The following is a 56,912-nucleotide window of genomic DNA, read 5'->3' as shown; positions in this document are numbered from 1 at the left end:
CCGATGCATAATCAATTCATTGAACCGACGAAACGTTATGCAGATATTATTATTCCTGAAGGCGGTCAGAATCGAGTAGCAATTGATTTGATGGTTACGAAGATCCGAACCATTTTGGAAACGAATGAAATATTGAACCCATAAAAAATGGAGGTGGAACGTTCACCTCTGTTTTCAATATCATCATTTGATGTATAATAAATGAAATGAAGAATGGTTACGCTTACAGTTTTTATTAATACGTGATGCAACATCATGCATATACTAGTCGGTAACGAGAAGGTTTTTGGAGGAGTGAGTAAGATGGCAGAAGAAAAGAAACACTATATGACCGAAGAGGGTAAAGAGAAGTTAGAGAACGAATTGGAGTACCTGAAGACCGAGAAACGTAAGGAAGTCGTGGAGCGCATTAAAGTGGCAAGAGGTTTCGGTGACCTTTCGGAGAACTCTGAATACGATGCTGCAAAAGACGAGCAAGCATTCGTAGAAGCACGAATTGGACAGCTTGAAAAAATGATCCGAAATGCCGAAATCATCGAAGAGCAAGACCAAAATCCACACGTCGTTTCCATCGGTAAATCCGTCAAATTCGTCGAACTTCCAGATGGAGAAGAAGAATCCTACACGATTGTAGGTAGTGCGGAAGCTGATCCGTTTGAAGGCAAAATCTCAAACGATTCTCCGATGGCAAGAAGCCTCCTCGGACGTACAGTCGGTGACGAAGTATCCGTACAAACGCCAGGCGGAGAAATGAACGTCCGTATTACCGAAGTCGGTTAATCTAATATCAGATACCAAACCAGTTTTATCTCATCGATAAAGCTGGTTTTTTAATTGGATTAAACGAGCTCAAGGAAATGTATGGATGAACGGAGAAGTCTAGTATTAGAATGCATAAAAGTCTGGAGGAATTCGTATATGATGACTCATGAAACCAAATTACATTATGAGTTGATTCAAACTCACGACAGTAAACCGACGATTGTTTTTGAATCGGGCTATGGTTGGTCTACTGAAAATTGGAAGCCTATCATTGATGATGTTGCGCGGTTCGCAAATCTTTTTTTATATGACCGAGCAGGGGTTGGGAAAAGCGATAAGGGAACACTTCCGAAGGATAGCGAACAAATCGTCAAGAATCTCCATAGGCTTTTGTGGGAAAAAGATGTGAAACCTCCTTACATATTCGTAGGACATTCATATGGTGGAATTAACGCACGTCTATTTGCTCATACATTTCCAAGAGATGTTGTTGGAATTGTTCTACTCGATGCTTGTCATGAGGACCAGAATAAAAGGATGGTCCCCCTGTTCGATGAAAAAATCCGTGAAACCTATTTAGCCCAGTTTACGGTTGAAGGAACATTTGAAGAGTTCGAAAATAGCTTGGAACAAGTAAGAGACAAATCACTTGGCAATCTTCCACTAGCTGTAGTGACAGGTTGTACTCAGCCTTACCATACCGCTCAATCTATGGAAGTGTGGATGGATCTGCAACACGAACTCTCGGAGCTATCATCCAATAGTGTACATTACAAACTTGAAGATACCGGTCACGCTGTCCATATGGATAACCCTGAAAGAACTGTTGAGGTAATAAGAGAAATGGTTGAAAAAAGTGGGAATATAAATGAATGACAAGAGATTTCTTCAGTCAATCATAGGCATTCTTTCAGTAGCATTAATTGTGCTGTCTATTCTTTTTTATACTAATCATAAACAGAATGAAGAACAATTAATTAAGCAGGATATGACGTTATGGATCGTTTATACACAAGAATTGATTGAAGGCTTGAGGGAAGAGGATCAATATCAAGTCGAAATGGTTCTTTCTCACCTCCAAGCTTATCCCCCTGAACAAACAGCTTCAATGCAAGATACGGGGTATTTACTAATTGAAGATTATAGAATGGTGATCAGAGAATACCTGATAGGCGAGAGGAAGGCTGACACCTTGATTGAACGATTAGAGGAAATCTTTCCTATCTTTGTTGATATTATGGAGAACCCTCGATTACTTACCGCTGATAAACTTAATGAAATCAATGATATTCTAAAAAACAAACGATAAAGCGTCCGATAGTTTTAAATTCTGCTTTTCGGGTGAGAATGATGGGTGAGGTGGCCATCATGAAAGCTCCGAAAAGACTCTATCATACCGCAATCCTATTCTTTTTACTTTTATTCGTATTGATTGGAAGACTTGCGCATATCCAACTGATCGATCCGCTCTCTTTTTCGGAAAATCAGGTTAATCTGGTTGAAGAAAGTGTCAAGCAGCGGACGCATTCCGTAGCCCTGGATGACGGGAGAGGGAAGATCCATGACCGTAACGGTGAGGTGTTAGTGGAAATCCACCAACCGTCTATCATCCTTTTTCCTTTTTTAGCGGAACATGAAGAAAAACTATCGCAAGTCGCACAAGAGTTGAACTTTACAACCGATGCACTGAAACGAAGCCTCCTTGAACAGTCAGAACCTCTTGTTTTAATAGAGGATGTGTCTGCTGAGAAGGTAGATCGCATCAATGAATTGAAAATACCAGGAGCTTATGGACAGCTGCTCTCCAATGAAACGGATACTGATTTTGCCTATCACTTTATCGGTGCAATCCGAGAGAATCCAAGGCAAGTGGAAAGTCGATATTCTGATCGACTGGAAAAAGGGTTGATCAATCGGACGACCAAAGTCGGAATTAATGGTATTCAATATGCATTCGATCCTTTTCTCCTTTCAGAAGGGGAATCGAAGCTTATTTATCATGTACAACAATCCGGAAAACCGTTGTTTGGTCTCGATGTGAAGTACTCCGCACCAGCTAACCCTTTTTACCCGGTTGCGTTGCAAACGACCTTAGATCGTAATGCCCAAACGATTTTGGAAAATGCAGTCGACTCATCAGGACTAAAAAATGGTGGAGCTGTTTTGCTTGATGTCCAGTCGAGTGATGTACTCGCCATGGTTAGTAGACCTTTACCACCTGAGAAAAATCCGACAAAAGAGGGAACAGGAAACCAGATGGTGCTTCCGCATATACCAGGCTCCGTCTTTAAAATCGTTACGGCAGCAGCTGCTATTGAACAGGACCATCTGAATCCCACACGTACATTCAATTGCAGTCAGAACACATACAATGACGGAGAAGAGTCGAGGGATCTAGGCTGGCTTACTTTTGAAGAAAGCTTCTACCAGAGCTGCAACCATACATTTGCTACACTGCTGAATGAAATGATGGAAAAGAACCCGGACATTGTAGATGAAATCGGAGCAATGTTAGGCTTGAGTGGACGAAACGGTTGGGAAGAAGACGTTTTCCACCTACAAGGCTTCAAGCACTTCCCGAATGAACGTCAAAATACGTTCTGGGCCAATGATACGGATAAAAAAGTGTCTAGAGCGGTGTCACAGACTGCGATAGGACAACTGAACGTCCGGCTTTCCCCGCTGTCTGTAGCGAATTTGATGGCGACCGTTGCAAGAGGGGGACAAGCGAAACGGGTACGAGCTGCACATTCCGTACAGTACAAGAACGGAAACACGTTAGTGGAATTCGAAAATGAGGGCATGACGAATGAACCTCTATCCCGGTATACGGTACAGAAGCTTCAACAGTTATTAGAGGGTGTCGTTCTTGATCCTAAAGGAACAGGGCATTATTCTTTTCATAGCCTTCCATGGACCGTTGCGGGCAAATCCGGAACTGCACAAAAAGGTAAGGTAGGTATATACAACAAGTGGTTCGCTGGCTATTTTCCTGCCGATGATCCAAAGTATGCGCTGGTTGTTGTTGACTTGGAAGCTTCAGAGACGGCTCGGTCAACGAACGTAGCGTTTGCCGAAATCGTAGAACAGCTCTTTCAGCTGCAACAACAACCAGACAATCTGAATGTTGATTAAGACTTCGATTGGACAATCTTCACTTCATGATTGGGTAGAAGCTGATTTTGTAGGTATTGTTCTTTATAAGGAGCCAGTATGAACTCAAAAAGTCGTTGTTCTGTTACGTCTTGGACTTCAAGTGTTGAACCACCGTGGAGACAAACATGCAGCGTTTTCGAATCTTTTTGATACCCGATCGTATGAAACGTTTTCAGATTCCATTCCTTTGATTCAAATGTCGTAAATTGCATCTTGTACCCCTCCTTCATAGTAATATTGGTGATAGGGACTCTAAAATCCTCTAAGACGACAAAACTAGTTTAAATATTACAAATATTCTCAATATTCATTATACCTCTTTTTAAAGGACGGTACAAAAAATAACCCTTCTTCGAATCTATGTAGAGTGATAGAATAATATGTAAGAATGGAGGGGGAATCATGAAAGATCGTTACTCATTCAGTTCGAGATATGAACGAACGAAAAAATCGAAAAAACAGAATGTCATCCTGAATGTCTTGATTGGTGTCGTATTTGTTGGAATTCTAGCAGTAGGAGCTTCCATCTTACTAGGAGATGATGAACCTGCTTCTAAAGAACAGTCCAATGAAGAAAAATCGGCTTCCATGTCTGATGATAATAAAAAGGATGATTCCGATAAGCAAGATTCGTCTTCAGATCAACAAGAAGAAAATAAAGACGATGAGTCTTCTGATGAAAATAATGAAGATAGTGAAAGTGTAGACATGTCAGAAGAGGAAAAGAAAGAAGACTCGGAATCAGAGTCTAATGGAGAGTACAAATCCCATACAGATGAAACCGCAGGTCCGGATGGAAGCTGGGAACCGGTCGGAACGAAGCAAGAAGAGCACCAAAACAGCTTTGACACAGGATCCCTGGATTGGGAAGAAAAACAACGTGCGCTCCAGTATGCTACAGGATTATCACCGGATGAAATTGAGTATTGGTGGATTGGAAATGGTGGATCTTCCACTACTGTAAAAGGCGTCGTCAGTAAAGCGGAAAATGGAGATGAACCCTTTGTCGTCATGCTAGAATGGGTCGACGGACAAGGTTGGAAACCGACATCCGTTGAACGTGTTCCAGGTGCGGCTGATGAATACAGATAGTAAGTAAAAACTGTCCCCAAAAGCTCTTGTAGACTTTTGAGGGCAGTTTTTTAATTGCAACGTTTTAATAGATTTCGATTTCACCACTTGAGACGGATAGATCGATCTGGTGTTCTCCGGACCCGTAAGTACCTGCGATCTTCCTGCTACCTGTCGATTGGCTCTTCAGCGGGAACTTACAATGAATATCTCCGCTGCTCACTTCACCTTTTAAAGTAAAATCAGCATCTTCAGGTAAGTCGATATCAGCTGAACCTGAACTTACATCGACGCGGATATCACCAACCAACTCATCCATTTGGATGTCCAGATCTCCTGAAGATAGGTCAGCCTTCAACGGACCTATATAATGTTCTACTCTTACCCCGCCAGAGCTTAAATCGAATGTCCCTGATTCAGTTTTCATGTTGCGGATCTCTACATCGCCTGAAGATCCATCATGAACGAATTCTTTCGCATGCACATTTTCTACGGTTATGTCACCTGAACCAATATCAATGGAAAGTGAAGATAAGGAAAGAGGTTCCTCTTTAGACGGTCCATTCAACACGAGATTCCCTGATCCATTTTCAATTTCAAGCGCTTGATCATAATCTCTCGGCATATGGATCGTCAGCTCAGATCGTTCAAACGTGAACCAATTAAACCAACCTTTCTCTACTTCGACGATGACTACATCACCTTTTCGATCAACCTTGAGTTCACCTTTCCCATTGAGTTCAGCGGTCAATTCACCGCGATCGTCTGGTACGATTTTGGTTTTCATACTGGAAACATCGATCTCGAGACGATCGACATCATCCATATCAGCCGATTGCACTTTTTCCCCGCTAGGATTGAACCATGTTGTTACATTGGTCTGCATCATAATAAAATAGCCACCGATTAATATCAATAAGATTGCAAACAACGTTTTCATAACATACCCCCTGTTTTTCCTTCAATGATTGTTTCCATCTTAATCCAATTGTAACATCGGCACAATGAACTCACGGATTATATTTATCTAAGACTTCAGGCTTAGTTGAAAAATGGTAAAAAAAGGGCTCTTCAATAGGGTGTATGTCCTATCTATTGGAATCAGAAAGGTTTTAAAGAGATTGTGTCGAAAAAGAGTGTAAATTAGAGCCTATTGGAAAAAAGGAGATGAATCGAACGTGGAGGTCATAGTGGATTCGAATGAGATGTCAGATCTACTGAATGGTTGGTATATCCTGATTCGAGATGGTGATGTTGAACGAGCTGCTAGACTAAAAGACGAGGTAGATCACAAAATCAACCGAATGGAGGAAAATCAAAATCTACTCCTTTATTATTCATTGTTAACGTTCCGGTATAATTTGATGAACGTCCAAGCCTACCAGGATGTGAACAGTTTGTTGCAGCAAATTGATCAGGATAAAGGTACGACGGATGATATGTTGGAGTACTACTATCAATTCTTCAAAGGCATCTATCTTTACAAACAAAAGAAGTACGATGAAGCCATCACCCATTATCATTTAGCTGAAAAGAAGCTCAGCTCCATACCTGACCCCATTGAATCCGCGGAATTCCATTATAAGTTGGCTTCGGTTTATTCCCAACACATGAACATATTGAACTCCATTCAACATGCATTCAAAGCGATTGAGATCTTCATGAAAGATCACCATTACCTCCTTCGTACGGCTGATTGCAATAATCTCTTAGGTGCAAATCACATTCTGCTCGGTAATTTTAAACGTGCAGAAGATTATTTAAGAACAGCGATTCAATACGCTCAACAAGGTGAATGTCGAGAAACAGAAGCCATCTCTCTGCACAACCTAGGGTGGATGTACTCTAAAATGGGAGATTCCAGACAAGCCATCACACATCTAGAAGAAAGTCTGAGTTGGATGGTTGAACAGGAGCAATATACTAACCAAGTCAAAACGATGTACATAATGGCGAAAGAATACTTCTCGATGAAGGAAGACCTACAAGCGATGTATTGGGTGGATCGTTGTTATGAAATGTGTGAACGGAATCAAGACCTTGAATATACGGGGAAATTGAACATATTGAAAGCGAAGCATACGCTCAATCTAGCGTCTTATATGACGGTATTGAAAAATGAAATTTCACTCTTTTACGACAGGAAATATTGGTCGAATGTGGAGGATTACTGTCATGAGCTGGCGAATTATTATGAGGAACAAAAAAACATCGAAGAAGCTATGAACTACTACAAGCTTGTCATCTATGCGAAAAATAAATTGATCTAGGGAGGATTTTAGATGAAGAAAGCAGTAGGCATTTGTTTGTTCGTAACAACGATTGTATTCCTGCCATTATCCCTTGGGCATCATGAAGCGCATGACGGAATCATAAAGGATTCCCCATCCCATATGGCTCATGACGGCATCATCAAAGACTCTCCACCAAATTTTGCGCATGATGGCATCATTAAGGATTCTATAGGAGCATAAGAAAAAGAAGCGCTGCGATCAGCGCTTCTTTGTTTATTTTCCATTATAACGATAGTGGACGACTGCAGTATACAGACGATGGCCACTAGAAGGATCCAATGTCACTTGATGGGAAACGTGATGAACCCGGAGCAGAAGAGCTTTGTTTTGCTCAATCTTCTCCTGGATGATCGCTTCTAACTTAGACATTTCATTCGCCTCGTAAAATTCCACTTTGTCTTCGATGAAATCTAAATGTAATTCCAACGCTTTCCACACTCCTCATACGACAATCAATTCTAACTGTTTCGTTTGAAAGGAAGCCAGTTAGCCTCTCCGAACCATTTTACCATGACTGGTACGAATAAAGGTAGAAGGACAAGAGCGTAAAGGAATAATCCTGTCAATACGACCGTTGCGATTTGTAAAAGCGAAAGCACGCCGGAAGGATACATGGCAGCGAACGTTCCTCCGAGGATGACCGCTGCTGATAAGATTACGGTCCCCATATTTTTCATAGATAAGATCATGGCTTCTCTTACCGAAATTTCCTTGTATTCATTGAAGCGATCCATCAGGAAGATGCTGTAATCGACCCCTAGAGCGACAAGGATTACGAAACCGAAAAACGGCACGGTCCAGTTGATGCCTGGGTAGCCGAGGAGGTTGACGAAAATCGCTTCGGTCATCCCCATGGAAGTGAAATACGTCAATATCAATGAAGCTACCAGATAAAGTGGCATGATGATCGATCTCAACAGAATGATCAAGATGATAGAGATTCCAATCAACATGAAGAGTACCGTTCGACTGTAATCGGAATTTGATATCCCTTCCAAGTCATTGTTGATACTCGTTACTCCGCCAATTCCGTAGTCTAGTCCTTCTAGCTGAGTACCTGCCGTTGAACGTTCAATCGCAGATTCGATTTCATTGATTTTGTCCATAGAGTCCGTTGAATAAGGATTCTCAGCAAAAATGACATCCAGGGTCGTTACTTGACGGTTCTCAGACATATACGCATCCAATGCAGATTGGAAATCGTCACTGTCATAGGCTTCATCCGGTATATACCAGCCTGTCGTGGATCTGTTCCCGGTGTTGCTTAAGGATGTTAAATAGTTTTGAGCATCATAAAGTCCATTTGAAATGTCATTCAAGCCGTCCACACTTTGGTCTAGACCATCCGTCAAATCAGACATCTGTTGATCCATTGAACCGAAGCCATCCAATAATTGCTGTTGACCAGAGGCTAGGGAGCCTAGACCATTCGATAAAGCTGGTACATTTTGAATCACTTGATTCTGGCCATTGGCAGCATCATTCAGACCCGATTCAAGCGCCAAAAGTCCTTTTGACACTTCATTCAACCCTGTAGTTACGTTTTCTTGTGCAGCAATGATTTTGTTAAAGTTGCTGTTTGCGATTTGTAATCCTTCAGCTACATCGTGCAAGTTCTTGTTTAAGGCTTCTGTTCCAGCAACGAGTTGGTTCGTGGACGCGATTGAACCTTCCGTAACTTTAAGAATCCTTTGATAGGTTTCATCATTTTTAAGGTCATCTCCGTGCTTTTCACCAAGTTCTTTCAAGTCAGACTGGAGAGACGATAGCGTACTGGAAAGGGTACGCAAGTTTTCCGTAATCCCAGCGTACTGATCATATAAGTCTGATACGCCTTTAGCCGTTTCTTCATACCCACCGAGCAGACTATTTTGGTTTTGAATCAATTCTTTGATACCCGCTTGCGCCTGGTCTATTCCACTTTTAAGTTCAGAGGCACCTGCTGATCCACTCCGGATGCCATTCTCGATTTTTGTCAGTGAGGCACTGAGATCGTTGACGCCTGATTTTAACTCTTGTGTTCCTGAAAGGAGCTCATTGATTCCGCTCGTCGCGTCTTTCAGCTCTGGCTCGGATTTTTTCAATTCAGAGGAAGCTTCTTTCAGACCATCCTCAATCTGATTCAATCCGTCCTTTCCTTCACCTAAACCGTCATTGAGTTGTTCAGCTTGTTTGGCAACGAAAAATTCTTCTACCTGGTCACCCTGCGGTTGAGTAGCACTTCGCACCGTTTCAATTCCTTCGATCTCTTTAATCGAGCGTGTAATTTCTTCGATGATGGGAAGAACCTCTTTGGAATCCATTCTGTCATCGTCCCGTAGGACGACTTTTGTAGGCAGTGACTCGCCTGGACCGAAGCTGTCAGAAATGACATTGAAAGCTTTGACGGAATCATATTCATCCCCGATTTCATTCAAAGAATTGAAGGAGAGTTTTCCATCGTAAGTCACAAGAAACGGTAATGTAATTAGTCCGGCAATCAAAAGGGCCATGAATGGTCTCGCGAAAGTGAAACGTCCTGCCCAACCCCAGAGACGACTTTGTTTATGTTCGAGACTACCTTTAGAAGGCCAGAACAATTTAGGGCCAAGGACTTTCAGGAAGAAAGGTACAATGGTTAGCAATGCGATCATCAATACTCCGACACCGACAGCTACTGCTGCAGCTGATTGATAAAGCTTGAATGTGGAGAACCCGATTGCACTGAAACCGATCATTACAGCAAGTGCACTGAAGATGACGGTTCTCCCAGCGTTACGATAGGTAGCGATGATGGCCGCATCCACATGTTCGTGATGGGACAATTCTTCTTTAAAGCGGCTGAGTAATAGGATACAGTAATCCGTTCCAATCCCGAATAGGATTGCTACTAAGAAAATTTGTGTGAAATTCGATAACGGAAAATCCAATCGATCCACGAGAAAGCCGACGATGGATTGTGATACTAAGTAGGTTAATCCGACTGTTAGTAACGGAATGAGCGGAGCCACAACCGACCGGAAGACGAGAATGAGAACGACAAGGATAAACACAACGGTTATGCCCTCGGTTTTCTTAAGTCCCTCTTGTGAACTGGAGATTAAGTCCTCATCAATCATCCAACTTGTCGTGTAATAATAATCCACCTCGACTGAATCGAGTGCTTCATATAATGCATCGCGCGTTTCAGCTGCCGTTCGATCTTTGAAATGGACGTCCACACCTGCAAGGATGGTGTTTCCATCATCTGAAACGAGCTGGTCTTTTAGTTCAGGCGTTTCAAAATGGGTAGTGATCTCTGTAATGCCTAGTTGATCTTTGTCTTGTTCAAGTGATTGTAACGCTTGCTCTGCTTCGGATATGTCATCCGTTGTTAGTCCCTCTGGATTATGAAAGACGAGCGCTATCCTTGAGCCGTTTTCATCTTCACCTGATGCTTCATCTAAAATTTCATCTGCTTTCGTTGAAGTGTAGCCGTCCGGAACTTGAATTTGACCTTTATCTCTGACCAGAGTCTCCATATTCGGAGCGGTCATCAATAGAGCGACGATTGAAGCGATCCAGACACCGATGATGAGCCATCTTGCTTTGATGATGTGTTTCACTGGTCTACCTCCTTGCATTGAATCAATTCATCAAGAAACCCATCCAGCTTTTCGTACGTCTGGATAAATTGGAGAATCTCTTCCTTCTCAAACTTCTGGATGAAGGAGCCGACCAATTGATGTACTTTCTCTTCTGAAAGCTTGAATAATTCTTCTCCTTTTTCAGAAAGGGAGAGATAGACAATCCGACGATCTTCATGATCTCGTTCACGGTCGACCAATTCTCTCGTTACCAATCGATTGATGATTGCTGTAATTGAGCTTTTTTTAACATGAAAGACGTCAGCAAGTTCTGTTGATGTACATTTTCCCCTCGAGTGGATGTAACGCAATATAAAGTGTTGATCACTCGTCAGTTCCTCACTGATTTCTTCTTTTATGAGCATTTCAGCTTTTTTTGTCACCGAAAACGAAACATTTTCATATCTTTGAATAATTTCTTGAAGTCGAGCAAAATCCATGGATAAGTCCTCCTGAACTATTTAATTAGACAATCTAACTATTAACGAGTCTAACTATAATGGATGGAAAAGTTCTTTGTCAAGAGGCTTTATTTCATTGCTATCTGTCCAGTTGTGTGGTATCTTGTAGCCATATTAAAGTTAATTCATAGTATATTGATAGGAATAATATAGAATGAAAAATAGGAGAGTGGAGAAAGTGGGAAGAGAGTTTATCGATCTCTTTGACAAATGGGCCGATTCTTATGATGATACGGTATCGAGTTCGAGTGAAGACAACGAATATCATGAAGTCTTTACGGGATATCAGGAAATCTTGGACCGCGTCGCGATTGAATCGAAGGGGACGGTGCTTGAATTCGGGGTAGGTACGGGGAACTTGTCCGATGCATTGATGAAGAAGAACTTGAATGTAATCGGTGTAGAACCATCACCTGGAATGAGGCAGAAAACGAACGAAAGATTTCCTGATATGAAGCTATTGGATGGAGATTTCTTGTCGTTTCCTGAACTGGATGAAAAAGTCGATACGATTGTGAGTACGTATGCCTTCCATCATTTGACGGACGAAGAAAAGGAGAAAGCTATCCATAATTATGGAAAGCTCCTTGGGAACAATGGTAGAATTGTATTTGCGGACACCGTATATGAACATGAAGAGGCGAAGAAAGAGATCCATTCCCGTGTGAAAAAGCAAGGGTACAAGAATCTTCTGCATGATCTTCAAACAGAGTATTATACGACAATCGGTGTACTATCCGACATGTTCAACGCACACGGATTCGAAGTCGATTTCGAACGGATGAACCGCTATGTGTGGTTGATGGTCGCCGTCAAAAAAGATACGTAAAGGAATGTAGATATGAAAATTGCAATTATCGGAGCAATGGACGAAGAAGTCATCCTCATGCAGGAATTGATTGAAGACTGCGAAACAAAAACGATTGCAGGCTGCACATTTTATACAGGTACCATATATGACCAAGAAGTCATCTTGTTGAAATCCGGCATTGGAAAAGTAAATGCTGCGATTGCAACGACGTTGTTGAACCAGCTTTACAAACCGGATTATGTTATCAATACGGGGTCTGCTGGAGGATTCAATCCAGAATTGAATGTCGGGGATGTTGTCATCTCATCTGAAATCCGTCACCATGACGTTGATGTGACAGCTTTCGGATACGAGTACGGGCAAGTGCCTGCACTGCCAGCATTTTATATGCCTCATCCACTATTGGTTGAGATTGCAGAAGCAAGTGCGAAGGATGTGACGGATAAGCAGATCGTCAAAGGATTGATTGCATCCGGAGATTCATTCATGAATGATGCTGTCCGGGTAAAAGATGTCCGTGGGAAGTTTCCTGAGCTGTATGCTGCGGAAATGGAAGCAGCAGCAATTGCTCAAGTATGTCACCAATTCGATGTTCCGTTTGTGGTCATCCGGTCGCTATCGGACATCGCTGGAAAAGATGCACCAATGTCATTTGATCAATTTTTGAAAGTGGCGGCTAAAAACTCCGCCGATCTAATATTAAAAATGGTAAAGGAGCTGAAGAAACATGGCTAAAAAAATGAATGTAGAAAGTTTCAATCTCGATCATACGAAGGTACGTGCACCATATGTGCGCCTTGTAGGTGTAACGAAAGGACAGCACGGAGACGAAATCGCGAAGTATGATATCCGATTCAAGCAACCGAACAAAGAACACATGGATATGGCTGGTCTTCACTCTATCGAGCATCTAATGGCTGAAAATATCCGTAATCACCACGATCGTATCATTGATATTGGTCCTATGGGTTGTCAAACTGGCTTTTACCTTGCAGTCCTCAATCAAACAGACCATGATGAAATCCATGATGTGATTGAGAAGACATTGAATGACGTATTGGAAGCAGATGAAGTTCCTGCGTGTAACGAAGTCCAATGCGGTTGGGCTGCGAACCATAGCTTAGAAGGTGCAAAAGAAATTGCACGCGATATGCTAGCAAAACGCAGCGAATGGAAAGAAGTTTTCGGAGAAGAATAAGCTTTATTCGGAGAGGAACCACATTCAATGAGGTATTTTAAAAACGTACAGGAATTGATTGGTCATACACCGTTGGTGGAGATCGCGAACTTCGATCTTCCTGACGGTGTACGACTTTTTGCTAAATTGGAATTCTATAATCCCGGGGGAAGCATCAAGGACCGCCTCGGAAAAGAGCTGTTGGAAGAAGCTTTTGCAAGTGGCAAGCTGAAGCCTGGCGGAACCGTCATTGAACCGACAGCGGGGAACACGGGAATTGGCCTTGCGTTGGCAGCCGTCAACAAAGGAATCAATGTCATTTTCGTCGTACCGGAAAAGTTCAGTGTCGAAAAGCAAGACTTGATGCGAGCACTCGGAGCGGAAATCGTGAATACTGATACGGAAAAAGGAATGCGCGGAGCGATTGAAAAAGCGAAAGAGCTAGAGCAAACGATTGAGAACGCGCATTATCCTGCTCAGTTCGCTAATGCTGCTAATCCAAATACGTACTACAAAACGTTAGGTCCTGAAATTTGGGAAGCGCTTGATGGCAAAGTCAATGTGTTCTTAGCAGGAGCCGGAACTGGCGGAACCTTCATGGGAACGGCCCGCTATCTGAAAGAGCAGAATCCAGATGTGAAGACAGTCATCGTCGAGCCAGAAGGTTCGATCTTGAACGGTGGAGAACCCGGTCCGCATAAGACGGAAGGCATCGGGATGGAGTTTTTACCAGAATATATGGATCCGTCCTATTTCGATGCAATCCATACTGTTGAAGATGTGGATGCATTCGAACGGGTAAAAGAATTAGCTCTGAAAGAAGGCCTCCTCGTCGGCAGTTCCTCTGGTGCTGCATTACATGCCGCACTCATTGAAGCAAGAAAGGCAGAACCAGGAACCAACATCGTTACGGTCTTTGCAGACAGTAGTGAGCGATACTTAAGTAAGAAGATCTATCAAGGAGGCATGTAGGATGAAGCCAAAAACGAAAATGATTCACGCTGGTATTTTCGGGGATGAGCAGACGGGAGCTGTATCCACACCGATCTATCAGGTGAGTACGTATAAACAAGAAAGTGTCGGAAACTTCAAGGGCTATGAGTATTCCCGTACAGGTAACCCGACGCGTTTCGCTTTGGAAGAATTGATTAAGGACTTGGAAGAAGGGGAAGCTGGTTTCGCCTTCGGTTCGGGAATGGCAGCGATCAACTCGATCATGATGATGTTCAATACAGGAGATCATGTCGTTTTCACGGATGATGTGTATGGTGGTACGTATCGTCTCGTATCCAAAGTGTTGAACCGTCTCGGACTTGAGTCCACGTTCGTAGACACGAGCAACTTGGAAAACATCGAGAATGCAATCCAAGAAAACACGAAAGCGATTTATGTTGAGACACCGACGAATCCGTTGTTGAAGGTGACGGACATTGAGGGTGCTTCGAAAATTGCGAAAGCACGCGACCTATTGTTGATCGTCGATAACACGTTCAACACACCATACTGGCAAACACCGATTACGCACGGTGCGGATATCGTATTACACAGTGCGACGAAATACATCGGAGGACACAGTGATGTTGTCGCTGGTCTCGCTGTTGTGAATTCGAAGGAACTTGCTGAGCAGCTTCACTTTATCCAAAACTCTGCTGGAGCAGTTCTTGGACCACAAGATTCTTGGTTGCTAATCCGTGGAATCAAGACGCTTGGACTCCGTATGGAAGCTACTGAAAGCAACACGAAGCAGATTGCAGAATTCTTAGAAGGTCACCCTGCTGTGACGAAAATCTACTATCCGGGTCTTGAATCGCACCCTGGCCATGAATTGTCAAAACGTCAGGCTGGTGGATTCGGAGGAATGATTTCCTTTGATGTAGGTAGTCAGGAGCGTGCGGACCAAGTGTTGAGCAAGACTCGCTACTTCACTCTTGCGGAAAGCTTGGGAGCGGTTGAGAGTTTGATTTCAGCTCCAGCTCGTATGACACACGCATCGATTCCGAAGGAACGTCGTGACGAACTCGGAATTACTGACGGATTACTTCGTATCTCCGTCGGAATTGAAGATGCGGAAGATCTGATTGAAGACTTGAAGCAAGCTTTAGAAGGATAATTGGATTAAAGGGGCTGTTCCTAAAAGTCATTTTTCCAGACTTTTTGAACAGCCCTTTCTTTGTTTATGAATACTTTTATGAAAAGCTTGGTTGTGCGGACATTTGATACCTTATTTCTTCTAAAATGTCTGGATTTAATGGTTATGCGGACATCTAGTACCTTATTCTTTAAAAAACATCAGAATTAAGTCTATTTTTAAGTAAATAGCGAACTAAATGTCCGAGTGGCATTCAATATAGAACAAAATTACAAAAATAGCGAACTAAATGTCCGTAAGTATTGTTTCTAAGCTACTTTTCCTAACAGAACTATGACCAAATCCATTTAACCAAAATTCGGGATATCCCTATAATCATTCTTCCAGACTTTTGGATCACCCCCTTTTTGGTAACTTAAGGAATTGTCAGAAAATCTCTTATTCTCTCACTCTAGACATGTTAATATGTACAAAGTAAGGGGTGGGGAAATTGTCTAAAGAAATGGTAAAGAATCTACAAGAGAAAATTGCAGATTTCAAACGGTTCAGCTTTGTTCTACTATCATTAAGTGCATTTCTCTACATCGGAAGTATCGTTCCTTTTGAAGGAAAAGAGACAGCAGATCAACTCATGCTACTAAGTGCAAGTTACACATTCTTAGGGGTTACAATCCTTTTTTATCGAAGAATTTCAGTTTGGAAAAAGAAACTGAATACAGATCAATAGATATATATGTAAAAGCTCAGAGCTATGGCTCTGGGCTTTTTTTATATCATTAAAATTACACAGGTCATGAAGCAGGATTTCCAATTCCCCTATCTAAATATATGGGTACGACATACATAAAGGGGTTCATTGAACATGGAATTTTCCCAGTACCTGTTTCAAGATGATCATCCGTTCAAAACGACGATCCGTAATTACACCGAACGCGACTTCGAGCAGTTGATTAAAATCCAAAAAGAGTGCTTCCCACCCCCTTTTCCTTCTGATTTGTGGTGGACAGAAGATCAGCTGTCCAATCATATCCGTCTTTTTCCTGAAGGAGCGATATGTGCGCAAGTCGGGGCGGAGCTTGCGGGCTCTATTACGACGTTGATTGTAAACCATAAAGGTGAAGACCATACATGGGAAGAGATCACTGGAAATGGTTCAATAAGCAATCATGACCCGAACGGCAACGCACTGTATGTGGTCGATATCAGTGTGCGACCTAAATACAGGAAGACGGGGCTGGGGAAACTGTTGATGCAAGCTTTATTCCATCTTGTTGTGGAACTGAAACTGGAGTCCGTCCTCGGCGGCAGTCGCATGCCCGGTTATGAAAAAGTTCAGGATCGACTGTCACCAAATGCGTATTTGGAGAGTATTATGGAAGGTACGCTAAAAGATCCTGTGGTGAGTTTCCTAATGAAAGCCGGACGCACGCCAGTCAAATTGCTACCCAACTATTTAGATGATCCGGAGTCCGCCAATTATGGGGTCTTGATGGAGTGGAAAAACCCATTTTTAGAAAAAAGTAAATAATTTTTCAATTTGCGGTTTACAATTGGATTGCTTATGGGTATACTTTACTCTGCAGGTTAAAATTACTAAAGGAGGTCGAACGAAATGATGATCATGACAAACTGGAAAGCAAACAACGCACAACCCAATATGAAAAGTAGTTCGACCAGTGAAACGAACGATTTTTAAACATTGAACTTTGTTAAAATCGCCACAGGTCGACGACTGCCTGTGGCTTCTTTATGCCTATAAAAGACAGTAGACCATTTCTGTCTTCATGCCGACCTACGCCACAGGGAGTTATTCCTGTGGCGTTTTTATATGAATGAATTCTGAAAGGAGGCTGAACAACATGTGGAAGAAGATTAAAAAACAAAAACGTTGGCACAAGCGGGGGCTAAACCCAGATTAATCGATTCATAGAAAGGAGGGATTCCGCTATGATGCCGGTGCATTTATTCATTTTAACCATTATTAAAAACATGAAAAGTGAAATGACGTATGAAGAGAACCAGAAACGTCAAGAAGTCGAAGAGTTCTACAGTCAGAACCGTGACAAAGCCTTTTATTACATGTCTCACATGTAAAAACGATAGAGGAGGATGAAGAAAATGAGGAGAGGAAAAGTATTTCTAGATTGGATTGTAACGGAGAAAGATACCACCTGAAAGGAAATTGTTAGCCAAAGGAGTGATAGAGTATGATGCCATTTCAATTATTTATTTTGACGATTATCAAAAAAGTACGTACGCATGAAGTCGATCCGAATATATTGGAACACCAAGCACGCGTTCAGTCGATGATGGACGCTGCACACGATAAGTCCAACACCTTCATGAATATGTAATGAAAAAGAGCAAGCGGGGGACGCCACCGCTTGCTCTTACTATTTTTAAAATAAATTAGTACAGACACAACCAAGCCCAACCCATCATAGGTATAAGTATGTGTGATAGCTGCCTATGGAGGTGAGGGTGTGTCCAGCATCATCGCAGCACTCGCTTATTTCTTCAAAGAAGTCATGTTCTTCGTCTCATATGTGAAGAACAATGCGTTTCCACAGCCATTGTCACCTAAAGAAGAAGCGAAATATCTTAAAGAGATGGCGGAGGGTAGTGAAGAAGCACGCAATCGTCTGATTGAACACAATTTAAGGTTAGTTGCACATATTTGCAAAAAGTTCGAAAACACAGGTGAAGACACGGAAGACTTGATTTCAATCGGTACCATCGGGCTGATCAAAGCGATCGAGAGCTATTCCAGAGGGAAAGGAACGAAGCTTGCAACCTACGCTGCCCGTTGTATTGAAAACGAAATCCTCATGCATTTGAGAGCCATCAAGAAAACGAAAAAGGATGTCTCCTTACACGACCCGATCGGAACGGATAAAGAGGGCAATGAAATCACCCTAATCGATGTCTTGAAAGCGGACTTGGATGACATTGTCGACACGATCCAGCTCAAGATGGAAAAGAAACAGATCTACGAGCACATTCATATTTTGGATGATCGCGAGAAAGAAGTCATCGTCGGGCGCTTCGGACTCGACATGGAAAAAGAACGGACTCAACGAGAGATCGCAAAAGACCTGGGAATCTCAAGAAGCTATGTCTCTCGTATAGAAAAGCGCGCTTTAATGAAATTGTTCCATGAGTTTTATAGACAGCGGAATGACAAAGAAAAAGGATCGTGAAAAGAGAACAGCCCATGGTGCCTACACCAGGGCTGTTCTTTGTTAGTCAACCGGTAACCTTACCCAAAGAAATATTCATGGTTTACAAATGGAAGAGGAATCTTTATACTATTCCTATAACAAATCGTAATCATTACGGTTTGTATTTTTTCTATATTAAATCGTAACCATTTCGATTTATAAGAAACAATTAGAAAAGGAGCATATACAGTTATGGCTAAAAAGTCCAAAGTTGCGAAAGAGCGTAAACGACAAGAGATGGTTGAGCACTATGCTGAAATCCGGAGAAAATTGAAAGAGGAAGGGGATTACGAGGCACTGCGGAAACTCCCCCGAGATTCTTCCCCGACACGTTTGAAAAATCGATGTGAAGTAACAGGAAGGCCTAGAGGTTATTTAAGAAAATTCAAAATGTCTCGTATTGCGTTTAGAGAATTTGCCCATAAAGGACAGATTCCTGGTGTTAAAAAATCAAGCTGGTAATACATTTTAAAGGAGAATTGCAATGAAGGAATGGGTGATTGTCGGAGGTGGCGTGCATGGGTGTACAATTGCTACTTATTTATTGAAAAACAAAGATATGAAACCTTCAGATATACAAATCATTGATCCTTATCAAAAACCTATGCAGAGTTGGAGAAAGTTGACTTCACGCATTGGCATGGACTACCTCCGCTCTCCTGTCGTTCATCATATCGATCCATATCCCTTCAGCCTCGAAAAGTTTGCTAAAGGTACATCTTCACTTGATGTTTTCTATGGCTACTATTCAAAACCAAAACTAAGTTTATTTAACGCACATTGTAAACATATTTTCGATGAAGTTAAATTGGAGACATGTTGGAAAGTCGGTTTTGTTAAGGATTTGATACAACAAGAAGATCACTGGATTGTTATTACGACTGATGGAGATGAGATTCCTTCCAAAAAGGTCGTTTTAGCAATGGGGGTCAATAATCGCCCATATTACCCAGATTGGGCAAAAGTAAGGTCTGAGAAAGTGTTTCATATCTTTGATTGTGATCTGCCTTCATTCAAGGGTGTAACTTTACCGGTCGTTATTATTGGAGGTGGTATCACGGCATCCCATTTAACGAATAAAATTTGCAAAGACACCGAGCTACCGGTGATTCAGATAAAGCGACATCCTACCCGTGTTCATGAGTTTGACAGTGATCCGGGATGGATAGGTCCTAAAAATTTAAACACATACAGTAAGGTGAAAGATTTTAACGAACGTAGAAGGATCATTACCGATGCGAGGTACAGAGGATCTACAACGAAATCGCTCTATCGCAGACAAAAACACCTCGAACAAAAGAAGAGATTGAACGTGATCACAAGTGAAGTATCAAACTGTTGGATTGATGAAGATATTCATTTACTTTTGAAGGATGGTTCCCAGATTGACGCCTCATATGTCATTTTAGCTACTGGAGTTGAGGGTGTTTTACCTGGGAAGGAATGGCTAGAGCGAACGATAAAACGGTATGATCTTAAATGTGCAGAATGTGGTTTTCCAATCATAACGCATCACTTGGAATGGGACAAAGGTCTCCATGTAGCAGGTGCGTTGGCTGAACTGGAAATTGGACCCGTGTCCAGGAACATTTCCGGTGCAAGAAAAATCGCTGAACGAATATCAGCAATGTAAAGTAAAGGAGAGATCATAATGAAAAAAGGAATACATCCAGAATATCGGCAAGTAGTTTTTATGGATACGAATAGCGGATACAAATTCATGTCAGGGTCGACGAAGACCTCTAATGAAATAATCGAATGGGAGGATGGAAACGCTTATCCATTAATTAAAGTGGATGTGAGTTCGGATACACATCCTTTTTATACAGGTAGACAGAAGTTTGCGGACAGTGGTGGACGCGCTGAGCGTTTCTTGAAGAAATACAATATGGATAAAAAAGATTAAGAAAATCGAGGAGAGAGCAGAATGAATGATTATTTGTCTGAAATGCTCATAAGAGAAATTGTTAAATCTCTTCCTGAACAAAAAAGAAAGGTGTATGAATACATCGTAGATAAGGAAGAGTATCTAGCACAGCAATCCGTTACTTCAGCAGAGTTCATCGACAAATTGCAAATGCATTCACCTTATCGTCAGGCAGCAAAGCATTTCAGACAGCCCATTCGGGAAATTGATCGCCTGATGAAGGACATCGAAAAGACGATTGATGCCGAACTTCATATAAAGTTAAATGAATTACAATGGTTGGACTGCACAGACCTAGTTAGCAAGAACTCTGAGCGGAAAGCAGCTTTTTTATTATCTTGGAACCCGTTAAAGATAAACAAAAGTAATATTGGTTGAAGATCGTCAACTTCCCGAGTAAGGCTCTAAGGGAAAACCATTCGACAAGAAAAAGGATCTTAAATGTAAAACAGCTCACGGCCTGGATAGGCTGGAGCTGTTTTATTTTTGCGCAATGGAGGGTATGGAGTTAGAGATTAGAAAGGAGCTTGCCGATGCTGCAATCCAAAATGTTCAGAAGTTTGATTTGGGTTCTGTTAATCTTTGTCATCATTTGGGTCGGAACCCAAATTTCCTTCTTATTCAGACCCATCGGAATATTAATTACTACATTGTTTTTTCCAATCGTTGTATCAGGTGTATTCTTTTATTTATTCCGTCCGATTGTACATTTGATCCAAAGGTTTAATGTTCCGAAGATCTTTAGCATCCTCCTTGTTTATGTTATTTTTGGCGGTCTCATAACGGGTGTTGTATGGGCGTTTGGACCCGTTCTCCAAGAACAAGTGAAAAGTTTGATTGAGGGAGCTCCAGAGCTTGCAGAGAAATTCAAAGATAAAATGGGAGAATGGAAGCAAAACCCGGTTGTGGCACGTGTGATGGAGAGTGGTGTGTTGAACGATGGTAAGTTGACAGAACGCATTTCGAGTTCAGTAGGGAATCTTACTTCATCAGTTGGAAATCATATCGTATCTTTTCTAAGTGTCTTAACCAACATTATCGTCATTCTGATTCTTTTACCATTTATTCTGTTCTATATGTTAAAAGATGGCCATAAACTTCCTGGATCCATCCTCCGTTTTCTACCTGAAAAGCACCGGGATGAAGGAAAAAGTATACTAGATGATATGGATAAAGCTTTAAGTGGATTCATCCAAGGTCAATTGATTGTAAGTTTGTTCATCGGAACGTTCGTCTATATCTGGTATCTGATCATTGACCTGGAGTATGCGCTCGTTCTTGCTTTGATTGCTTTATTCCTGAATGTCGTACCATTTGTTGGACCGATTATTGGCACTGCGCCAGGAGTTATTGTAGGACTACTACAATCTCCGATGACAGCACTTTATGTAATTCTCGGCGTAATCGTCATTCAACAGATTGAAAGCAATTTGATCTCTCCTCAGGTGATGGGGAAAAGGTTAAGTATGCATCCACTGACTGTCATTCTACTATTGTTGGTAGCTAGCAGTATTGCAGGTGTTCTAGGTTTGATCCTTGCCATTCCAACCTATGCGATCGGTAAGGTACTCGTCATCCATACGAGACGATTGATCCGATTACACAGGAATGAGATATCTTAAGCATAAAAAACTCAAAAGGCAGTTAGCCTTTTGAGTTTTGTGATTCATCCTACTTATGGAATGGGGAGGATACCTGCATAGTCTGTATAGTAGCCTGCTGCAGGATAAGCGGGTATGTCGTTCCAATGTTCAGGATCGACATCTTTGATCTCATTTGTAGCAATACCTGTAAGCAAAGCTTTCAATGCAATGTAGTTTTGTTTCGTTAAATAGCCATTCGATTTTTGTCCGAGGTTTCCTTCTCTTGTATTGCCCTTCGTTTCAAAGAAGATAGCAGGGTTACTGTGACCATCTGGATTCAAGTTATCATAGTTCAAGCCTAGCATCATGGCAGAGACGACCCCGCCTTTAATGTCGATGTAATATTTCGTATCTCCACCGACTTGGTATTGGTCGATATGTGTGTAGCCATAGTGATTGAGTTGATCATATACATACGCTTGCATCTGCTTCGTAACTGTATTGTAGTATCCATCTTGGAGTCCAGGTAACGTAGGACCATCAGGTGCTAAAGAGATCCCTAAAGAAAAGCTGGTAGATTCATCGGTCCCGTACACCGTTTTGAACCCTTGATGGTGCAGATCAACTGCATAATCCGGCTTTACATCCGCCCAGTAAGCATAAACAACTTCAGATTCCTTCGCTTTAAAACCATCCAATGCCCAATCACGATTTAAATCGATGTATGTGGATTCTTCCTCATCCGAAAGCTTTGTCCCACGGGTATTCATGACGCTTCCATCAGGATTATAGATCGGAATGACATACAAGGTAAGCTCATTCAATAATGTTTCTACGTCTTTATGACCAGAGCTTACCAACGTTTTTAAAAGTTGCATGACCGCTTCTGTCGTCAGTTTCTCATCTCCATGGATTTGGGCTTGAATCCATATATCCTTTTCACCTTGACCGATTTTTGCACTGTAGATGCTACGGCCTTGTTCTGTTTTTCCATAATCGTCAAGAGTACGAACTTCCATTTTTCCTTTACTTTGTTTTTCCAAGTGGTGTAATTGATCGACCATTTCTTCATAGGTCATGATACTGTTGATGTTATCATTGCCATTGGTTGATGGACCTCCTGGTTTCGAGTGGTCCGAGGCATAGGCGCTACCAACTCCTGTAAGCAAAGCCACAATCGAAAATACTGTGATGAATTTTATCCATTTATACATAAAAAGCCTCCTCAATTATTCGCTTTTCCAACCACTTTCGGGAAGTGTGTCCCAAAAAGAAGTATCTGCTTTTTCAATCGAACCGTCAGCTATGGCTTCAATTGCTGCTTCCATTGCTACGACAGCTTGCTGGATGAGATATCCGTTACTTTTTTGTCCAAGTACATAAGGCTCATAATAATGATCAGCCATCCCTCTCATTTCCATCAATAGAGTTGAAATGCCGTACTCCATCGCGATTCCGTTCCGACCGATTGTCGGAGCGGTTCCACCTCTATACTTCGACAAAGTCCCATATCCTTTTGCTTCAACGGCTTCATAAACGACTGAACCTAGCTGCATGGAAGCTTCAACAACTTCTGGATCCACTTCAGGATTCGTTGGATACAAGATAGACCCTGATACAAGTTCATCACTGTCGCCTAGGGTAGTTTGTGTACCTTGATGATGCAGATCAATCATATATTCCGGTTGATACTTTTGGAGAACATTTTCATGGAATGATTGAGTTTCAGGCTGCTCTTTTGCCACATGGTCACGGTTCAAGTCCACTTCATTTGCGTTATAGCGTGTATGCGTTCCAGCTACATAGTCGTCTAGTGAAAAGTTGACATCCCCTTCAGCACCATCTACGTTCAAACGAGGAGCTACAAGGACGTTCACATTTTGAAGCATCTCTTTCACATTCTTGCTGCTAGAAGCTAACTGTTGGATCAGCTTTAGTGCGCCTTCCGTTGTAAGGGTTTCATTACCATGTTGTTGTGTAAGGAAAAGAATGGTCGGATTTTCAGGGTTACTTATGAACTTGGCCAGAAATAGATCCCTTTCTTTAACGGATTGGCCATATACTTCTAAAGTCAGTGCTTCAGATTTTTTATCTTGCTTGTGCAAGAAATCGACCATTTCTTCATAATTGTGCAGTCTTTCATTCATAATGGTTTCATTACCATTATAGTTCGGACCTTCTCCTGTAGCATTTGCATCTCCCATCGGTACGCTGAAAATCATTCCAGTACTAAGTACGACACTTGATACGATTGACCACTTTTTCTTCATCATCCTACTCCTTTCGGGAATCGAAATATATTTACACCTTTCTGCTCGTTCCGACATTTTTCCTTTTAATAATGGATAAACAGGCTAGAGGGGCTAATGTATCGACATAAAACATCAAATTACTATCTTGGTAGGAGACTACAGAACTAGTCTTTTATATTCAGAAATACGCTACAAAAAAAAGACCCGTCAAGTAGACGAGTCTTCTTCTTTCCCTCCATCAATTCTTCAATTGCTCAAGCTCATTGTGTGCGAAATTCATCAATTTTTCGACTATTTCTTCAGAGAAGTCAAATCGAATGCCAGCGGCTTCATACACTTCAGGAAGAGATTTTGAGCTTCCTAAAGAAAGTGCTTGTTTATAATTTGCTAGTGTCTGATCATGGTTTTCTTTGAACTGCATGTAGAGTTGTACAGCTCCGAGTTGGGCAATCGCGTATTCAATAAAGTAGAAAGGCACTTCGAAAATATGAAGAACAATGAACCAATTCAGTTCTTTCCATTTTTCGCGTCCGTTCCAATTTACGACCCCACTGCTGAACTCGTTGGAAAGCTCCACGTATCTTTCTTGGCGTTGTTCTACAGTATGGTTTGGATTCTCATAAAGCCAGTGTTGGAATTGATCAATGACCATGACACTCTGCAGCATGCCGATTACATCTTCCCACTGTTTCTTTTGGGCGCGGATGAAATCCTCTTGATTCGGATAATATTCTTTCCAGTCGCGCAACGTGAACAATTCCATGCTCATGCTTGCCAGTTCTGCTGATTCCATGGGGATTTCACGATACTTCCCTAATCGAATATCCCGTTTCATACGGTCATGGATGCAATGGCCCATTTCATGTACGAGGGTAATCAGGTCACTGTGAGCTTTGGCTGCGTTCATGAAGATGAAGGACATTCTGGAAACAGGTAAGTATTCACAAAAACCACCCTGGGCCTTGCCTTTCCGGCTTTCCAGATCTAGCTTCCCTTGCTCATCCATTTCCTTTAAAAGCATTGAAAATTCCGGGTCCAGCTTATTTAAGATTCCTGATGTTTTTTCCAAGAAGGTATCCATCTCTTCATAAGGCTTAAGGGGCTCTAAACCAGAAGCTTCAGCATGCTGATCCCAAGGGAAGTAGTCATCCAAACCGAGTTCGTTTTTGTGTTGCTGTTGAATTTGCCTGTTAAGCGGGACAGCGTGCTTTGCAACAGCATCGGCTAATTGTTTGCAATCCGCTGGACCATAGTCAAAGCGCTCATACTTCGCAAACATATAATCTCTGAAATTGGCGAACCCGACGTTCTTCGCCTTTTGATCTCTCAGTTGGATGAGTTCAGTGAGAATAGGCTGTAGATCGTCAGCCATAGACTCGAACTTTTCATACATAAGGGTCATCGATTGTTGCCGTTTATCACGATCGTGGCTTTTGAAAACCTGGCGTAATTCGCTGAAGGTCAGTTCTTTCCCTTCCCACGGATAAGTGAGTCCACCCATTAACTCAAAGTATTTGTTGACGAGATGATCTTCCTTCACTTCAATTTCAATATTCTCTTCACTATACAACTTCATCGCAAGCTCTTTGCTCTTGATGAAGCGGCCATAATAAGCTTGATCGAGTTGATGTCGAAATGGAGTCTGCATGAACTTCTCATCAAGCTTAAACTTATATCGTTTCATCAGTGGCTTTACTTTTTCCTGATCATGTTCCACGGCTTTTTTCTTATCCTCGTCATTACTATAGCATTGAAAATCTATATAATGTCCCAACGTACTTTCTTCAACCATGTCATACAGCTCTGTCTGGGCAAGGAGCCATTTTTCCAATTCCTCAACAGAGTCAATCGAGGTATTCAATAATTTCTTCAATTCCACTTCCAATACATTCAGATCATTTACCTTTTCCATGTACACAGTCATTTTTCGTCCTCCTCCAATGGTTCTATGACATTAATTCCACTTTGGTAATTAAATCCCTTTTTTGCTAGTGGAAATCCGTCTGTAGTCTGAGGAGAATTAAATGTTAAACATAATCTCTCAGTGTGCCAAAGTAGAAAGTCTGATTGTATTCCGGATAGGTGGAGTTGAACTGGATATAGATGGGTGCATCAAGAAGGTACGGGTGATTGGAAAGAAACGGCTGGTCTCCATATAGCATGCCTTTTAATGCTGTACCCATCTCTTTTCGGAAGATGTTGAACCGCCGTTCTGTCACTTCTTTGCTGAATTCTCCACCATCTACATAAACCTCACCGAATAAATGGTAGCGGCCATATCTGTCCCTTCTCCATTCAGCAATGACTTCATCGCGCATCTGTTGATCGATACTTTCCAGATCAATCCTACAACCAACTGATAAAAACAATTCTCCAGTGATATCAGAATGAGTCAGTGTGTATTTCCTTCCTACAACAGGGTAGTTGGGATTAGCGGGAGGTAAGAATTTCGTACTTACTTTGTTTGGGTCAAAAGTGGACATAACTTCCCTCCTCATCGGTAAAAGATAGGGGTAACGTTTTACACAATGTATTACGAATCCACATTTGTTATGTTGGTGAAGTGAAATGAATGTACTCAGAGGAAATGGAGCAGTAGTTGGAGAAACTGTCTAGAGAAGTCATTGAGGAGGTTACATATGAACATTTTATGGGATTTTGATGGAACGATGGTGGACAGCTATCGTTTGTTCGTCAAGCTATTTAAAAAGATGCTAGATGACGATACAACAGAAGAGGAGATCCTCAGTCACATGAAAGTATCATTTAGACACGCGTTCAACCACTTCGGTGTGACGGATGAACAAAAGAAATACTTCCAAGCGATGGAGCGGGAATTGGAGCCTGCAGAGTTTGAGCTATTTGAAAGTCTGGAAGATGTACTGAAGCTCGCTGAACATAATTTTGTCGTTACCCATAACTCCAGAGAAGTCGTGAGAAGAGTCTTGGAACATCATCAGTTGGACCACTATTTTACAAAGATCATCGGGTGGGAGGATGAATTCCCGAGAAAACCAGATGCGACTGCCTACAAACATATTTTAAAAGAACATTCGATTGACCTTGTGGTCGGTGATCGAGAGCTGGATCTGCTCCCTGCGAAAGAATTAGGAATTCCAGCTTGCAGCTTCCAGGACCCTGACATCCCAGGAATGGATTATTATGTGGATTCCTATTCTGAATTGTATGACCTAATCAAGAAAAAACACTAGGATGATTTAACAACCGAAAACAACGTACATATTTCAGACCTGGGCATAAGATAACGATAGAATGCACAGGAAAGGAAGGTAGAGTATGTACAGAGATCCTCAACCAGTCGCCGATGCTTTACTTGCCGGAATAAAAAGAGAAGCATCTGCTATCCAATTTTACAGCCGATTAGCGCAGTCGGCACCGGATCAAAGGCACCAATATGAAATCCTTCAAACACTACAAAATAAAAAAGTGCAGTTGAAACAATTTACCGAATACTATAGAGGGCTTACAGGTACTCAGCCAGAGTACGAAATAAAAGAAGTCCCTTTTCAAAACTATGCGGAAGGTCTTCAGAGAGCCTATCAATCCGAAATTGAAGGATTCCATGAATATCAAAAAAACTGCTACTCAACCCAGCAACCTGTTTTCTTCCAAGCGATGAACTCTGAACGGATGAATGCCGCTCGATTCAAGTTTTTAACGAAATATTTCCCCTATCGGTTGAAAGATTATGGGGGAGAGCCTTTTGTCATTGATATTGAAAAGGCTACCTTACAGAATGATAATTTCCGTACAGCCTTATGGACAGGAGATAACCTACAGCTGACTTTAATGAGTATTGGTGTGGGAGAGGATATAGGCTTAGAAATACATCCTGAATTGGATCAATTCATCCGTCTCGAACAAGGTCAAGGCTTCGTCCAAATGGGAGATGACCCCAATAATTTGGATTATGAAGCAGAAGTATTTGATGATTATGCCATCTTCATACCTGCTGGTAAATGGCACAATGTGACCAATACCGGTAAAGAGCCAATGAAGCTCTATGCCATCTATGCACCACCAGAGCATCCATTTGGAACGGTGCATAAGACGAAAAAGGATGCGCTGGAAGCAGAAGGCACTTATTGATTGCAAAGAAGGAGGATGGGCAGGTCCCATCCTCCTTTTTTTATGAATATGATTTCGTTTGCATCGCTTTTTTGGCCTGAAACCGGAGTAGTGTGAAAGATAACAATGCAGAACAACTTATGAGTATGGAGGCGAAAATATAGACGAATCGAATGCCTACGAAGTCAGCTACCATTCCGACAAGAAGTACAGAAATACCTCCTATGGTCGATATCAATATACCGTGTGTAGCATAAATCTTCGGCAAACGTTCAGTCGACACACTCGTCTGCATCGCGGTTTGTTGAGCGATGTCACGAATTTGATAAGACGGCCCCATTAATACACATAGAACCAATGCAAGCCAAGGAACGCTGTTGATGCCATATAAGAAAGTCAAAATTCCGAAGAGGAAAGAGCCGATCGCCATGCTTTGGATGAGGTTGGCTTGCACCTTTTTCGCAATTAAAAGGGCTAGTACACCACCCAGGATGGTGCCTGCATAATAACTGGAGTTGATAAAGCCCCACCATTCAGCACCTTGATTTAAAGCTTCTTGAACGAAGACTAGAGTAATAGCCCCTACCCAAATCGTCCCTGCTATGCCTTCAATCATATCCATGATCGTAATGACTAGGATTGTTTTGTTGTTCCAGAGAAGTAGCCATCCATCCTTGATTGCCTTCCATTTAGAAGGACTCGGTTTTGGCTGTTCATCGGGCACAGAGACCAAGGTTGTGAGTAATAAAATCGTCGCAAACCCTTGTAACGTAGCCGTAGCGGACAAAGTCGATATTTCTCCAAATGCAACGACAACTAACCCGGTGAACGAATACCCAGCAAGCTGGACGGAATGATTGGAGAAGGTAAGATAACTGTTTGCGGTAACAAGGTGATCCTTCTCAACGACTTTCGGAATCATGGTGTTCAGGAGCGGTTTCGTCCAACCTGAAATGAAGGATAGAATCGCAATAAATAGGAACAGTCCTACTAGATGGTCCGATATGTATGGGAAAAGAAAAGGTAATGCAATGAGCAGAACGGTTTTTAATATTGTAAAGTTGATTAGCAGCCCGTTGAATTTGAACCGTTCTACAAATAACGGAGTTGTAAATCCAGCGATCAAACTGGCAATGACTTGTAATAACGGATAAATGGCCGCATAAGTTGCCGACCCTGTCTTTTGGTAAATGTATGTAACGATGGTCATGATATATAGAACGTCCGCCAATGCCATCAATGTTTTTGCACCTAAGAAAGGATAAAAACGTCTTTTATTCATATTTGCCCTCCTAGCCCTAAACAAGAACGATTATAACATAGAAATAGTTATCAATTGGTAATCGAAGAAAGGGAAAAAGGTTAATCGTATCGAATGTGTGGAAATATAGGTAGAGAGAGATTGAAGAAGCGAGGTGAACACTGCGAAATGGAAGGAATCATTTTCAATTTAACACTCATTATCATGCTCATCTATTTCATGTACGCATGCGCATTCGACTAAGGATAGGGCTGACCCGGGATGACCAATACGGGTCAGTTTTTCCTTTATGGAATAAATCAGTTGTTTTATCCTTTTACGTAATTTTAATTCTTGGTGATTTCTTAAGACAATTCACGACACTCCTGCGGGAATAGCGAGCCAGGCGAGACCCCACAGCGAACTACTAGATTCTAAAAACTACATTTGCAGGTGAGCGCGGAGGCTCGCGGTTCGCCCGCGGAAAGGGAGTGAATTTCGAAGAAATCACCATATTACTCCAGAACTCTCAATGTGCTATTTAAAGGGGAACAAATTTACCAGGTATAATCTCTTTTTTATTTTTAGAATTTTCCTTATAATGGAGGTATTACATATTAGGGAGGATAAACATGAAACTAGCCCAATTATCACAGCAATGGAATTTAGAAAACATTTTTGCAGGTGGAAGTTCCTCTGAAGAACTCCAAGCATACATATCATCCATCGAAACGAAAGTGGTGGAATTGAAAAGCAGCATAAAACAATGCGACCCAACCAATCCTACTCAACTGAGTGAGGTTGTTGAAGAGTTAAGCGCTCTTTCCTCTCGCCTTCATGAGAGCAGTGCTTATGTCGGCTGTCTTGTCGCACAGGATGTGAAAGACAAGGAAGCTGTCGCAATCAGAGGTAAGCTCGATTCCATCGGTGCAAAATATCATTCCCTTTGGACTCAATTCGATGAGAAATTGAAACAAGTATCCGATGAAGAATGGAAGGCATTGTTACAGTCAGAAGGTCTTGCACAATATGCCTACATCCTCAATGAACGACGCCAGAATGCAGTCGAGAAGCTCAGCTTCAATCAGGAATCACTCATCAACGATCTTGCGGTAGACGGCTATCATGCCTGGTCCAACCTTTATGACCTAGTCGTTGGTAAAATGAGCATTCCATTTGAAGAAGATGGTGAAGTGAAAGAGCTTTCTGTCGGACAATTGGACAACAAGCTATCCAGCCAAAGTAAAGAAGTTCGTGAACGCGCTTTTGAAGCGTATCAAAATGCATGGGCCGAGCAAGAAGATTTCTGTGCGGAAGCACTGAATCATCTCGCAGGATTCCGTTTAAGCACGTATGAACACCGCAACTGGGAATCAGTGCTGAAGGAACCGCTCAAAATCAATCGTATGTCTCAAGAAACACTGGATACGATGTGGAAGGTCATCACGGATCACAAAGATACTTTTGTAAAATATCTCAACCGAAAAGCGGAAATGTTGAACCTTGAAAAACTGGGATGGACTGACGTTGATGCTCCGGTTGGCAAGACGGAATCAAACGTATCCTATGATGAAGCAGCCAACTTCATTATTGAGCAGTTCAAACAATACAATCCGAAAATGAGCGAGTTCTCTCGTCAAGCGTTTGAAAAGTCTTGGATTGAAGCAGAGGATCGCTCTGGAAAACGTCCTGGTGGATTCTGCACAAGCTTCCCGAATGCACAAGAAACACGTATCTTCATGACATTCTCCGGCACGCCGAGCAACGTTTCAACGTTAGCGCATGAGCTTGGGCACGCATACCATCAACATGTCATGGATGAACTTCCATACTTGAATCAGAATTACGCGATGAACGTTGCAGAAACAGCTTCCACTTATGCTGAAATGCTCGTTTCTGATGCAGCAGTGGAAACGGCAAAGACAGAAGAAGAACGCCTGGTTTTATTAGAGGATAAAATTCAGCGTTCCGTTGCTTTCTTCATGAACATCCATGCGCGTTTCCTATTTGAAACTCGTTTCTATGAAGAGCGCTCAAAAGGTCTTGTGTCTGTAGATCGTTTGAAAGCATTGATGGAAGAAGCACAACGTGAGGCATATAATGACGCGCTTGGTGAATACCACCCACATTTCTGGGCTTCTAAGCTTCACTTCTACATTACGGATGTTCCGTTCTATAACTTCCCATACACGTTCGGTTATTTGTTCAGTGCGGGAATCTACGCGATTGCAAAAGAACAAGGAGCAGCATTTGAAGAGAAATACATTGCATTGCTTCAAGATACTGGAACGATGTCTGTTGAAGAATTGGCTGAGAAACATCTCGGTGAAGATCTTACAAAACCACAGTTCTGGACACGAGCGATCCAGTTGGCAGTGGAAGACGTTGAAGAGTTCTTGAAACTGACGAAATAAGCAGAAACACATAAAGACCCCGAGAGGCTGTTGGATGCCTTCCGGGGTCTTTTTTACATAAGCTAACGTTTTTGGATACTGATATTACTGATCATTAAGAATGAAAGGATGAGTACGAGAAACATGAATACATAATCAGGGAATAAGTTGATCGTCAGAAAGGACATGGCTAACAGACAACCTGCAATCGTAATCGGGACTCCTGTAAAATGGCCGTTGAATTCCGTGATGTTGAATCGAGCAAGTCGAATCGCACCACAAATGATATAAAGAATAATAAAGACAAGGCCTGGTATTCCGAATTCGAACAATACACCCTGGTAAATCAAAAAGGCTGGCGCAACTCCGAATGATATCAGATCACATAATGAATCAAGTTGTTTACCGAATTCCGATTCAATTTGAAGCTTCCTTGCAATCATGCCATCAAAGCGATCAAAGAGGGCACATAAGAAAATGAACCAAAAACTCAATTCCAACTGACCTTTCAAAATACAAACGATTGCGATTGCACCTAGTGTCAAATTCAACAATGTCATCGCATTAGCGGCTTGACTCTTCATCCGTCTGACAGTGTGGTCAACCCGTTCTAGAAAATACATATGCAATTGTCACTCCTTATTGGTTTTTTCATCTGAAAAAGCCAATTTCTTATACATATAGATGATTAAAACTATTATATGTCACAATAATGATTTAAGGAAGACTGTATTTACAAATTCCTTACAATAATCATTACATATTAAAAGACTGATGGAATGCTCCATCAGTCTCTTCACATTTTAAATTAAGAGGTTTCGTCTTTATATCTCTTTTCAAGTTCGTCTTTGATCGTCCGATCAGAGAGCGGGACGCCGGTTCGATAGGCGGAGCGCGATATCATGTGACCACTGACCGGAGCCGTCAATAACACGAACAGGATTCCCAAAATCAACTTTCCGCTTACCATGTTCTCTTTGAATAAAAAATAGAGAAAAGCAGCAAGCATGACGCCTGAGACACCTAGAGTCGCACTCTTGGTCGCAGCGTGCAGGCGAGAATAGACATCTGGAAAACGTAGTATGCCTAGTGAGCTAGAGAATACGAAAAATGTACCCATCAGCAATAGGACACTAATCACGACTTCGGTCAATGATAACACCCTTTTCTAAGAATTTCGCAATGGCTACCGTTGCGATGAACGTCAAAATACCGATTAACAAGATTACATCATTTAAGCGGGTTGTATTCAACTGGATTGCGACCAATCCGGTCATTGAAATCAAGTTGATCCCGATTGTATCGATGGCAACTGCGCGGTCTGGATTTGAAGGTCCTTTGATTGCACGATAGAGCAGCATGATAATGGAAATCGCATTGACGATCATGCAAAGCCAAATGACGTTGTGTAGAAGTATGCTCATCGTGTCACATCCTTTATTGCTTTCTCGAATGTCCCTTTGATCTGATTGATCGTCTCATCAACATCCGGCAAATCCATCGCATGGATATAAATGAAATTGTTGTCTGCTGATACATCGACGGATAGTGTACCTGGTGTAAGGGTGATAAGATTCGCTAGAAGTGTAATTTCCCAATTCGATCGCAAATCTGTAGGAAGTGCGATGATACCAGGCTGCATATCCATCTTCGGTTTGTACACCATTTTCAATACATCAATGTTTGCGATCAAAAGTTCCTTCGCAAACAAGAGGACCAGCTTCCAGATCGCCAAAATATATCGAAAATAGAACGTATCTGGAATGAATCTGTTCAATAAGAAAAGCAAGAACACTCCGATGATAAATCCGACTAAAAAAGTGACGAACGTATAAGTTTCAGTTAAAAACATCCAGATGAGTCCAATTGCAAGGTTGATCAAAAGTTGAAAAGCCATATCGAACTACTCCTTTAATACTGCGTCAACATAGACCGATGGATTCATCAGGTCGACGCCGATTTGTTGGATATGTGGTAAGAACCATTCTGCACCGATCCCGAGTACAACTGAAAAGATCAGAAGGAACGTAATCGGAAGATAGAGTGGTTTAATCGATCGTTTTTCCTTTGGCAGCTCCATGCTGACTCCCCAGAAACCGTTGATGAAGATTCGCATGACAGAAACCAAGATTAATAAGCTAGTGATCAACCCGATTGCAGCAATGACATAATGACCGTTTTCAAATGCCCCTTTCAATAAGAGCAGTTTGCCGATAAACCCACTGAATGGAGGTAATCCGGCTAACGTAACCGTTGCGATGAAGAACAGCCATCCTAGTAAAGGATAGTTCTTGATCAATCCACTGATTTTACGTAAATCTGAAGTTCCAGCTACAATTGCAATGGCTCCGACAAGCAAGAACAATGCTCCCTTGATGATCATATCGTGCACTAAGTAATAGACGGAACCAGCTAATGACACATCTGTGAAAATCCCGATACCCATAATCATGAATCCGATCGCTGGGATGATGTTGTAGGCAATGATCAATTTGATGTTATTCGTGGACATCGCACCGATTACGCCAAAGATCAATGTAAACCCAGCTAATGTAATGAAGAAGGTATGTGTATAGTCTATATTCCCATTAAAAATCAAAGTGAATACTCGTAAGATTGAGTAAATACCGACTTTCGTCAATAGTGCCCCAAATAGAGCTGAAATGACCGCTGGCGGTTTCGCATAAGCATGTGGCATCCAAAAGTAAAGAGGGAACAGTGCCCCTTTTGTTGCAAATACGACAAAGAACAGAATCGCAATTGTTGTCAGAATGCCTTCCTGATTGACTTGACCGACACGCTCAGAAAGCTGAGCCATGTTAACAGTTCCCGTGACAGAGTATAGGAAGCTGACAGTCGTTACGAACAGGATGGAAGAGAACAAGTTCAGCAACACGTACTTGATTGATTCTCGTAGCTGTTGTCTCGTTCCACCGAGCACGATCATTCCATAGGAAGCCATCAACAACACTTCGAAGAATACGAACAAGTTGAAGATATCCCCGGTCAAGAATGCGCCACTCACGCCTCCGATCAAGATCAAGAAGAATGTATAAAAATAATGTTCTTCACGTCCTCTATCAAGTGAAAAAGGCGCATAGAAAGCAGCTGCCACAGCAATGACGTTTGTCGTCAACAAGAGGGATAAGGATAAGGCATCTCCTACCAAGATGATTCCGTAAGGAGCTACCCAACCTCCCGTTTCTAAAATGATCGGCCCATTCTGGATGACGAGAAAGGTGATAACGGCTGTTACGATTAAATTGATGATTGTAATGATCTGAGTACCCACTCGAACGAAGGGCAGTTTCTTTCTCCAAAAGATGAACATGGTTCCAGCGATGAGCGGTATCAGTATCGGTAATGTAATTAAATTAGTCATGATCAGATCCCCTCAATTGCTCCATGTTGTCTGTCTTGTTCGTTTTGTACGCTCGATATGCGAGAACGAGTAAAAATGATGTTACCCCGAAACTGATGACGATCGATGTCAAAATCAGTGCCTGAGGTAAGGGATCTGCGTAATGTTCGATCCCTTTTTCCAATATCGGTGGTTGCCCTCTATTCAACTTCCCCATTGTCAAAATGAGAAGGTGAGCTCCATGGGAGAGAAGAGCTGTACCGAAAACGATTTTCAGAACTTGTCTTTGTAGTAGTAAGTAAACACCAGCAGTAAACAACAAGCCGGCGAGTACGGACATGATTAATTCCATTATGAATCCAGCTCCTCTTCTTCTTTTCGGAGTCGAATCATTGCGTAAATGCCTAATGCAGCCAACCCGAGTACTGTAATTTCAAACAAGGTATCCAGTCCACGCATATCAACCAGGATGACGTTGACCACATTATCACCGCCACCGAGGTGGTGGGATTCTTCTATGAAGTAATGCGATATCGTTTCAAACTTCTTAGAACTATGAGAAGCGATGGCGACCAATGTAACCAATATCCCGACTGAAGCTGAAATGATCATATTCAACGTTCTTGCACCTGGTGATTGCTTTTCTGTATCGAGCTTCGGTAAATGATAGAAGCAGAGTAAGAACAGAGCGACTGTCACTGTTTCGACGATCAACTGCGTCAATGCAAGGTCAGGTGCTCGGAAGAACACGAACAAGAGTGATAATCCAAAACCGACGACACCTAAGACGAGAATGGCTGCAATACGGTTTTTCATAACAATGGTGGCAAACGCAGCAATTGCCATGACGACCGCAACTGCGATTTCCGGCCAGGAAATTGGAGCGAGATCATCGGTTGAAATGACGAATCCATCTGTCACATACAATGTGACACCTGTAGCTCCGACTAAGAAAATCAAAATATACATCACATAATGACGGATCGAACCTGTCATATAGGTGTTGGTTGTCTTTTCAGCGATTTTGAACTGTGTATTGTAGATGAAATCATACACTTTGTTCGCACTCATTCGTCCAGGCAGCCAGTTGTAGATCACTTTCCACTTTTTCATCGTCAAGTAGAAGAGTGTACCGAGAGCGACGACTGCAAGAGACATGAACAACTGCGGTTCGAATCCGTGCCAGAATTTCAGGTGTTTCTCAGGTGCTTCTCCAAACACTGCTGCTGTAGCAGGTGTCAAAATTGGATGATTGATCAGGTTAGGTAACAATCCGACGACAACAACGAAAAGAATCAGTACGATCGGAGAGAGCAGCATGCCTAGTGGTGCTTCATGCGGCTTCACCGGAAGATCGCCCTTCGTATTCCCTGCGAATGTTTGGAAGAAGAAATACATCGAGTAGACGAATGTAAAAATACTACCGAGTACCGCAAGGACCGGAATAATCGGTGTTAGTGCGGATACAAACGCTGAAGTCGATTCGATATGCAATGACGTTTCAAAGAACATTTCTTTACTTAGGAACCCGTTGAACACCGGTAATGGAACGCCAGCCATCGAAAAGGCACCAAAGAAAGCCAGTGTGGCAGAAATCGGCATCAATGTCATGAGTCCTCCGAGTTTACGAATATCTCTCGTACCGGTTTCATGGTCTACGATACCGGCAACCATGAACAGACTTCCTTTAAAAGTAGCATGGTTGAAAATATGGAAAATCGCCGCAAATATGGCCGCTTTCGTACCGAAACCGAGCATGGACATAATCATACCGAGCTGACTGATCGTAGAGAACGCTAAGATCGCTTTCAAGTCGGTCTGACGAACCGCCATGTAGGATCCCCAGCATAATGTGAGTAATCCAAATCCAGTGACGAGTAAGAAGAAAAGATCAGTCCCTCCGAAAATCAGGAAGAGACGTGCTGTCAGGTAGATCCCTGCTTTTACCATTGTGGCGGAGTGGAGGAAGGCACTGACAGGCGTCGGTGCTTCCATCGCATCCGGCAACCAGATATGGAACGGGAATTGGGCGGATTTCGTAAACGCACCCAATAAAATCAACAATAGGATGGCAACGAAATACGGACTTTCCAGAACAACATCAGTTGCACCGATGATTTCTCGGATGCTCGTCGACCCAGCTACATAAGAAAGGAGGATGAATCCACCCAGCATAGCAAGGCCACCTAATACCGTAATGATCATGGATTTGAGTGCACCGTAACGGGATGCTTCACGATCATACCAATATCCGATCAGAAGGAATGAGGAAAGACTCGTCAATTCCCAGAACAGGTAAAGCGCATATACATTATCAGAGAGGACGACTCCCAGCATCGCACCCATGAAAATGAAGAGAAATACATAGAAATTGTTCAACTTTTCGTTTTTATTCAGATAAAAAATGGAATACAAAGTTACAAGAGTACCAATTCCACTGATTAACATGGAGAACAATAGGCTTAATCCATCCAGGTAAAAACTGAAATTCATTCCGAGGGATGGTACCCATTCTACTACGGTCAATATATTGTCCCCTTCAGATACTGTACCCATCTGACTCAAAAAGTAGATGAACAGTAGGAAAGGGACGGGCAGCACGAACCAGCCGGTGTGCACCTGCCGTATGTATCGAAAGAAAAACGGCACAAGTAATGCCGTTAAAAAGGGAGCAAGGACTGCAAACTGTAACATTATGAATTATCCTCCTATCGAGTTTTCCGTAACCTATTATGTAAGTAGACCATTATCATTGTAATCAAAAAAAGTTTCCCTTATCAACTTTTTAACGTCAAAAGACCTTAAAATTCACAAATTGTTTAATTTACTTGAAACTCCTTACTGCTATTATCGCCTATATCGGCAACTTTAACAGCTAATTTGCATCATGATGGTAGAAACCAAAAAAACGTTGTTTTAGAAAATAGCAAAAAAAAAGAACCAACGGCGGGTCGGTTCGATTACAAATGAGTCGTGATCAATTTGGTAGATAAGTGGCGACGGTCAATCTCTTGTTTGATCAACGTGATGAATTCATTGCTCAGTTTCAATTCCTTGGCTTTGTGATAGGATTCAATCAATAGCTCATCAGATAAATTTTCCATAGTTATAGCCGAATGGCCTTCGCACCTCCAGACGTTTTCAGAAATCATTCATTTGTAAAAGTTAAGAAAAGAAATGTAAGAGTTCAAAAATAATTTTATGAAGAGGATCGATGAGGTTTTAACATTATATAAATCTATCTTTCATATTTATAAAGCGCTTCACATAAGCTATTATGTTATGATGTAAACCTAGCTTACCACGAATTAAAATAAGGAACAATCGTTCTATTATCCACATGAAAAAGTGGATAACTTGTGGGTAAATTGTTTATAAAGTAAATAATTAGTTGTTTTTCGGTGTGTATTTTGTGAGTAAAGTTATCCACATTTTGGATGCAATCGAATATTGTCGAAAAGTTTTTATGTTTTTTTACGAACAATTCAAAGTTTTCGCTCAATACTTCTTTAAATACGAATGGATAAAAATCATTGTTCAGCCCTTAATTATTGGTACAATAATGAGGATTGAAGAAGATTGTATAATGAGGTGTTTTGGTTGTTAAAACGATTATTGCCAAATGAACATGTCCCATCAATTTATGACATAGACGCCAATGAATTGTTGGATAGAGGTATCAAAGGCATCATTACGGATCTGGATAATACATTGGTCGAATGGGATCGACCTGAGGCGACACCTGAACTGATCAAATGGTTCGCCATGCTGAAAGAAAAAGGATTACAAGTGACGATCGTATCGAATAATAACGAAGAAAGGGTAAGAAGTTTTTCATACCCTTTGAACATTCCTTTTATTTTTCGTGCAAGAAAGCCGATGACAAAAGCATTCAAGCGTGCAGCAAAAAATATGGATCTGAAGAATGAAGAAGTTGTCGTCGTCGGAGATCAGATTTTTACAGATGTATTAGGAGGGAATCGCCTCGGTTTACATACCATATTGGTGGTTCCGGTCGCAAAGAACGATGGACTTGCTACCAAATTGAATCGGTACATGGAACGACATGTGCTCGAGTGGTTCAAACGTAAAGGGTTAATTAATTGGGAGGAATGATTGTTGGATAATCAGATTTATTGTGAAGGTTGTGGAGTAACCATTCAAACAGAAGACAAAGGGGAGCTTGGTTATGCTCCTCCGTCGGCATTGGAACGGGATTCCGTCATTTGCCAACGGTGTTTCCGTTTGAAACATTATAATGAGGTACAGGATGTCGCATTGACAGACGACGATTACCGAAAAATTTTGTCTGGAATCGGTTCACAGGATGCACTCATTGTGAAGATTGTAGACATTTTTGATTTCAGTGGTAGCTGGCTACCCGGTATTCACCGTTTTGTAGGAAAGAATCCGATCTTGCTTGTCGGGAACAAACTGGACGTCTTACCGAAATCGGTGAAGCCGAACAAGATCAAACATTGGATGAAGTATGAGGCGAGTCAGCTTGGAGTCAAACCGATCGATGTAGAGTTGATGAGTGCAGAGAAACGGCTCCATATAAAGGAAGTCGCAGAGACGATTGAACAGCATCGCCAGGGTAGGGATGTCTATATCGTCGGTGCCACTAATGTCGGAAAATCGACGTTCATTAATCAGTTGATTCGTGAATTCAGCGAGGAAACGTCCTCTCTGATTACGACTTCCCATTATCCAGGGACAACGCTTGATCTGATCGAGATTCCATTGGATGATTCTAGTTCTCTGTTTGATACGCCTGGTATCATTAATCATCATCAAGTTGCACACTATATAGATAAGAAAGATCTGAAGAAAGTGACACCTAAGAAAGAAATCAAACCGAAAATCTATCAATTGAACGAAGGACAGACATTGTTCTTTGGTGGTCTATCCCGTTTCGATTTCGTATCTGGTGATAAGCAATCCTTCATCTGTTATCTTTCAAACGAACTACCGATTCATCGTACGAAACTTGAAAAAGCAGATGATCTTTACGAGAATCAGTTAGGTGAACTGTTGAGTCCACCAGATTCTGAACATAAGGACAACCTCCCTCCTCTCGTGAAACATGAATTTTCCATCAAAGAAGACAAGATGGATATCGTTTTCTCTGGATTAGGCTGGGTCACTGTATCGGAAGCAGGAACGAAAGTGACGGCCTATGCACCAAAGGGAGTAGGGGTTTACATCCGTAATGCGCTTATCTAAGGTAAACGCACCGTTTTATGCAGTCATAGGTGACCCGATCGAACAATCGATGTCCCCTGCGATCCATAATGCTTGTCTTCAACAGTTAGGAATGGAAGCCCGTTATGAAGCGATCCATGTACCCCAAGTGGAACTGGAGAAACAAGTGGAGCGGCTGGTAGAGGCCGGCTGTAAAGGGTTCAATGTTACGATTCCGCACAAGCTTCGAATCATGGACCTTTTGGATGAAATCGATCCTTATGCAAGAGCGATCGGTGCTGTGAACACTGTAGAAGTACACGGGAAACGTTTGAAAGGCTACAACACCGACGGACCTGGTTTTTATCGGGGCCTAAGTGATTTTCACCAAGGAAACTTAAGGGATGCAGCAGTACTTGTTCTTGGAGCAGGTGGGGCTGCCCGTGCTATCGTGAAAACACTGATCATGAAAGGTGTCCCGAACATTGCCATCGCCAACCGAACCGTTTCCAAGGCGAAAGATATTTTAGAGGAAAGCGGAGGCGTTGCCCTTTCGATCTCAGCTGCAGAACAACGCCTTACCGAGTATGATATCATCATCAATACGACTCCGATTGGGATGTATCCCAATGAAGGAGCTATGCCGATTGATTTGAGTTCAGTGAGCTCGAAATCTACGTTAGTTGATATCATCTACAACCCGCTTATGACAGAATTTTTACGAATAGGATTGGAAAAAGGGTGTGCAGTTCAGAATGGCGTGCCGATGTTCGTCCATCAAGCAGCACTGGCATTCGAACAGTGGACAGGAAAAGAACCAGACATCGATCTAATGGAAGAAATCATACATCAAAAACTTGGAGGGAAACCAACATGCTAACAGGAAAGCAGAAACGCTTTTTGCGTTCGAAAGCTCATCACCTTGATCCTATTTTTCAAGTTGGAAAAGGTGGTACGAACGAAAATATGTACCAACAACTGAAAGATGCGTTGGAAGCACGTGAATTGATCAAAGTCAGCGTACTTCAAAATTGTGAGGAAGATAAAGAGACGGTAGCTGAAAACATCACTCACAACACAGGTGCAGAGCTTGTCCAGATCATCGGAAACATCATCGTGTTGTACAAGGAATCTACTGAGAAAAAAACGATCGAGCTGCCTTCGTAACATCAAATGGATACGAAGAAAATCGGCATTCTAGGCGGCACGTTCGATCCACCTCACATCGGACATCTGATTATGGCAACCGAGGCTAAGTTCCAGTGCAACCTGGATGAAATCTGGTTCATGCCAAGTGCGACACCTCCTCACAAAAACAGGGAGGTCACACATGGAGAGCATCGTATTGCCATGGTTCGAGAGATGATCGCACGTTGCGAGGGATTCGAAGTAACCGAAATCGAGTTTGAACGGAAAGGGCCTTCTTACACAGTCGACACCATCCAGCAGTTGAAAGAGGACCATGCGGATGCCCGATTCTACTTCATCATAGGCGGGGATATGGTTGATTCTCTCCATACGTGGGACCGGATAGAACAATTGATGGAGATGGTGACGTTCATCGGTGTGAAGCGACCTGGCTATGAGTTTGAAAGCCCCTATATGGACAGGATTCTGACCATTGAAACCCCGTTGATCGGTATTTCATCTACCATGTTGAGAAACCGGTTTGCGGGAGGGGAGAATACGAAGTACTATGTATCAGAAGAAGTAAGGAAATATATTGAGGTGAATGGTCTTTATGAGGCAGGAAGAAGCACTGAAAATCGTTAAAGCGCAATTGACGGACCACAGGTATCAACACACGATCGGTGTCATGGACACTGCTGTCGAGTTGGCAGAACGCTTTGGTGCCGATGTTGAAAAGGCGAGACTTGCAGCGATTTTCCATGACTATGCGAAATTTCGGCCGAAAGAAGAGATGAAGTCGCTCATCCTTGAGCAAAATCTAGGAGAAGACCTTCTTCATTATGGATCAGAGTTATGGCATGCCCCCGTAGGTGCCTATCTCGTGAAAAAAGAAGTCGGAATCGACGATGAAGAGATTCTCGAAGCCATCCGTACACATACTTCCGGCCGAATCGACATGTCGTTGCTTGAAAAGGTGATTTTCCTTGCGGATTACATCGAACCTGGCAGACATTTTCCGGGCGTAGAAGAAGTCCGTGAAACGGCAGAAAAAGATTTGGACGAGGCGGTCAAGCAAGCGATCATGAATACGATTACTTTCTTAATGAGACGTAATCAGCTCGTCTATCCGGACACATTGCACACATATAATGATATCGTCAGTCAACAAGGAGGAAAATGAGAATGACAGCAAACGAATTGGTTCAATTATCGGTAAAAGCTGCAGATGATAAAAGAGCAGAGGACATTGTCGTCCTAGATGTCCAAGGTATTTCCCTAGTAGCAGATTATTTCATGATCTGTCACGGGAATTCAGAGAAACAAGTAGAAGCGATTGCACGTGAATTGAAAGATCAAGCACAAGAAAGCGGGTTTGACGTCAAACGATTGGAAGGCTTGGACCAATCAAGATGGGTGCTCATCGATCTTGGGGATGTCATCGTCCATGTCTTCCATCGGGAAGACCGTTCGTACTACAACCTTGAAAAATTATGGGGAGATGCCCCGACTTTGAACGTTGCATCAATGCTTACGTAACTGGAGTGTGACCATGACTTATCAACAATTCGCAGGACTATACGATCGGCTGATGGAAGATGCGCCTTATGATATGTGGATGCATTTTTTCAATCAGGCAGTCGAACGTTTCGGTACGGAGGACACGAATCGCGTCCTTGATATCGGTTGTGGAACGGGTGAAATATCTACTCGTTTGAAAACAGAAGGGTTTGAGGTCCATGGAGTCGATCTTTCAGAAGAGATGCTCATGGTCGCTCAAGAGAAGTCAGAGAAACAAGGGCTGTCGATCCCATTCTATCAACAAGATATGAGAGAGTTGGAAGGGTTCTCAGCAATGGATGCGGCTTTGATTTTCTGTGACTCCCTTAATTATCTGAGGACATATGATGATGTGAGGTCTGCCTTCATGCATGTGCATTCCGCATTGAAAGAAGAAGGACTGCTGTTATTCGACGTCCATACTCTCTATAAAATGGAGGAAATCTTCCAGGGCGAAACCTTCACTCTGAACCGTGATGACATCAGCTATATTTGGGAATGTCACCCTGGGGAGGAAGAGGGAAGTGTCTATCATGACCTTACGTTCTTTGTCCGAGCTGGGGATGACCTCTATAAACGATATGATGAAACGCACTATCAACAAACGTTCTCTCAGGATACATATGAGCGACTTTTAGCCGATTCTGGGTTCGAATTGGTGCAAATTACGTCCGATTTTTCAGATCGGGAGCCATCAGAGACGTCTGAACGGCTGTTTTTCGTTGCGAAGAAGGTTGGATGATCCGTTCATTTTAGAAAACCAGGGGTTGGTTTTGTAAAATCACCACTTTGTTTTGGAAAAATGATGAGGGATTTTGTAAATTCGACTCACTGTTTTAGAAATTCAAGGCTGCGTTTTAGAAATCGGGAACATTTTACTACAAAAATCACCCACAAATGAAAGGACTGCCTCATTTAAGAGGACAGTCCTTTTTTCATCTCACAAAAGAGGATTCCTTACCAGCGAGGAGAATAAGAAAGAGAGCGTTAGTACTGCTTCGTAAATTGACGCTCCACCAACTCGCAATCTTCATCGTATTTCTTATGTGTCCGTTCAATGACATGGTTGAACAATGGACCCAGCTCCGCGTCGAATACTTTCAACGCTTCACCCGTCACTCCACCCTTCACACACACTTTCTGCAGCAAAGTCGGCAATGTATAGATTTCCTTCTCAAGAAGTTTCCCCATCCCAATGATCATTTCACTTACCAAATACGTCGCCTGTTCTTTTGAGATTTCAGTTTCCTCTACTGCACTATTGATATACGCCTGTAAAAGATAACTGAAAAAGGCAGGACCACAGCTTGAAAGGTCAGATGCGACCCTCGTTATGGACTGCTCGATTTCAACTGGTGTCGATATGCATCCCATCAATTGCTCCAGGTTCTTTTTGTGTTCAGCTGTACAACGTTTCCCATACGTAACCAATGATGCCCCTGATAGCGCACGGTTCGTAATACTTGGAATCGCTCTCGCGACGGAACAAGGAGTCAGCTCTTCCAATTGTTCCACTGAAATTGGGCTTGTGATGGATACGACAAGCTTATCGTTGGTCAAATAAGGCGAGATATGTTCGAGCAGCGCATAATATTCAAGTGGTTTTACGCAAATGAACAGAATATCGCAAAAGGCAGTAACCTCACCATTGGATTTTCCTACTTTTAGGTCAGGGTATTGTTTTTGTAGCGCTTCAGCTTTATGAGCTGTTCGGTTGATGATCATCAAGTCGGACGGCCTTACGGCTAACGAATCGATAAAGGCAGAAATCAAGATCGTCCCCATGTTCCCTGTACCTATAACGCCTACTTTCATTTTTAACCCTCCTTTTGACCGTCTTCTATCTTCAAATGTATGAAGTTGTTGACCCAATTATGTATGAATCAGGGAATGATGCCGTCAGCATTAATATTCGAATGGAAGGGGGTGAATGGACTGATTTGGGAGCAACGTTCGATATTGGAGCGGATATTATTCATCATTATTGTCGTGTTCATTGTTTCATTCATATGGATTTTTATTGAAAAAATGGATTCCGATGGTCATCAGGAGGATCCCTTCGCCATCACGGAAAATTCTGCGGATATTCCTGCTTCCGCAGAACTAGAGGAGAGTCCGGCTCGGAGCGAAGAGACGAATACGATTGTCATCGTTGATGTGAAAGGGGCGGTGAAAAAACCAGGCGTATTCCAGATGGATGCAGGTCAACGCGTCAACGAAGCGATTTTACTGGCTGGTGGTTTTTTAGATGAAGCCGATCCGAATCGAGTCAATCTTGCACAGACTGTCCAAGATGAAATGGTCATCTATGTGCCGGAGTTCGGAGAAGAGGATGCCGCTCTTGAGCAGGTTTCCGTTGAAAAAGACGACGGTAAAGTGAATTTGAATAAGGCAGAGTCATCTGAACTTGAAACGATTCCAGGGATCGGACCTTCGAAAGCGAAGGCGATCATCGCATTCAGAGAAGAAAACGGTGATTTTAACAAAATAGAAGATCTGACGAACGTGCCTGGTATCGGTGATAAGACATTAGAGTCCATCAAAGATTATATTTCTGTCTCGAAATAGGATTGCGAAGTAAGAGATCTATCGATAAACTGGAAAAGAACAACGGAAGGGGGATATTCAGGTTGAGTCGTATTTCTTGGAATCAATATTTCATGGCCCAAAGCTCTTTACTCGCATTACGAAGTACGTGTGAACGATTGTCCGTCGGAGCGACGATCGTTAGAGATAAAAGGATCATTGCTGGTGGATACAACGGTTCGATCTCAGGCGGTGTTCACTGTCGGGACGAAGGCTGTTATGTCATTGACGGACATTGTGTAAGAACGATCCATGCGGAAATGAATGCGTTGCTGCAATGTGCCAAGTTCGGTGTACCGACTACAGGTGCTGAAATTTATGTCACACATTTTCCGTGTCTCCAATGCTGCAAAGCCATCATTCAGAGTGGAATCAAGAAAGTCTACTATGCATCGGATTATAAGAACCATCCATATGCTATCGAGCTGTTCGAACAATCCGGCGTGGAAACCGAACTCGTCATTTTGGAAGAACAATATGATTTAACATCCAAATCGAAGAAAGAACTGACTGAAGCGCTGTTGGACGAGTTGATGAAGAGCCACACTGACCCCGAGACTGTCCAAAAGTACAGGGAGCAATTCAACACGCTGTATGAACAGGATATCCACACCCTCAATAAATGAAAATACCGATACATATGATTGTCATAGCCGCCATCTTTGGAATTTGCACAACTTCTGAGCGATGGTGGCTTTTCATATTATTGATCCTTTTTTTATTGATTGGGAAACGATTCAGGAATATCAAGGCGATTGTGTTGATCCTCCTCATCTACATTGCCTTCTTCTTCTACATCAACGCTTATAACCACTTCCAACAAACAAATCTGTCCGAAGATTCCACTCACCTACTCATCGGAAAAATTACATCCATTCCTGTAATCGATGGCGATCGAATGCGTTTCCGTTTTGCCGTTCAAGGGGATGAAGCGGTGCTCGTTCAGCATAAGATTTCTTCGCTTCAGGAAAAAGATTCATTGAAACATCTCTACATTGGAGACGAATGTAGGTTGCACGGAGAGTTGCAAAAACCTTCAGGCAAGCGAAACTTCTATGCCTTTGATTATGAACAGTATTTGAAGCAAACGTTTCAAATTCACTGGATTTATGAAACGAGGCAAAATGCTCGCTGGGTTTGTAAAAAGTCATCAGGAATCCTCAATAACATCCGTAAATACCGGCAAGCCTCTATGGAAAAGATCAAGAACGATTTCCGGCCGGAAATCGCACCGATTATGAATACGTTGATCTTTGGGGACCGAACAGAGTTGGACGATGATTTGAAGAGGCGATATCAAAGCCTGGGTTTGATTCATCTTCTCGCTATTTCAGGTCTTCATGTCGGAACGCTTTTAGGGATGATGTACTTTTTGATGATCCGCTTCGGCATGGTAAGAGAACATGCACTTGTTGCTTTGTTGATCCTCATTCCATGTATCATTCTGTTCACAGGTGGTGCACCCTCTGTTATCAGAGCAGGCTTGATGGCCGCCTTTGTCTGTTTGACGATTCTTTTTCAATTGAAGATCCCCGTCCATACACAGCTGAGTCTCATCGCCCTTCTTCTCCTCCTTTATAAGCCTACTTATATCTTCCATATCGGATTTCAACTGTCATTTCTGATTACAGCTTCCTTGATTGTTTCCAATACTTTTTTGTTAAAGGAAAAAAGTCCTTTCATCCAATTGTTGTTGGGCTCAGCTATTGCACAAATCGCATCGCTTCCTATCATCCTTTGGAATTTCCATGAATTTTCCTTATGGTCGCTCCCCTTGAATATCGTATACATCCCGTTGATGACACTTTACCTACTGCCATTGGTTCTATTCACCTATTTCCTATATCTCGTGGTTCCATTCCCAATCTGGGAACTGCCTGCTGAGGTTATCGCCATTTGTTTCACATGGATCCACAAGGTGATGGAAGTAGTCGATGCATGGGAAATTGGAAAAATGACGATCGGTAAACCGAGTTTTTTGCTCATGTTTTTATTTGTAGTTTCACTTATTGTTGTCCTTTTATGGATAGAAAAGAGACAAACACTCAAGGCATTCTTTTATGCCTCCGTTTTAATCGTCACGGTTTTCTCAGTGATGCTTCATCATCACAAATTGGACCCGAATGCCTACGTGACTTTCCTGGACGTTGGTCAAGGGGATGCCATTGTCGTTGAACTTCCTTACAGGCGAGCTGTGTACGTCATCGATACTGGAGGTCAAATGGCTTTTCAGAAGGAAGATTGGATGAAGCGGAAGAAGAATTTCGATACGGGTGAAGACATTGTTGTTCCTTTTCTAAAAGCGAGAGGCATCAAGCGGATTGATAAGCTTTTTTTGACACATGGGGATTATGATCATATCGGCGGGACGAAGGGCTTAATCAAACATATGGATGTTGAGAGGGTCATTTATGGTGAGGTGCTCGGAATCAGTGATGGAGAGCAAAGACTGTTACAGGAAATGGCGTCAAACTCAATTAAGATCAGCTCGGTCAATCGATCTTTACAATGGTCAGAAAGCAAGAGTCATTTTCGATTGATCGCTGCTGAAGGTTTTCGACATGAGAAAAATAATCGCTCAATGGTCCTTTATATGAGTGTATATGATCAGACCTTCCTTTTTACAGGGGATATTGAGAAAGATCGGGAGCGGGAATTGATTGCCGCATTTCCACGGTTAAAAGCGGACTTTCTGAAAGCAGCGCATCACGGCAGCGATACGTCTTCTTCGAGTGAGTTCTTAGATCAGATCAATCCTAAGACGGTGTTCATATCAGCTGGTGCACAAAATCGATATGGCCATCCTTCCAGTGAAGTGGTGGGAAGGTATGTCGAACGTGGCGTCTCTGTTTATGAGAACGCTGAATATGGAGGCGTGATGGTCATCATCGAACCCGGTGGAATCAAAATAGAGACCACCCGATGAATCTTTTCCACGTAAAAAAGCGAAAGGCTCAATCCCTCCCGCTTTCAACTGCCTTATATGTACCCTTATATGGGGTGGCTGATTACATTGCTACAGCTTTAATCACTACACCGATAAAGAAAATGATCGTAAAGAACAAAAACGAAAATACGAAACCAAGACCGGATTCAATTGCATCGTTGGATTTCGCCTGAACATCTTTTTCAAATTCATTCATTTCCGCAACCCTCCTGTTTCAACTCAAGTATACGGTATTCGTTTGAAAAAATCCATATTTGTATTTTAAACGATTCCGTGAAACTTATGACTAGATGTCATTTCCATATTATCTAAAAAGTAGCCCATATTGCTAAGAGTTGACACCTATAGTTTCATCCTGCATAGGATAACATAACAATAAGCTTACGGGGAAGAGTGTTATCGTTGGCAGTGAAGCTTCCCGGGTCTTGACTGCCAGCGTTCATATAAATGGAGGTTTAACTTTTGAAGTTGAGCCTCCTTTTACCCTGTACGTCCGCAATTTTATCATATATGCTATTGGTATGACAGTGAGGTGGTAAAATTGTCGATCAATGCACTTGCAAAAAAGCTGAAGAATGGTTCATATGCTTCGCTTTATTTATTATATGGAAAAGAAAAATACATATTGGAGTTTTCCCAAAAAATGATCGTACAAGCTGTACTGGATGAAAGTACAGCTGATTTTAATCTTTCTTCATATGATATGGAAGAACAGACGATTGATGCAGCATTGGAAGACGCTGAAACACTTCCGTTCATGGGTGATCATCGTGTGGTCGTCATCCAGAATCCATACTTTTTGACAGGGGCTAAGACGAAATCCAAGGTCGAGCATGATTTGAAACGATTGGAATCCTATCTTCAAGATCCTGCCGAACAAGCGGTCGTCATATTCGTTGCACCTTATGAAAAGTTGGATGAACGGAAGAAAATCGTAAAGGCGTTGAAAAAGCACGGTGAGGTCATTCAAGCGGATAAGATGAATGTTCAGCTGCAAAAAGAATGGATCAACCATGCAGCAAAGGAAGCGGAAGTCGAAATCACTGATGAAGCGGCAGAGCGGCTCATCCAATTGCAAGGTGAAAACCTGGCATTATTGATCAGCGAAGTGAACAAAATGGCGCTCAATGTTGGTGAAAACGGGGTCATTGAACCTTCGACCGTGGATGAGCTCATTTCAAGGTCTTTGGAGAACAATGTTTTTACAATGGTTGAGCATGTGGCCAACCGTAGGATCGATGCGGCTCTCCGGATATGCTATGATCTGCTAAAACAAAATGAAGAACCGATCAAGTTGATGGCTCTGCTTGCTCGACAGTTCCGGATCATCCTGCAGGTGAAGCAATTGGGCTCACAAGGATTCTCGGAGAAAAAGATGGCTTCGGTTCTATCATTGCATCCTTATGCCGTTAAAATTGCAGCCAAACAAGGGAAGTCTTTTTCAGAAGAAGAACTGAAGGACTTGTTGATAAGGGCTGCAGACGCCGACTTTGAAATGAAGACAGGTCAACGGGACAAACAGCTCTCACTCGAACTCTTCATGACGGGCATCGTCAAACAGAAGCAACTGAATTAACGTTAAAAAGAGCTTGGATCAGGAATTGATCTTAAGCTCTTTTTTTATGACCCAGAAAGACCCAACAGACCTCTTTAACGTCCTCAATATTGTAAGTATCACGATTTTGGGGGCGCAAGATGGCTTCTAACGCCCCCCCCTTATCGGGATTTCCACATTTTCAAGGAAGTTAAAGACAAAATAAAAAACGACCTTATGCCAGGTCGTTTAAAACATTGATATCATTAAGCGCTAAGCTCGTTAAGTTGCTTTGCAAGGCTAGATTTCTTTCTAGCTGCAGCATTCTTGTGAAGGATGCCTTTACCTGCAGCTTTGTCAAGCTTTTTGGTTGCAACCAAGAATGCTTCTTTCGCACCTTCAACATCTTTGTTTTCTACTTTTGTTTCAAAGTTTTTAACAGCAGTACGCATTGCTGATTTGTATGATGCATTAACTGCACGACGCTTGTCGTTTGTTTTAACTCGTTTGATAGCGGATTTAATGTTAGCCAATTCCGTTCACCTCCTTGAAATGCAACCGAAATTGCGGAAAATACAACACAAAGTATTCTATCATTCGGACCGCATAAATGCAATCTCTTTTCGCTAAACATCAACCAATTCCATTTCAACACTAGAGGTATAATCCCCTTCAAATAACCCAAGAATGAAAAGAGAATAACACGGTCATCATAAGTGAAAATGCGACTATGAATCTGAGGTGAACCCGATTATGGAAAAAGATCTCGAACTGGAACAATACAGTGTAAGGACAGACTTAGCGATTGAAGCAAATGAAATGATCACGAAAGAGCAAGAAGAACAGTCCAAGAGTACGATTGATGGTGTCATCGTCAAAGAACGTGAATTGGATGGCATCAAGTTGACAAGAGTTGAAATTGAAGAGGCTGGGTCGAAAGCAACTGGAAAAAAACCAGGCATCTATTTGACGATGGAAATGCAAGGAATACGGCAACAGGATACGGCTCTTCAACAGCGGGTTCAGGACGTTTTTTCCCATGAGTTCAATCATTTCCTGAAAGAACTGAATATCCCGAAGGAAGCTAGCTGTCTGGTGGTGGGACTTGGAAACATCAATGTCACGCCAGATGCGCTCGGACCGATTACATGTGAAAACTTGCTCGTCACAAAGCATTTGTTTGAGCTGGCTCCAGAGAATGTTGAAGAAGGATTCAGACCAGTCAGTGCGATTGCTCCTGGAGTCATGGGGACGACGGGGATTGAAACGAGTGACATCATTGTCGGTGTTATTGAAAAATCGAAGCCTGATTTCGTCATTGCAGTTGATTCACTTGCGTCAAGAGCTGTCCAACGTGTGAATACGACCATCCAAATTTCAGATACCGGTATACATCCTGGATCCGGAGTCGGGAACAAACGAAAAGAACTCAGCAAAGACACGCTTGGGATTCCTGTCATCGCAATCGGCGTTCCGACTGTCGTTGATGCTGTGACGATTACGAGTGACACGATCGATTATATTTTGAAGCATTTCGGACGGGAAATGCGTGAAAAAGACGATCCTTCAAAAGCGTTGACTCCAGCAGGAATGACTTTCGGAGAAAAACGTGAGTTGAAGGATGAGGATCTTCCGGATGAAGAAAATCGCAAAGCTTATCTTGGCTTGATTGGAACGCTCGAGGAACAACAAAAACGGCAATTGATCGGTGAAGTGTTAGCGCCGCTCGGCCATAATCTGATGGTTACGCCGAAAGAGGTCGATGTGTTCATTGAGGATATGGCAAACGTCATCGCTGGGGGATTGAATGCCGCATTACACGGGCAGGTCGATCAACAGAACAGTGGTTCATACACACATTAAGTTCTAATCGTGGAACCTGATGCATAGGCTTGTACCAAAATAGGTTTATAACGTTTGATATAAATAGGAGGAAGTTCGATGATTCGATTCTTCTTTAAATGTTCAATACTCATATCCGTTTTGTTGTTCGGAATTCTGATCGGTATGCAGCAAGTCGGAGTTCAGATGGATCATATGAAAGGGACGGAAGGCAACAAGGCACTTGAATGGAAGGTAGACGACAAAGGCGCAGTGGAAGCAGAAGTCCTCGGAAAGCAAATCACAAGTCATGATATCGAGGAAAAACAAAAGCAGTTAGAGGATGTTGAAGCGTTCAACCTCTTCTCGAAATTGGGATCGTTGCTTTCAAGTTTGATCAAGGATATTCTGACGTTGTTCATGGAAATCATCGGGACGATTTTGACCAAGATTCTATACTTTTTGTTTTCTTAGATAAATGAGTGATACTTTGAAAAGGATGGGTCCGCATGTTCAGCGCTCATCCTTTTTTCGTGTTGTTCGATAGGGCACTTTCATAACAACCAGTTCCTTACTCTTCAGAGAAAGAATTGAATAAAGTGTGTGCTATTGCTATAATCAATGCTAGCTTAGTTGTACGACCTTTAGGAGTGAAGAGAATGAGCAAAAATGATAAGTTGGAACGTCAAAAAAGAATACGGAACTTTTCGATCATCGCCCATATTGACCATGGGAAATCGACTTTAGCTGACCGTATCTTGGAAAAGACGAGTGCTCTGACACAGAGAGAAATGAAAGAGCAAATGCTCGATGCCATGGATCTAGAACGTGAACGTGGTATTACAATTAAATTGAATGCAGTTCAGTTGACCTATAAAGCAAGAGATGGAGAAGAATACATATTCCATCTGATTGATACACCGGGACACGTCGACTTCTCATATGAAGTTTCCCGAAGTTTAGCCGCTTGTGAAGGGGCTCTTTTGATTGTAGACGCAGCCCAAGGGATTGAAGCCCAAACATTGGCGAACGTCTATCTTGCGCTTGAGAATGATCTTGAAATCATTCCGGTCATTAATAAAATTGACCTACCTAGCGCAGAACCTGAACGCGTACGTAAAGAGATAGAAGATGTCATCGGTCTGGATGCATCCGATGCAGTTCTGGCTTCTGCAAAAGCTGGAATAGGAATTGAAGACATCCTTGAACAAGTTGTCGAAAAAGTGCCTGCACCTCAAGGGGATCCAGAAGGACCGTTGAAGGCATTGATCTTTGACTCCCTTTACGATAGCTATCGTGGTGTCGTAGCGTACATTCAGATTAAAGAAGGTACGGTCAAAGTCGGGGATAAAATCAAAATGATGGCGACTGGTAAAGAATTTGAAGTCAATGAAATCGGCGTATTCACACCAAAGCCTGTCATGAAAGATGAACTGACGGTCGGAGACGTAGGTTTCTTGACGGCTTCCATCAAGAACGTTGGAGATTCCCGCGTCGGTGATACGATCACTCATGCTAAAAGAGGGGCGGATACACCGCTGCCAGGTTATCGTCGTATGAATCCGATGGTATTCTGTGGGCTGTATCCAGTGGACTCAAACAACTACAACGACTTGCGTGAAGCGCTTGAGCGTCTAGAGTTGAATGACTCTTCCTTACAATATGAACCGGAAACTTCACAAGCACTCGGATTCGGTTTCCGCTGTGGATTCCTTGGGCTATTGCACATGGAAATCATCCAGGAACGTATCGAGCGTGAATTCGGAATCGATCTAATTACGACTGCACCAAGCGTTATCTACAATGTTCATTTGACGAATGGAGAAACGCTCGTTGTCGATAACCCGTCTAATATGCCCGACCCACAAACGGTCGATCATGTGGAAGAGCCTTACGTGAAAGCTTCAATCATGACACCAAACGACTACGTCGGTCCAGTTATGGAAATCTGTCAGAAGAAACGTGGAAACTTCATTACGATGGAATACTTGGATGATATCCGAGTAAATGTCATCTATGAAATCCCTCTATCGGAAATCGTCTATGATTTCTTCGACCAGTTGAAATCAAGTACGAAAGGGTACGCATCCCTCGATTATGAGTTGATCGGATACCGTACATCTAATCTAGTGAAGATGGATATTCTCTTGAATGGTGAGAAGATCGATGCTCTATCTGTCATCGTCCACCGTGAATTCGCTTACGATCGTGGTAAAGCGGTCGTTGAAAAACTGCGCGAACTCATTCCACGTCACCAATTCGAAATTCCTGTCCAGGCAGCGATCGGACAGAAAATCGTTGCGAGAACGAATATCCGTGCATTGCGTAAGAACGTACTTGCAAAATGTTACGGTGGAGACATTTCTCGTAAGCGTAAGCTTCTAGAGAAGCAAAAAGAAGGTAAGAAACGAATGAAGACTGTAGGGAACGTAGAAGTTCCTCAGGAAGCGTTCATGTCCGTACTACGTATGGATTCGGACGACTAAATACAAACTGGTTAAGAGACTGGCGATTCGTTTACAAGAGCCAGTCTTCTTTTTACGATTGAACAATACATTGAAAGTGTGATTGACATGGTGAAAGCCGCATATATTCACATCCCTTTTTGCGAACAAATCTGCCATTATTGCGATTTTAATAAATTCCTCCTCCAAGGACAGCCGGTTGACGAATACCTGGATGTTATGGACCTTGAGATGAAACGACTCGTCCAATCCGCTGACCAGGAACCGATCGAGACGATTTACATCGGTGGAGGGACACCGACGGCTCTTAACGAGGAACAACTCGAGAGAATGATAGAAAGTGTCAAAGCGAACCTGCAACCGATTCATCCAGATGTTGAATTCACAGTTGAAGCGAACCCTTCTGTAACGGATCGGAATAAGCTTACCGTATTGAAAGAAGCGGGAGTGAACCGGCTGAGTATCGGTGTGCAGGCATTCCAGGATACGCTGTTGACCGCTCTCAATCGTAATCACCGACAAGCGGATGTGTGGAAAATGATTGCCGAAGCTCAATCGATCGGATTTGAGAACATTTCCATCGACCTCATGTTCGGGCTGCCTGGTCAGACGTTGGACATGTTCAAGCAATCCGTCCATCATGCCCTTGAATTGGACGTGCCACATATATCAGCGTACTCGCTACAGGTGGAAAAGCAGACCGTCTTTTACATCCGGGATCAAAAAGGTCAGTTGACTTTACCGGGGGAAGAACAAGAATCAGAGATGTTCGAATACCTGATCAGCACATTGAGAGAAAACGGCTATACACAGTATGAAATCAGCAATTTCGGTAAGCCTGGATATGAAAGCCACCACAACCTCGTCTATTGGAAAAACGATGAATACTACGGGATTGGTGCTGGTGCTCATGGTTATCTCGCTAACCATCGATACGAGAATGTGAAGCCACTTCCGCATTACATTAGAAAAATCAAAGATGGAGAGCTTCCTCAACGACTTTCCAACGAGTTGACTGAAAAAGAACAAATGGAAGAAGAAGTGTTTCTCGGTCTCCGTAAAATGTCGGGTGTGGATAAGAAGGTTTTCCTAGAAAGATATAACGTCCAGATCGATGAGATTTTCGCTGCTCAAATTGAGAAACTTGTAGCGGAAGGATTACTGATCAATGACGCGGAATCCCTTCGGTTGACCCAAAAAGGTGTCTTTCTCGGCAACGAAGTTTTCCAGGAATTCATCGGTGTGATTTAAAATATTGACAAACTAAATTCCAATTTGGTAATTTATAAAGTAGAATTAGCACTCAAACAGATAGAGTGCTAACAAAGGGGATGAGAATTGATGTTAACAGATCGTCAGCTGTTAATTCTCCAGATACTTATAGATGAGTATATCCAAAACGCAGAGCCCCTGGGATCTCGTAGTATATCGAAAAGACAGGACATCACGTTCAGTTCTGCAACGATTCGTAACGAACTTGCAGACCTTGAAGACATGGGGTTCATAGAGAAAACCCATAGTTCATCAGGACGTATTCCATCAGAGAAAGGGTATCGGTTCTATGTCGATAACCTGCTTTCACCTGTCCAACTTCAACACCATGATATGGCGAAGATCCAATCCCTTTTCCATGAAAAGATGTATGAATTGGAACTGCTGATCGAACATTCAGCGAATCTTTTGTCTGAAATAACGAATTACACGTCCATCATACTCGGACCTGAAGTGTATGAAACGAAGCTGAAGCATCTACAAATCGTTCCGATTTCAAAAGGGACGGCGATCTTTGTATTGATTACGGATACCGGGCATGTTGAAAAGTATACAGTCGACCTGCCAGAAGAGATGGATGCTGCAGATATCGAACGGACAGTGAATATCCTGAATGATCGCTTGAAAGGTGTTCCTTTTTCACATTTAAAATTAAAACTACATCAAGAAGTTCAAGGCCTATTGAAGACCCACACTGAAAATTATAAGCAGACGCTTGATTTCTTGGCTCAATTATTTCAAACTGGGAAGTCGGACAAAGTGTATTATGGTGGTAAAACCAACATCTTGAACCAACCTGAATTCCAGGATGTCAATAAGGTGAAGGACCTCTATAATGCGATCGAAAAGCAAGACCTCGTCCAACAGCTTTTACATCAAGATGGTACATCGGGTATCAAAGTGAAAATCGGAGCTGAAAACCC

General features: G+C 42.3%; 64 protein-coding genes (2 of these 64 only partly in view). 43 read left to right on the top strand and 21 right to left on the bottom strand.

All coding sequences use genetic code 11. The features are described from left to right. The 5 genes from udk to ACSVDE_RS10370 all read left to right on the top strand — a co-directional run. On the top strand, positions 1-144 hold the final stretch of the coding sequence (udk, locus tag ACSVDE_RS10390) for a uridine kinase (RefSeq protein WP_226546585.1). It extends 498 nt beyond the left edge of the window; the window shows 144 of its 642 coding nt (coding positions 499-642); its start codon lies off the left edge, out of view; it ends in the stop codon at positions 142-144. Positions 145-303: 159 nt separating this feature from the next. Next, on the top strand, positions 304-780 hold the full coding sequence (gene greA / locus ACSVDE_RS10385) for a transcription elongation factor GreA (RefSeq protein ID WP_439300825.1): 477 nt from the start codon (positions 304-306) through the stop codon (positions 778-780). Between the two features lie 138 nt (positions 781-918). Then, positions 919-1,638, top strand: coding sequence for an alpha/beta fold hydrolase (locus ACSVDE_RS10380; RefSeq protein WP_439300824.1), 720 nt, complete (start codon positions 919-921; stop codon positions 1,636-1,638). Beyond that, the gene (locus tag ACSVDE_RS10375) at positions 1,631-2,071 is read left to right on the top strand and encodes a hypothetical protein (RefSeq protein ID WP_439300823.1); all 441 of its coding nucleotides are present in this window, start codon (positions 1,631-1,633) and stop codon (positions 2,069-2,071) included. Before ACSVDE_RS10380 ends, ACSVDE_RS10375 begins: the two co-directional genes overlap by 8 nt. A gap of 59 nt (positions 2,072-2,130) precedes the next feature. Then, positions 2,131-3,897 carry a peptidoglycan D,D-transpeptidase FtsI family protein gene (locus tag ACSVDE_RS10370; protein WP_439300822.1) on the top strand — a complete coding sequence of 589 codons (1,767 nt, stop codon included), beginning with the start codon at positions 2,131-2,133 and terminating at the stop codon, positions 3,895-3,897. On the opposite strand, the gene ACSVDE_RS10365 is transcribed toward ACSVDE_RS10370, so the two are convergent. Continuing rightward, positions 3,894-4,130 (bottom strand): KTSC domain-containing protein, encoded by a 237-nt coding sequence (locus ACSVDE_RS10365; protein ID WP_439300821.1) that lies wholly within the window; start codon positions 4,128-4,130, stop codon positions 3,894-3,896. The two genes, ACSVDE_RS10370 and ACSVDE_RS10365, sit on opposite strands and share 4 nt — an antisense overlap. A 190-nt stretch (positions 4,131-4,320) precedes the next feature. On the opposite strand from ACSVDE_RS10365, the gene ACSVDE_RS10360 reads away from it, so the two are divergent. Continuing rightward, the gene (locus ACSVDE_RS10360; protein WP_439300820.1) at positions 4,321-5,010 is read left to right on the top strand and encodes a YrrS family protein; all 690 of its coding nucleotides are present in this window, start codon (positions 4,321-4,323) and stop codon (positions 5,008-5,010) included. Positions 5,011-5,074: 64 nt separating this feature from the next. Here the strand turns inward: ACSVDE_RS10360 and liaG are convergent, their stop codons facing one another. Continuing rightward, positions 5,075-5,929, bottom strand: coding sequence for a LiaG family protein (liaG, locus tag ACSVDE_RS10355; protein ID WP_439300819.1), 855 nt, complete (start codon positions 5,927-5,929; stop codon positions 5,075-5,077). Positions 5,930-6,167: 238 nt separating this feature from the next. Between liaG and ACSVDE_RS10350 the strand changes: the two genes are divergently transcribed. Both ACSVDE_RS10350 and ACSVDE_RS10345 read left to right on the top strand, forming a co-directional pair. Continuing rightward, the gene (locus tag ACSVDE_RS10350) at positions 6,168-7,259 is read left to right on the top strand and encodes a tetratricopeptide repeat protein (protein ID WP_439300818.1); all 1,092 of its coding nucleotides are present in this window, start codon (positions 6,168-6,170) and stop codon (positions 7,257-7,259) included. 12 nt (positions 7,260-7,271) lie between these two features. Next, on the top strand, positions 7,272-7,463 hold the full coding sequence (locus ACSVDE_RS10345; RefSeq protein WP_439300817.1) for a hypothetical protein: 192 nt from the start codon (positions 7,272-7,274) through the stop codon (positions 7,461-7,463). 33 nt (positions 7,464-7,496) lie between these two features. Here ACSVDE_RS10345 and ACSVDE_RS10340 read toward each other — a convergent pair whose 3' ends face one another. Genes ACSVDE_RS10340 through ACSVDE_RS10330 form a run of 3 tightly spaced genes read right to left on the bottom strand, consistent with a single transcriptional unit; the run spans position 7,497 to position 11,328 of the window. Continuing rightward, the gene (locus ACSVDE_RS10340; protein WP_439300816.1) at positions 7,497-7,709 is read right to left on the bottom strand and encodes a DUF2536 family protein; all 213 of its coding nucleotides are present in this window, start codon (positions 7,707-7,709) and stop codon (positions 7,497-7,499) included. Positions 7,710-7,741: 32 nt separating this feature from the next. Next, positions 7,742-10,867 carry an MMPL family transporter gene (locus tag ACSVDE_RS10335; RefSeq protein ID WP_439300815.1) on the bottom strand — a complete coding sequence of 1,042 codons (3,126 nt, stop codon included), beginning with the start codon at positions 10,865-10,867 and terminating at the stop codon, positions 7,742-7,744. Beyond that, positions 10,864-11,328, bottom strand: coding sequence for a MarR family transcriptional regulator (locus ACSVDE_RS10330; RefSeq protein ID WP_439300814.1), 465 nt, complete (start codon positions 11,326-11,328; stop codon positions 10,864-10,866). The genes ACSVDE_RS10335 and ACSVDE_RS10330 overlap by 4 nt, the downstream gene beginning before the upstream one ends. 199 nt (positions 11,329-11,527) lie before the next feature. Here ACSVDE_RS10330 and ACSVDE_RS10325 point away from each other — a divergent pair, with 199 nt between their 5' ends. The 15 genes from ACSVDE_RS10325 (at position 11,528) to ACSVDE_RS10255 (ending at position 22,196) form a co-directional block, all read left to right on the top strand. Beyond that, complete coding sequence (locus ACSVDE_RS10325) at positions 11,528-12,178, top strand: class I SAM-dependent DNA methyltransferase (RefSeq protein ID WP_439300813.1); 651 nt, start codon at positions 11,528-11,530, stop codon at positions 12,176-12,178. A gap of 12 nt (positions 12,179-12,190) precedes the next feature. Then, positions 12,191-12,895, top strand: a complete 705-nt coding sequence (mtnN, locus tag ACSVDE_RS10320) for a 5'-methylthioadenosine/S-adenosylhomocysteine nucleosidase (protein ID WP_439300812.1) — start codon at positions 12,191-12,193, stop codon at positions 12,893-12,895. Next, a complete protein-coding gene (locus ACSVDE_RS10315; protein ID WP_439300811.1) occupies positions 12,888-13,358 on the top strand; it encodes an S-ribosylhomocysteine lyase in 471 nt (156 codons plus the stop codon). The genes mtnN and ACSVDE_RS10315 overlap by 8 nt, the downstream gene beginning before the upstream one ends. A gap of 27 nt (positions 13,359-13,385) precedes the next feature. After that, positions 13,386-14,309, top strand: coding sequence for a PLP-dependent cysteine synthase family protein (locus ACSVDE_RS10310; protein ID WP_439300810.1), 924 nt, complete (start codon positions 13,386-13,388; stop codon positions 14,307-14,309). Position 14,310: 1 nt separating this feature from the next. Then, positions 14,311-15,447 (top strand): bifunctional cystathionine gamma-lyase/homocysteine desulfhydrase, encoded by a 1,137-nt coding sequence (locus ACSVDE_RS10305; protein ID WP_439300809.1) that lies wholly within the window; start codon positions 14,311-14,313, stop codon positions 15,445-15,447. 469 nt (positions 15,448-15,916) lie between these two features. After that, positions 15,917-16,153: a YrhC family protein gene (locus ACSVDE_RS10300; RefSeq protein WP_439300808.1), complete on the top strand. Its 237-nt coding sequence runs from the start codon at positions 15,917-15,919 to the stop codon at positions 16,151-16,153. 135 nt (positions 16,154-16,288) lie between these two features. Then, positions 16,289-16,954: a GNAT family N-acetyltransferase gene (locus tag ACSVDE_RS10295; RefSeq protein WP_439300807.1), complete on the top strand. Its 666-nt coding sequence runs from the start codon at positions 16,289-16,291 to the stop codon at positions 16,952-16,954. A 419-nt stretch (positions 16,955-17,373) separates the two neighbouring features. Beyond that, positions 17,374-17,520, top strand: coding sequence for a hypothetical protein (locus ACSVDE_RS10290; protein WP_439300806.1), 147 nt, complete (start codon positions 17,374-17,376; stop codon positions 17,518-17,520). Positions 17,521-17,633: 113 nt separating this feature from the next. After that, positions 17,634-17,780 (top strand): hypothetical protein, encoded by a 147-nt coding sequence (locus ACSVDE_RS10285; RefSeq protein ID WP_439300805.1) that lies wholly within the window; start codon positions 17,634-17,636, stop codon positions 17,778-17,780. A 129-nt stretch (positions 17,781-17,909) separates the two neighbouring features. Then, on the top strand, positions 17,910-18,626 hold the full coding sequence (gene sigK / locus ACSVDE_RS10280; protein ID WP_226546564.1) for an RNA polymerase sporulation sigma factor SigK: 717 nt from the start codon (positions 17,910-17,912) through the stop codon (positions 18,624-18,626). Between the two features lie 213 nt (positions 18,627-18,839). Then, positions 18,840-19,109 carry a 30S ribosomal protein S14 gene (gene rpsN, locus ACSVDE_RS10275; RefSeq protein WP_439300804.1) on the top strand — a complete coding sequence of 90 codons (270 nt, stop codon included), beginning with the start codon at positions 18,840-18,842 and terminating at the stop codon, positions 19,107-19,109. Between the two features lie 22 nt (positions 19,110-19,131). Beyond that, on the top strand, positions 19,132-20,280 hold the full coding sequence (locus ACSVDE_RS10270) for an FAD/NAD(P)-binding protein (RefSeq protein ID WP_439300803.1): 1,149 nt from the start codon (positions 19,132-19,134) through the stop codon (positions 20,278-20,280). A gap of 18 nt (positions 20,281-20,298) precedes the next feature. Further along, positions 20,299-20,553: a type B 50S ribosomal protein L31 gene (locus ACSVDE_RS10265; RefSeq protein ID WP_439300802.1), complete on the top strand. Its 255-nt coding sequence runs from the start codon at positions 20,299-20,301 to the stop codon at positions 20,551-20,553. Positions 20,554-20,574: 21 nt separating this feature from the next. Beyond that, positions 20,575-20,952: a hypothetical protein gene (locus ACSVDE_RS10260; protein ID WP_439300801.1), complete on the top strand. Its 378-nt coding sequence runs from the start codon at positions 20,575-20,577 to the stop codon at positions 20,950-20,952. Positions 20,953-21,107: 155 nt separating this feature from the next. Then, positions 21,108-22,196 (top strand): AI-2E family transporter, encoded by a 1,089-nt coding sequence (locus ACSVDE_RS10255; RefSeq protein ID WP_439300800.1) that lies wholly within the window; start codon positions 21,108-21,110, stop codon positions 22,194-22,196. A gap of 53 nt (positions 22,197-22,249) precedes the next feature. Here the strand turns inward: ACSVDE_RS10255 and ACSVDE_RS10250 are convergent, their stop codons facing one another. From ACSVDE_RS10250 to ACSVDE_RS10235, 4 genes are all read right to left on the bottom strand, one after another. Beyond that, complete coding sequence (locus ACSVDE_RS10250) at positions 22,250-23,371, bottom strand: M14 family zinc carboxypeptidase (RefSeq protein WP_439300799.1); 1,122 nt, start codon at positions 23,369-23,371, stop codon at positions 22,250-22,252. 15 nt (positions 23,372-23,386) lie between these two features. After that, complete coding sequence (locus ACSVDE_RS10245) at positions 23,387-24,427, bottom strand: M14 family metallopeptidase (protein ID WP_439300798.1); 1,041 nt, start codon at positions 24,425-24,427, stop codon at positions 23,387-23,389. A gap of 220 nt (positions 24,428-24,647) precedes the next feature. Beyond that, entirely contained in the window at positions 24,648-26,333 is a 1,686-nt protein-coding gene (locus ACSVDE_RS10240) for a M3 family oligoendopeptidase (RefSeq protein ID WP_439300797.1), read from the bottom strand. Between the two features lie 103 nt (positions 26,334-26,436). Next, positions 26,437-26,892 (bottom strand): staygreen family protein, encoded by a 456-nt coding sequence (locus ACSVDE_RS10235; RefSeq protein ID WP_439300796.1) that lies wholly within the window; start codon positions 26,890-26,892, stop codon positions 26,437-26,439. A 156-nt stretch (positions 26,893-27,048) separates the two neighbouring features. Between ACSVDE_RS10235 and ACSVDE_RS10230 the strand changes: the two genes are divergently transcribed. Both ACSVDE_RS10230 and ACSVDE_RS10225 read left to right on the top strand, forming a co-directional pair. Then, complete coding sequence (locus ACSVDE_RS10230) at positions 27,049-27,621, top strand: HAD family hydrolase (RefSeq protein WP_439300795.1); 573 nt, start codon at positions 27,049-27,051, stop codon at positions 27,619-27,621. A gap of 85 nt (positions 27,622-27,706) precedes the next feature. Beyond that, positions 27,707-28,519 (top strand): cupin domain-containing protein, encoded by an 813-nt coding sequence (locus tag ACSVDE_RS10225; protein ID WP_439300794.1) that lies wholly within the window; start codon positions 27,707-27,709, stop codon positions 28,517-28,519. Between the two features lie 40 nt (positions 28,520-28,559). Here the strand turns inward: ACSVDE_RS10225 and ACSVDE_RS10220 are convergent, their stop codons facing one another. Further along, a complete protein-coding gene (locus tag ACSVDE_RS10220) occupies positions 28,560-29,780 on the bottom strand; it encodes an MFS transporter (protein ID WP_439300793.1) in 1,221 nt (406 codons plus the stop codon). Between the two features lie 590 nt (positions 29,781-30,370). Here ACSVDE_RS10220 and ACSVDE_RS10215 point away from each other — a divergent pair. Further along, on the top strand, positions 30,371-32,152 hold the full coding sequence (locus tag ACSVDE_RS10215) for a M3 family oligoendopeptidase (RefSeq protein WP_439300792.1): 1,782 nt from the start codon (positions 30,371-30,373) through the stop codon (positions 32,150-32,152). A gap of 62 nt (positions 32,153-32,214) precedes the next feature. Here ACSVDE_RS10215 and pssA read toward each other — a convergent pair whose 3' ends face one another. From pssA to ACSVDE_RS10175, 8 genes are all read right to left on the bottom strand, one after another. After that, positions 32,215-32,754, bottom strand: coding sequence for a CDP-diacylglycerol--serine O-phosphatidyltransferase (gene pssA / locus ACSVDE_RS10210; RefSeq protein WP_439300791.1), 540 nt, complete (start codon positions 32,752-32,754; stop codon positions 32,215-32,217). Between the two features lie 185 nt (positions 32,755-32,939). Next, positions 32,940-33,284, bottom strand: a complete 345-nt coding sequence (gene mnhG / locus ACSVDE_RS10205; RefSeq protein ID WP_226546554.1) for a monovalent cation/H(+) antiporter subunit G — start codon at positions 33,282-33,284, stop codon at positions 32,940-32,942. After that, positions 33,265-33,555, bottom strand: coding sequence for a Na(+)/H(+) antiporter subunit F1 (locus ACSVDE_RS10200; RefSeq protein ID WP_439300790.1), 291 nt, complete (start codon positions 33,553-33,555; stop codon positions 33,265-33,267). Before ACSVDE_RS10200 ends, mnhG begins: the two co-directional genes overlap by 20 nt. Further along, entirely contained in the window at positions 33,552-34,028 is a 477-nt protein-coding gene (locus ACSVDE_RS10195; RefSeq protein ID WP_439300789.1) for a Na+/H+ antiporter subunit E, read from the bottom strand. Before ACSVDE_RS10195 ends, ACSVDE_RS10200 begins: the two co-directional genes overlap by 4 nt. 6 nt (positions 34,029-34,034) lie before the next feature. After that, complete coding sequence (locus ACSVDE_RS10190; protein ID WP_439300788.1) at positions 34,035-35,513, bottom strand: Na+/H+ antiporter subunit D; 1,479 nt, start codon at positions 35,511-35,513, stop codon at positions 34,035-34,037. Beyond that, positions 35,506-35,844 (bottom strand): Na(+)/H(+) antiporter subunit C, encoded by a 339-nt coding sequence (locus tag ACSVDE_RS10185; RefSeq protein WP_439300787.1) that lies wholly within the window; start codon positions 35,842-35,844, stop codon positions 35,506-35,508. Before ACSVDE_RS10185 ends, ACSVDE_RS10190 begins: the two co-directional genes overlap by 8 nt. Further along, positions 35,844-38,186, bottom strand: coding sequence for a Na+/H+ antiporter subunit A (locus ACSVDE_RS10180; RefSeq protein ID WP_439300786.1), 2,343 nt, complete (start codon positions 38,184-38,186; stop codon positions 35,844-35,846). Before ACSVDE_RS10180 ends, ACSVDE_RS10185 begins: the two co-directional genes overlap by 1 nt. Before the next feature lie 266 nt (positions 38,187-38,452). Next, positions 38,453-38,596 carry a sporulation histidine kinase inhibitor Sda gene (locus ACSVDE_RS10175; protein ID WP_439300785.1) on the bottom strand — a complete coding sequence of 48 codons (144 nt, stop codon included), beginning with the start codon at positions 38,594-38,596 and terminating at the stop codon, positions 38,453-38,455. A 496-nt stretch (positions 38,597-39,092) separates the two neighbouring features. Here ACSVDE_RS10175 and ACSVDE_RS10170 point away from each other — a divergent pair, with 496 nt between their 5' ends. Genes ACSVDE_RS10170 through ACSVDE_RS10135 form a run of 8 tightly spaced genes read left to right on the top strand, consistent with a single transcriptional unit; the run spans position 39,093 to position 44,106 of the window. Next, entirely contained in the window at positions 39,093-39,608 is a 516-nt protein-coding gene (locus tag ACSVDE_RS10170; RefSeq protein WP_439300784.1) for a YqeG family HAD IIIA-type phosphatase, read from the top strand. A 3-nt stretch (positions 39,609-39,611) separates the two neighbouring features. Further along, a complete protein-coding gene (gene yqeH, locus ACSVDE_RS10165; RefSeq protein ID WP_439300783.1) occupies positions 39,612-40,718 on the top strand; it encodes a ribosome biogenesis GTPase YqeH in 1,107 nt (368 codons plus the stop codon). Next, complete coding sequence (gene aroE, locus ACSVDE_RS10160; protein ID WP_439300782.1) at positions 40,705-41,556, top strand: shikimate dehydrogenase; 852 nt, start codon at positions 40,705-40,707, stop codon at positions 41,554-41,556. Before yqeH ends, aroE begins: the two co-directional genes overlap by 14 nt. After that, on the top strand, positions 41,550-41,843 hold the full coding sequence (gene yhbY / locus ACSVDE_RS10155) for a ribosome assembly RNA-binding protein YhbY (RefSeq protein ID WP_226546544.1): 294 nt from the start codon (positions 41,550-41,552) through the stop codon (positions 41,841-41,843). Before aroE ends, yhbY begins: the two co-directional genes overlap by 7 nt. Before the next feature lie 6 nt (positions 41,844-41,849). Continuing rightward, positions 41,850-42,449, top strand: a complete 600-nt coding sequence (locus ACSVDE_RS10150) for a nicotinate-nucleotide adenylyltransferase (RefSeq protein WP_439300781.1) — start codon at positions 41,850-41,852, stop codon at positions 42,447-42,449. After that, positions 42,418-42,987 (top strand): bis(5'-nucleosyl)-tetraphosphatase (symmetrical) YqeK, encoded by a 570-nt coding sequence (gene yqeK / locus ACSVDE_RS10145; protein ID WP_439300780.1) that lies wholly within the window; start codon positions 42,418-42,420, stop codon positions 42,985-42,987. Before ACSVDE_RS10150 ends, yqeK begins: the two co-directional genes overlap by 32 nt. A gap of 2 nt (positions 42,988-42,989) precedes the next feature. Next, positions 42,990-43,343 (top strand): ribosome silencing factor, encoded by a 354-nt coding sequence (gene rsfS, locus ACSVDE_RS10140; protein WP_439300779.1) that lies wholly within the window; start codon positions 42,990-42,992, stop codon positions 43,341-43,343. Positions 43,344-43,356: 13 nt separating this feature from the next. After that, positions 43,357-44,106 carry a class I SAM-dependent DNA methyltransferase gene (locus tag ACSVDE_RS10135; protein WP_439300778.1) on the top strand — a complete coding sequence of 250 codons (750 nt, stop codon included), beginning with the start codon at positions 43,357-43,359 and terminating at the stop codon, positions 44,104-44,106. 245 nt (positions 44,107-44,351) lie between these two features. Here ACSVDE_RS10135 and comER read toward each other — a convergent pair whose 3' ends face one another. Next, positions 44,352-45,179 carry a late competence protein ComER gene (gene comER / locus ACSVDE_RS10130; RefSeq protein WP_439300777.1) on the bottom strand — a complete coding sequence of 276 codons (828 nt, stop codon included), beginning with the start codon at positions 45,177-45,179 and terminating at the stop codon, positions 44,352-44,354. A gap of 75 nt (positions 45,180-45,254) precedes the next feature. Here comER and ACSVDE_RS10125 point away from each other — a divergent pair, with 75 nt between their 5' ends. The 3 genes from ACSVDE_RS10125 (at position 45,255) to ACSVDE_RS10115 (ending at position 48,876) form a co-directional block, all read left to right on the top strand. Further along, positions 45,255-45,932 (top strand): helix-hairpin-helix domain-containing protein, encoded by a 678-nt coding sequence (locus ACSVDE_RS10125; RefSeq protein ID WP_439300776.1) that lies wholly within the window; start codon positions 45,255-45,257, stop codon positions 45,930-45,932. Positions 45,933-45,994: 62 nt separating this feature from the next. Further along, entirely contained in the window at positions 45,995-46,576 is a 582-nt protein-coding gene (locus tag ACSVDE_RS10120; RefSeq protein ID WP_439300775.1) for a ComE operon protein 2, read from the top strand. Beyond that, positions 46,573-48,876, top strand: coding sequence for a DNA internalization-related competence protein ComEC/Rec2 (locus ACSVDE_RS10115; RefSeq protein ID WP_439300774.1), 2,304 nt, complete (start codon positions 46,573-46,575; stop codon positions 48,874-48,876). Before ACSVDE_RS10120 ends, ACSVDE_RS10115 begins: the two co-directional genes overlap by 4 nt. A gap of 82 nt (positions 48,877-48,958) precedes the next feature. Here ACSVDE_RS10115 and ACSVDE_RS10110 read toward each other — a convergent pair whose 3' ends face one another. Then, positions 48,959-49,093 (bottom strand): YqzM family protein, encoded by a 135-nt coding sequence (locus ACSVDE_RS10110; protein ID WP_439300773.1) that lies wholly within the window; start codon positions 49,091-49,093, stop codon positions 48,959-48,961. 345 nt (positions 49,094-49,438) lie between these two features. Between ACSVDE_RS10110 and holA the strand changes: the two genes are divergently transcribed. Then, positions 49,439-50,473: a DNA polymerase III subunit delta gene (gene holA / locus ACSVDE_RS10105; RefSeq protein WP_439300772.1), complete on the top strand. Its 1,035-nt coding sequence runs from the start codon at positions 49,439-49,441 to the stop codon at positions 50,471-50,473. A gap of 224 nt (positions 50,474-50,697) precedes the next feature. Here holA and rpsT read toward each other — a convergent pair whose 3' ends face one another. Then, positions 50,698-50,964 carry a 30S ribosomal protein S20 gene (rpsT, locus tag ACSVDE_RS10100; RefSeq protein WP_226546533.1) on the bottom strand — a complete coding sequence of 89 codons (267 nt, stop codon included), beginning with the start codon at positions 50,962-50,964 and terminating at the stop codon, positions 50,698-50,700. A 220-nt stretch (positions 50,965-51,184) separates the two neighbouring features. Here rpsT and gpr point away from each other — a divergent pair, with 220 nt between their 5' ends. The 5 genes from gpr to hrcA all read left to right on the top strand — a co-directional run. Next, positions 51,185-52,294, top strand: a complete 1,110-nt coding sequence (gene gpr / locus ACSVDE_RS10095) for a GPR endopeptidase (protein WP_439300771.1) — start codon at positions 51,185-51,187, stop codon at positions 52,292-52,294. 78 nt (positions 52,295-52,372) lie between these two features. Beyond that, a complete protein-coding gene (locus ACSVDE_RS10090; protein ID WP_439300770.1) occupies positions 52,373-52,726 on the top strand; it encodes a DUF3679 domain-containing protein in 354 nt (117 codons plus the stop codon). Positions 52,727-52,911: 185 nt separating this feature from the next. Further along, positions 52,912-54,738, top strand: coding sequence for a translation elongation factor 4 (gene lepA, locus ACSVDE_RS10085; RefSeq protein ID WP_439300769.1), 1,827 nt, complete (start codon positions 52,912-52,914; stop codon positions 54,736-54,738). Positions 54,739-54,828: 90 nt separating this feature from the next. Further along, complete coding sequence (gene hemW / locus ACSVDE_RS10080) at positions 54,829-55,968, top strand: radical SAM family heme chaperone HemW (protein ID WP_439301978.1); 1,140 nt, start codon at positions 54,829-54,831, stop codon at positions 55,966-55,968. Positions 55,969-56,058: 90 nt separating this feature from the next. Next, a protein-coding gene (hrcA, locus tag ACSVDE_RS10075) for a heat-inducible transcriptional repressor HrcA (RefSeq protein ID WP_439300768.1) crosses the window boundary here: on the top strand, positions 56,059-56,912 show its 5' portion. It continues 181 nt past the right edge of the window; only the first 854 of its 1,035 coding nucleotides appear in the window; the start codon lies at positions 56,059-56,061; the stop codon falls past the right edge of the window.

This window comes from Pseudalkalibacillus sp. Hm43, from assembly GCF_051842935.1.
In the GTDB taxonomy this organism is placed as follows: Bacteria; Bacillota; Bacilli; order Bacillales; family Fictibacillaceae; genus Pseudalkalibacillus.
The sequence above is the reverse complement of the archived record's forward strand: the minus strand, read 5'-3'. Positions and strand labels throughout refer to the sequence as shown.

Excerpts from the sequence above, each read along its gene's own strand:
- greA (WP_439300825.1), top strand. The coding sequence starts at position 304 with ATGGCAGAAGAAAAGAAACACTATATGACCGAAGAGGGTAAAGAGAAG.
- ACSVDE_RS10380 (WP_439300824.1), top strand. The coding sequence starts at position 919 with ATGATGACTCATGAAACCAAATTACATTATGAGTTGATTCAAACTCAC.
- ACSVDE_RS10375 (WP_439300823.1), top strand. The coding sequence starts at position 1,631 with ATGAATGACAAGAGATTTCTTCAGTCAATCATAGGCATTCTTTCAGTA.
- ACSVDE_RS10370 (WP_439300822.1), top strand. The coding sequence starts at position 2,131 with ATGAAAGCTCCGAAAAGACTCTATCATACCGCAATCCTATTCTTTTTA.
- ACSVDE_RS10365 (WP_439300821.1), bottom strand. The coding sequence starts at position 4,130 with ATGCAATTTACGACATTTGAATCAAAGGAATGGAATCTGAAAACGTTT.
- ACSVDE_RS10360 (WP_439300820.1), top strand. The coding sequence starts at position 4,321 with ATGAAAGATCGTTACTCATTCAGTTCGAGATATGAACGAACGAAAAAA.
- liaG (WP_439300819.1), bottom strand. The coding sequence starts at position 5,929 with ATGAAAACGTTGTTTGCAATCTTATTGATATTAATCGGTGGCTATTTT.
- ACSVDE_RS10345 (WP_439300817.1), top strand. The coding sequence starts at position 7,272 with ATGAAGAAAGCAGTAGGCATTTGTTTGTTCGTAACAACGATTGTATTC.
- ACSVDE_RS10330 (WP_439300814.1), bottom strand. The coding sequence starts at position 11,328 with ATGGATTTTGCTCGACTTCAAGAAATTATTCAAAGATATGAAAATGTT.
- mtnN (WP_439300812.1), top strand. The coding sequence starts at position 12,191 with ATGAAAATTGCAATTATCGGAGCAATGGACGAAGAAGTCATCCTCATG.
- ACSVDE_RS10315 (WP_439300811.1), top strand. The coding sequence starts at position 12,888 with ATGGCTAAAAAAATGAATGTAGAAAGTTTCAATCTCGATCATACGAAG.
- ACSVDE_RS10310 (WP_439300810.1), top strand. The coding sequence starts at position 13,386 with ATGAGGTATTTTAAAAACGTACAGGAATTGATTGGTCATACACCGTTG.
- ACSVDE_RS10305 (WP_439300809.1), top strand. The coding sequence starts at position 14,311 with ATGAAGCCAAAAACGAAAATGATTCACGCTGGTATTTTCGGGGATGAG.
- ACSVDE_RS10295 (WP_439300807.1), top strand. The coding sequence starts at position 16,289 with ATGGAATTTTCCCAGTACCTGTTTCAAGATGATCATCCGTTCAAAACG.
- ACSVDE_RS10290 (WP_439300806.1), top strand. The coding sequence starts at position 17,374 with ATGATGCCGGTGCATTTATTCATTTTAACCATTATTAAAAACATGAAA.
- ACSVDE_RS10285 (WP_439300805.1), top strand. The coding sequence starts at position 17,634 with ATGATGCCATTTCAATTATTTATTTTGACGATTATCAAAAAAGTACGT.
- rpsN (WP_439300804.1), top strand. The coding sequence starts at position 18,840 with ATGGCTAAAAAGTCCAAAGTTGCGAAAGAGCGTAAACGACAAGAGATG.
- ACSVDE_RS10270 (WP_439300803.1), top strand. The coding sequence starts at position 19,132 with ATGAAGGAATGGGTGATTGTCGGAGGTGGCGTGCATGGGTGTACAATT.
- ACSVDE_RS10265 (WP_439300802.1), top strand. The coding sequence starts at position 20,299 with ATGAAAAAAGGAATACATCCAGAATATCGGCAAGTAGTTTTTATGGAT.
- ACSVDE_RS10260 (WP_439300801.1), top strand. The coding sequence starts at position 20,575 with ATGAATGATTATTTGTCTGAAATGCTCATAAGAGAAATTGTTAAATCT.
- ACSVDE_RS10255 (WP_439300800.1), top strand. The coding sequence starts at position 21,108 with ATGCTGCAATCCAAAATGTTCAGAAGTTTGATTTGGGTTCTGTTAATC.
- ACSVDE_RS10250 (WP_439300799.1), bottom strand. The coding sequence starts at position 23,371 with ATGTATAAATGGATAAAATTCATCACAGTATTTTCGATTGTGGCTTTG.
- ACSVDE_RS10245 (WP_439300798.1), bottom strand. The coding sequence starts at position 24,427 with ATGAAGAAAAAGTGGTCAATCGTATCAAGTGTCGTACTTAGTACTGGA.
- ACSVDE_RS10240 (WP_439300797.1), bottom strand. The coding sequence starts at position 26,333 with ATGACTGTGTACATGGAAAAGGTAAATGATCTGAATGTATTGGAAGTG.
- ACSVDE_RS10235 (WP_439300796.1), bottom strand. The coding sequence starts at position 26,892 with ATGTCCACTTTTGACCCAAACAAAGTAAGTACGAAATTCTTACCTCCC.
- ACSVDE_RS10230 (WP_439300795.1), top strand. The coding sequence starts at position 27,049 with ATGAACATTTTATGGGATTTTGATGGAACGATGGTGGACAGCTATCGT.
- ACSVDE_RS10225 (WP_439300794.1), top strand. The coding sequence starts at position 27,707 with ATGTACAGAGATCCTCAACCAGTCGCCGATGCTTTACTTGCCGGAATA.
- ACSVDE_RS10220 (WP_439300793.1), bottom strand. The coding sequence starts at position 29,780 with ATGAATAAAAGACGTTTTTATCCTTTCTTAGGTGCAAAAACATTGATG.
- ACSVDE_RS10215 (WP_439300792.1), top strand. The coding sequence starts at position 30,371 with ATGAAACTAGCCCAATTATCACAGCAATGGAATTTAGAAAACATTTTT.
- pssA (WP_439300791.1), bottom strand. The coding sequence starts at position 32,754 with ATGTATTTTCTAGAACGGGTTGACCACACTGTCAGACGGATGAAGAGT.
- ACSVDE_RS10200 (WP_439300790.1), bottom strand. The coding sequence starts at position 33,555 with ATGAGCATACTTCTACACAACGTCATTTGGCTTTGCATGATCGTCAAT.
- ACSVDE_RS10195 (WP_439300789.1), bottom strand. The coding sequence starts at position 34,028 with ATGGCTTTTCAACTTTTGATCAACCTTGCAATTGGACTCATCTGGATG.
- ACSVDE_RS10190 (WP_439300788.1), bottom strand. The coding sequence starts at position 35,513 with ATGACTAATTTAATTACATTACCGATACTGATACCGCTCATCGCTGGA.
- ACSVDE_RS10185 (WP_439300787.1), bottom strand. The coding sequence starts at position 35,844 with ATGGAATTAATCATGTCCGTACTCGCCGGCTTGTTGTTTACTGCTGGT.
- ACSVDE_RS10180 (WP_439300786.1), bottom strand. The coding sequence starts at position 38,186 with ATGTTACAGTTTGCAGTCCTTGCTCCCTTTTTAACGGCATTACTTGTG.
- ACSVDE_RS10175 (WP_439300785.1), bottom strand. The coding sequence starts at position 38,596 with ATGGAAAATTTATCTGATGAGCTATTGATTGAATCCTATCACAAAGCC.
- aroE (WP_439300782.1), top strand. The coding sequence starts at position 40,705 with ATGCGCTTATCTAAGGTAAACGCACCGTTTTATGCAGTCATAGGTGAC.
- yhbY (WP_226546544.1), top strand. The coding sequence starts at position 41,550 with ATGCTAACAGGAAAGCAGAAACGCTTTTTGCGTTCGAAAGCTCATCAC.
- ACSVDE_RS10150 (WP_439300781.1), top strand. The coding sequence starts at position 41,850 with ATGGATACGAAGAAAATCGGCATTCTAGGCGGCACGTTCGATCCACCT.
- yqeK (WP_439300780.1), top strand. The coding sequence starts at position 42,418 with ATGAGGCAGGAAGAAGCACTGAAAATCGTTAAAGCGCAATTGACGGAC.
- rsfS (WP_439300779.1), top strand. The coding sequence starts at position 42,990 with ATGACAGCAAACGAATTGGTTCAATTATCGGTAAAAGCTGCAGATGAT.
- ACSVDE_RS10135 (WP_439300778.1), top strand. The coding sequence starts at position 43,357 with ATGACTTATCAACAATTCGCAGGACTATACGATCGGCTGATGGAAGAT.
- comER (WP_439300777.1), bottom strand. The coding sequence starts at position 45,179 with ATGAAAGTAGGCGTTATAGGTACAGGGAACATGGGGACGATCTTGATT.
- ACSVDE_RS10125 (WP_439300776.1), top strand. The coding sequence starts at position 45,255 with ATGATGCCGTCAGCATTAATATTCGAATGGAAGGGGGTGAATGGACTG.
- ACSVDE_RS10115 (WP_439300774.1), top strand. The coding sequence starts at position 46,573 with ATGAAAATACCGATACATATGATTGTCATAGCCGCCATCTTTGGAATT.
- ACSVDE_RS10110 (WP_439300773.1), bottom strand. The coding sequence starts at position 49,093 with ATGAATGAATTTGAAAAAGATGTTCAGGCGAAATCCAACGATGCAATT.
- gpr (WP_439300771.1), top strand. The coding sequence starts at position 51,185 with ATGGAAAAAGATCTCGAACTGGAACAATACAGTGTAAGGACAGACTTA.
- ACSVDE_RS10090 (WP_439300770.1), top strand. The coding sequence starts at position 52,373 with ATGATTCGATTCTTCTTTAAATGTTCAATACTCATATCCGTTTTGTTG.
- lepA (WP_439300769.1), top strand. The coding sequence starts at position 52,912 with ATGAGCAAAAATGATAAGTTGGAACGTCAAAAAAGAATACGGAACTTT.